The 56,262-nt window shown below is 61.3% G+C and carries 55 protein-coding genes (2 of these 55 running past the window's edge); 14 read left to right on the top strand and 41 right to left on the bottom strand.

All coding sequences use genetic code 11. The features are described 5' to 3' along the window. On the bottom strand, positions 1 to 570 hold the 5' portion of the coding sequence (locus FHT97_RS06145) for an SDR family oxidoreductase (protein WP_016552461.1). The gene continues 195 nt to the left of window position 1, outside the view; only the first 570 of its 765 coding nucleotides appear in the window; it begins with the start codon at positions 568 to 570; its stop codon lies off the left edge, out of view. A 126-nt stretch (positions 571 to 696) separates the two neighbouring features. Between FHT97_RS06145 and FHT97_RS06140 the strand changes: the two genes are divergently transcribed. After that, entirely contained in the window at positions 697 to 1,602 is a 906-nt protein-coding gene (locus FHT97_RS06140) for a LysR family transcriptional regulator (protein WP_112657784.1), read from the top strand. Here the strand turns inward: FHT97_RS06140 and FHT97_RS06135 are convergent, their stop codons facing one another. Beyond that, on the bottom strand, positions 1,603 to 2,475 hold the full coding sequence (locus FHT97_RS06135; protein ID WP_183860590.1) for a LysR family transcriptional regulator: 873 nt from the start codon (positions 2,473 to 2,475) through the stop codon (positions 1,603 to 1,605). A 96-nt stretch (positions 2,476 to 2,571) separates the two neighbouring features. Here FHT97_RS06135 and FHT97_RS06130 point away from each other — a divergent pair, with 96 nt between their 5' ends. Beyond that, positions 2,572 to 3,852, top strand: a complete 1,281-nt coding sequence (locus FHT97_RS06130) for an MFS transporter (protein WP_183860588.1) — start codon at positions 2,572 to 2,574, stop codon at positions 3,850 to 3,852. Positions 3,853 to 3,879: 27 nt separating this feature from the next. Here FHT97_RS06130 and FHT97_RS06125 read toward each other — a convergent pair whose 3' ends face one another. The 8 genes from FHT97_RS06125 to ubiE all read right to left on the bottom strand — a co-directional run bounded on the left by FHT97_RS06125 (position 3,880) and on the right by ubiE (position 14,457). Continuing rightward, positions 3,880 to 4,755: a DMT family transporter gene (locus FHT97_RS06125; protein WP_183860586.1), complete on the bottom strand. Its 876-nt coding sequence runs from the start codon at positions 4,753 to 4,755 to the stop codon at positions 3,880 to 3,882. Between the two features lie 138 nt (positions 4,756 to 4,893). Further along, positions 4,894 to 6,555, bottom strand: a complete 1,662-nt coding sequence (locus FHT97_RS06120; protein ID WP_183860584.1) for a urocanate hydratase — start codon at positions 6,553 to 6,555, stop codon at positions 4,894 to 4,896. Positions 6,556 to 6,603: 48 nt separating this feature from the next. After that, positions 6,604 to 7,701, bottom strand: a complete 1,098-nt coding sequence (locus FHT97_RS06115; protein WP_183860582.1) for a DUF917 domain-containing protein — start codon at positions 7,699 to 7,701, stop codon at positions 6,604 to 6,606. Further along, positions 7,701 to 8,963, bottom strand: a complete 1,263-nt coding sequence (locus FHT97_RS06110; protein WP_183860580.1) for a Zn-dependent hydrolase — start codon at positions 8,961 to 8,963, stop codon at positions 7,701 to 7,703. Before FHT97_RS06110 ends, FHT97_RS06115 begins: the two co-directional genes overlap by 1 nt. After that, positions 8,960 to 10,342, bottom strand: coding sequence for an amidohydrolase family protein (locus tag FHT97_RS06105; protein WP_183860578.1), 1,383 nt, complete (start codon positions 10,340 to 10,342; stop codon positions 8,960 to 8,962). Before FHT97_RS06105 ends, FHT97_RS06110 begins: the two co-directional genes overlap by 4 nt. 31 nt (positions 10,343 to 10,373) lie before the next feature. Further along, complete coding sequence (locus FHT97_RS06100; protein WP_183860576.1) at positions 10,374 to 11,957, bottom strand: aromatic amino acid lyase; 1,584 nt, start codon at positions 11,955 to 11,957, stop codon at positions 10,374 to 10,376. Between the two features lie 92 nt (positions 11,958 to 12,049). Next, positions 12,050 to 13,624 (bottom strand): 2-polyprenylphenol 6-hydroxylase, encoded by a 1,575-nt coding sequence (ubiB, locus tag FHT97_RS06095; protein ID WP_183860574.1) that lies wholly within the window; start codon positions 13,622 to 13,624, stop codon positions 12,050 to 12,052. A 56-nt stretch (positions 13,625 to 13,680) separates the two neighbouring features. Next, positions 13,681 to 14,457 (bottom strand): bifunctional demethylmenaquinone methyltransferase/2-methoxy-6-polyprenyl-1,4-benzoquinol methylase UbiE, encoded by a 777-nt coding sequence (gene ubiE, locus FHT97_RS06090; protein ID WP_183860572.1) that lies wholly within the window; start codon positions 14,455 to 14,457, stop codon positions 13,681 to 13,683. A 151-nt stretch (positions 14,458 to 14,608) separates the two neighbouring features. On the opposite strand from ubiE, the gene mutM reads away from it, so the two are divergent. From mutM to FHT97_RS06065, 5 genes are all read left to right on the top strand, one after another. Beyond that, positions 14,609 to 15,499 carry a bifunctional DNA-formamidopyrimidine glycosylase/DNA-(apurinic or apyrimidinic site) lyase gene (gene mutM, locus FHT97_RS06085; RefSeq protein ID WP_183860569.1) on the top strand — a complete coding sequence of 297 codons (891 nt, stop codon included), beginning with the start codon at positions 14,609 to 14,611 and terminating at the stop codon, positions 15,497 to 15,499. Between the two features lie 14 nt (positions 15,500 to 15,513). Next, the gene (locus FHT97_RS06080; RefSeq protein ID WP_183860568.1) at positions 15,514 to 16,287 is read left to right on the top strand and encodes an enoyl-CoA hydratase; all 774 of its coding nucleotides are present in this window, start codon (positions 15,514 to 15,516) and stop codon (positions 16,285 to 16,287) included. A 185-nt stretch (positions 16,288 to 16,472) separates the two neighbouring features. Then, positions 16,473 to 16,751 carry a 30S ribosomal protein S20 gene (rpsT, locus tag FHT97_RS06075; RefSeq protein WP_016552476.1) on the top strand — a complete coding sequence of 93 codons (279 nt, stop codon included), beginning with the start codon at positions 16,473 to 16,475 and terminating at the stop codon, positions 16,749 to 16,751. A gap of 835 nt (positions 16,752 to 17,586) precedes the next feature. Next, the gene (gene dnaA, locus FHT97_RS06070; RefSeq protein WP_183753895.1) at positions 17,587 to 19,134 is read left to right on the top strand and encodes a chromosomal replication initiator protein DnaA; all 1,548 of its coding nucleotides are present in this window, start codon (positions 17,587 to 17,589) and stop codon (positions 19,132 to 19,134) included. A gap of 125 nt (positions 19,135 to 19,259) precedes the next feature. Then, complete coding sequence (locus tag FHT97_RS06065) at positions 19,260 to 20,339, top strand: saccharopine dehydrogenase C-terminal domain-containing protein (RefSeq protein ID WP_183860566.1); 1,080 nt, start codon at positions 19,260 to 19,262, stop codon at positions 20,337 to 20,339. On the opposite strand, the gene FHT97_RS06060 is transcribed toward FHT97_RS06065, so the two are convergent. From FHT97_RS06060 to gcvA, 4 genes are all read right to left on the bottom strand, one after another. Beyond that, entirely contained in the window at positions 20,336 to 21,463 is a 1,128-nt protein-coding gene (locus tag FHT97_RS06060; RefSeq protein ID WP_183860564.1) for an ABC transporter substrate-binding protein, read from the bottom strand. The two genes, FHT97_RS06065 and FHT97_RS06060, sit on opposite strands and share 4 nt — an antisense overlap. Further along, a complete protein-coding gene (gene fhuF / locus FHT97_RS06055) occupies positions 21,460 to 22,209 on the bottom strand; it encodes a siderophore-iron reductase FhuF (protein WP_183860562.1) in 750 nt (249 codons plus the stop codon). The genes FHT97_RS06060 and fhuF overlap by 4 nt, the downstream gene beginning before the upstream one ends. A 4-nt stretch (positions 22,210 to 22,213) precedes the next feature. Then, positions 22,214 to 24,394, bottom strand: coding sequence for a TonB-dependent siderophore receptor (locus FHT97_RS06050; protein ID WP_183860560.1), 2,181 nt, complete (start codon positions 24,392 to 24,394; stop codon positions 22,214 to 22,216). A gap of 150 nt (positions 24,395 to 24,544) precedes the next feature. Further along, on the bottom strand, positions 24,545 to 25,429 hold the full coding sequence (gene gcvA / locus FHT97_RS06045) for a transcriptional regulator GcvA (RefSeq protein WP_183753271.1): 885 nt from the start codon (positions 25,427 to 25,429) through the stop codon (positions 24,545 to 24,547). Positions 25,430 to 25,644: 215 nt separating this feature from the next. On the opposite strand from gcvA, the gene FHT97_RS06040 reads away from it, so the two are divergent. Together FHT97_RS06040 and aac(6') are read left to right on the top strand one after the other, a co-directional pair. After that, positions 25,645 to 26,562, top strand: coding sequence for a DMT family transporter (locus tag FHT97_RS06040; protein ID WP_183753269.1), 918 nt, complete (start codon positions 25,645 to 25,647; stop codon positions 26,560 to 26,562). Positions 26,563 to 26,628: 66 nt separating this feature from the next. Beyond that, positions 26,629 to 27,099, top strand: a complete 471-nt coding sequence (gene aac(6') / locus FHT97_RS06035) for an aminoglycoside 6'-N-acetyltransferase (protein ID WP_183860772.1) — start codon at positions 26,629 to 26,631, stop codon at positions 27,097 to 27,099. On the opposite strand, the gene hemW is transcribed toward aac(6'), so the two are convergent. The 4 genes from hemW to rph are packed head-to-tail and all read right to left on the bottom strand — an operon-like array spanning position 27,096 to position 30,091. After that, a complete protein-coding gene (gene hemW, locus FHT97_RS06030) occupies positions 27,096 to 28,298 on the bottom strand; it encodes a radical SAM family heme chaperone HemW (protein WP_183860558.1) in 1,203 nt (400 codons plus the stop codon). The genes aac(6') and hemW overlap by 4 nt on opposite strands. 8 nt (positions 28,299 to 28,306) lie before the next feature. Further along, entirely contained in the window at positions 28,307 to 28,951 is a 645-nt protein-coding gene (gene rdgB / locus FHT97_RS06025; protein ID WP_183860556.1) for an RdgB/HAM1 family non-canonical purine NTP pyrophosphatase, read from the bottom strand. Positions 28,952 to 28,958: 7 nt separating this feature from the next. Further along, a complete protein-coding gene (locus FHT97_RS06020; protein WP_183860554.1) occupies positions 28,959 to 29,375 on the bottom strand; it encodes a VOC family protein in 417 nt (138 codons plus the stop codon). Further along, entirely contained in the window at positions 29,372 to 30,091 is a 720-nt protein-coding gene (gene rph / locus FHT97_RS06015; protein WP_016552488.1) for a ribonuclease PH, read from the bottom strand. Before rph ends, FHT97_RS06020 begins: the two co-directional genes overlap by 4 nt. 175 nt (positions 30,092 to 30,266) lie before the next feature. Between rph and hrcA the strand changes: the two genes are divergently transcribed. Continuing rightward, positions 30,267 to 31,355, top strand: a complete 1,089-nt coding sequence (gene hrcA, locus FHT97_RS06010) for a heat-inducible transcriptional repressor HrcA (RefSeq protein WP_183860552.1) — start codon at positions 30,267 to 30,269, stop codon at positions 31,353 to 31,355. A gap of 5 nt (positions 31,356 to 31,360) precedes the next feature. On the opposite strand, the gene FHT97_RS06005 is transcribed toward hrcA, so the two are convergent. Beyond that, positions 31,361 to 31,795: a GFA family protein gene (locus FHT97_RS06005; protein ID WP_016552490.1), complete on the bottom strand. Its 435-nt coding sequence runs from the start codon at positions 31,793 to 31,795 to the stop codon at positions 31,361 to 31,363. Between the two features lie 218 nt (positions 31,796 to 32,013). Between FHT97_RS06005 and grpE the strand changes: the two genes are divergently transcribed. Continuing rightward, positions 32,014 to 32,634, top strand: a complete 621-nt coding sequence (grpE, locus tag FHT97_RS06000) for a nucleotide exchange factor GrpE (protein WP_183860550.1) — start codon at positions 32,014 to 32,016, stop codon at positions 32,632 to 32,634. 58 nt (positions 32,635 to 32,692) lie between these two features. Here the strand turns inward: grpE and FHT97_RS05995 are convergent, their stop codons facing one another. Beyond that, positions 32,693 to 33,637, bottom strand: coding sequence for a nucleoside hydrolase (locus FHT97_RS05995; RefSeq protein ID WP_183860548.1), 945 nt, complete (start codon positions 33,635 to 33,637; stop codon positions 32,693 to 32,695). Positions 33,638 to 33,897: 260 nt separating this feature from the next. Here FHT97_RS05995 and FHT97_RS05990 point away from each other — a divergent pair, with 260 nt between their 5' ends. Next, positions 33,898 to 34,329: an Hsp20 family protein gene (locus tag FHT97_RS05990; RefSeq protein WP_016552493.1), complete on the top strand. Its 432-nt coding sequence runs from the start codon at positions 33,898 to 33,900 to the stop codon at positions 34,327 to 34,329. A gap of 49 nt (positions 34,330 to 34,378) precedes the next feature. Next, positions 34,379 to 34,636, top strand: coding sequence for a DUF1150 family protein (locus FHT97_RS05985; protein WP_007799651.1), 258 nt, complete (start codon positions 34,379 to 34,381; stop codon positions 34,634 to 34,636). Between the two features lie 7 nt (positions 34,637 to 34,643). Here FHT97_RS05985 and FHT97_RS05980 read toward each other — a convergent pair whose 3' ends face one another. The 17 genes from FHT97_RS05980 to FHT97_RS05900 form a co-directional block, all read right to left on the bottom strand. Beyond that, entirely contained in the window at positions 34,644 to 35,345 is a 702-nt protein-coding gene (locus FHT97_RS05980; protein WP_183860546.1) for a tRNA (guanosine(46)-N(7))-methyltransferase TrmB, read from the bottom strand. Next, a complete protein-coding gene (metK, locus tag FHT97_RS05975; RefSeq protein WP_114711016.1) occupies positions 35,342 to 36,595 on the bottom strand; it encodes a methionine adenosyltransferase in 1,254 nt (417 codons plus the stop codon). The genes FHT97_RS05980 and metK overlap by 4 nt, the downstream gene beginning before the upstream one ends. A gap of 183 nt (positions 36,596 to 36,778) precedes the next feature. Next, positions 36,779 to 37,198, bottom strand: coding sequence for a helix-turn-helix domain-containing protein (locus FHT97_RS05970; protein ID WP_018855116.1), 420 nt, complete (start codon positions 37,196 to 37,198; stop codon positions 36,779 to 36,781). Positions 37,199 to 37,349: 151 nt separating this feature from the next. After that, the gene (gene lnt / locus FHT97_RS05965) at positions 37,350 to 38,951 is read right to left on the bottom strand and encodes an apolipoprotein N-acyltransferase (RefSeq protein ID WP_183860544.1); all 1,602 of its coding nucleotides are present in this window, start codon (positions 38,949 to 38,951) and stop codon (positions 37,350 to 37,352) included. 77 nt (positions 38,952 to 39,028) lie between these two features. Further along, on the bottom strand, positions 39,029 to 40,177 hold the full coding sequence (locus tag FHT97_RS05960; RefSeq protein WP_183753251.1) for a hemolysin family protein: 1,149 nt from the start codon (positions 40,175 to 40,177) through the stop codon (positions 39,029 to 39,031). Continuing rightward, on the bottom strand, positions 40,174 to 40,689 hold the full coding sequence (gene ybeY, locus FHT97_RS05955) for an rRNA maturation RNase YbeY (RefSeq protein WP_183860542.1): 516 nt from the start codon (positions 40,687 to 40,689) through the stop codon (positions 40,174 to 40,176). The genes FHT97_RS05960 and ybeY overlap by 4 nt, the downstream gene beginning before the upstream one ends. Beyond that, a complete protein-coding gene (locus FHT97_RS05950; protein WP_016552500.1) occupies positions 40,689 to 41,741 on the bottom strand; it encodes a PhoH family protein in 1,053 nt (350 codons plus the stop codon). The genes ybeY and FHT97_RS05950 overlap by 1 nt, the downstream gene beginning before the upstream one ends. 19 nt (positions 41,742 to 41,760) lie before the next feature. Continuing rightward, positions 41,761 to 43,170 (bottom strand): tRNA (N6-isopentenyl adenosine(37)-C2)-methylthiotransferase MiaB, encoded by a 1,410-nt coding sequence (gene miaB, locus FHT97_RS05945; protein ID WP_183860540.1) that lies wholly within the window; start codon positions 43,168 to 43,170, stop codon positions 41,761 to 41,763. 50 nt (positions 43,171 to 43,220) lie between these two features. Next, complete coding sequence (locus tag FHT97_RS05940) at positions 43,221 to 44,018, bottom strand: lysophospholipid acyltransferase family protein (protein ID WP_183860538.1); 798 nt, start codon at positions 44,016 to 44,018, stop codon at positions 43,221 to 43,223. Positions 44,019 to 44,048: 30 nt separating this feature from the next. Continuing rightward, a complete protein-coding gene (locus tag FHT97_RS05935; protein WP_016552503.1) occupies positions 44,049 to 44,477 on the bottom strand; it encodes a Fur family transcriptional regulator in 429 nt (142 codons plus the stop codon). A 36-nt stretch (positions 44,478 to 44,513) separates the two neighbouring features. Next, a complete protein-coding gene (locus tag FHT97_RS05930; RefSeq protein ID WP_183753237.1) occupies positions 44,514 to 45,008 on the bottom strand; it encodes an N-acetyltransferase in 495 nt (164 codons plus the stop codon). Positions 45,009 to 45,010: 2 nt separating this feature from the next. Further along, positions 45,011 to 45,670 (bottom strand): tRNA (adenosine(37)-N6)-threonylcarbamoyltransferase complex dimerization subunit type 1 TsaB, encoded by a 660-nt coding sequence (tsaB, locus tag FHT97_RS05925; protein WP_183860536.1) that lies wholly within the window; start codon positions 45,668 to 45,670, stop codon positions 45,011 to 45,013. 101 nt (positions 45,671 to 45,771) lie between these two features. After that, entirely contained in the window at positions 45,772 to 46,338 is a 567-nt protein-coding gene (locus FHT97_RS05920) for a NifU family protein (protein WP_183860534.1), read from the bottom strand. 110 nt (positions 46,339 to 46,448) lie between these two features. Continuing rightward, positions 46,449 to 46,940, bottom strand: coding sequence for a universal stress protein (locus FHT97_RS05915; protein WP_007529542.1), 492 nt, complete (start codon positions 46,938 to 46,940; stop codon positions 46,449 to 46,451). A gap of 81 nt (positions 46,941 to 47,021) precedes the next feature. Continuing rightward, positions 47,022 to 47,447, bottom strand: a complete 426-nt coding sequence (locus FHT97_RS05910) for a cupin domain-containing protein (RefSeq protein ID WP_183860532.1) — start codon at positions 47,445 to 47,447, stop codon at positions 47,022 to 47,024. Between the two features lie 97 nt (positions 47,448 to 47,544). Then, positions 47,545 to 48,609, bottom strand: a complete 1,065-nt coding sequence (trpS, locus tag FHT97_RS05905; RefSeq protein ID WP_183753231.1) for a tryptophan--tRNA ligase — start codon at positions 48,607 to 48,609, stop codon at positions 47,545 to 47,547. Between the two features lie 97 nt (positions 48,610 to 48,706). Further along, entirely contained in the window at positions 48,707 to 49,102 is a 396-nt protein-coding gene (locus tag FHT97_RS05900; protein WP_183860530.1) for a VOC family protein, read from the bottom strand. 705 nt (positions 49,103 to 49,807) lie between these two features. Here FHT97_RS05900 and FHT97_RS05895 point away from each other — a divergent pair. Beyond that, on the top strand, positions 49,808 to 50,233 hold the full coding sequence (locus tag FHT97_RS05895) for a DUF882 domain-containing protein (protein WP_183753229.1): 426 nt from the start codon (positions 49,808 to 49,810) through the stop codon (positions 50,231 to 50,233). Positions 50,234 to 50,248: 15 nt separating this feature from the next. Here the strand turns inward: FHT97_RS05895 and murJ are convergent, their stop codons facing one another. The 4 genes from murJ to mutS form a co-directional block, all read right to left on the bottom strand. Next, positions 50,249 to 51,829 carry a murein biosynthesis integral membrane protein MurJ gene (murJ, locus tag FHT97_RS05890; protein ID WP_183860528.1) on the bottom strand — a complete coding sequence of 527 codons (1,581 nt, stop codon included), beginning with the start codon at positions 51,827 to 51,829 and terminating at the stop codon, positions 50,249 to 50,251. A gap of 10 nt (positions 51,830 to 51,839) precedes the next feature. Then, positions 51,840 to 54,749 (bottom strand): [protein-PII] uridylyltransferase, encoded by a 2,910-nt coding sequence (locus tag FHT97_RS05885; RefSeq protein WP_183860526.1) that lies wholly within the window; start codon positions 54,747 to 54,749, stop codon positions 51,840 to 51,842. A gap of 105 nt (positions 54,750 to 54,854) precedes the next feature. Continuing rightward, complete coding sequence (locus tag FHT97_RS05880) at positions 54,855 to 55,130, bottom strand: hypothetical protein (protein ID WP_183860524.1); 276 nt, start codon at positions 55,128 to 55,130, stop codon at positions 54,855 to 54,857. Between the two features lie 3 nt (positions 55,131 to 55,133). Then, positions 55,134 to 56,262, bottom strand: the 3' portion of a protein-coding gene (gene mutS / locus FHT97_RS05875; RefSeq protein ID WP_183860522.1) for a DNA mismatch repair protein MutS. The gene runs 1,604 nt beyond the window's last position; the window shows 1,129 of its 2,733 coding nt (coding positions 1,605–2,733); its start codon lies beyond the right edge, outside the window; its stop codon occupies positions 55,134 to 55,136.

Here is a 56,262-nt window from a genome sequence, read left to right as displayed (position 1 = left end):
GACAGCACCCGGCAGAACCGCATTGACACGCACATTCTTCGGGCCGAATTCGGCGGCGAGCGCCTGCGTCAGGCCGATGAGGCCGGACTTGCTGGCGGCATAAGCGGCAACGCCCGGGAAGGCGAAGCTGTAGCCGACGAAAGTCGAGGTGAAGATGACCGAGCCGCCGCCGTTCTTTTCCATCTGGCCGATCTGATGCTTGGCAGCCAGGAAGGAGGCCGTCAGGTTGATCGTCAGCGCCTCCGTGAAACCGGCTTCAGAAACGCCAGTGCTAGGACCGGCTTCGCCAAGGATGCCGGCATTGTTGAAAGCAATGTCGAGCTTGCCGTAGCGATCGACTGCGGTGGCGACCAGCGCCTTGTGATAGTCTTCCGAGCGGACGTCGCCGGCAACGGCAACGGCGTCTCCACCGGCTGCCTTGATCTCTGCCACCAGGCTTTCAAGTTCTGCCTGGCGGCGGGCGCCGACCACGACCTTTGCGCCCTCGGCAGCAAAGAGCTTGGCCGTTGCGCGACCGATGCCGGCGCTTGCGCCGGTGACGATGGCGACTTTTCCATTCAAGCGGTTCATTGTTCCATCTCCAGTGTTGGGTAGTGGGTGGCGATTGCCGTCCCTTTCGATGAGCAGAAGATGGCATTTTCTTTTCGTTCGGATTAGTCTCCAAATGGTGAAACTCGAATTCGGATTTGCCGAACGATGATCAGGGTTGAGGGAATAACGGCTTTCGTGGCGATCGTGGAAGCCGGCTCGGTCAGCGAGGCCGCCCGGCGCCTGCGGTTGTCGAAGTCTGTCGTCAGCGAGCGACTGGCGGAGCTTGAAAAATCGCTTGGCGGTGTGCTCCTTCATCGCACCACGCGAAAACTCACCCTCACGGAAGACGGCACGGCCTTTCTGGAGCGCGCGACGCGGATCGTTCAGGAAATAGAGGAAGCCACCGCCGAGATGGCGGTACGCCGTGGCACACTATCCGGACCGCTGCGCATTGCCGCCCCCGTCACCTTCGGGCGCATGCATCTTGGCCCTGCGCTATACCCGTTTCTGGCCGAGCACCCGGAGATCCAGCTTGTGCTCGACATCGACGACCGCCGCGTCGATGTCTCCTCGGAAGGGTATGATGCCGTGGTCCGCCATGGCCCGATTGTCGACTCCCGGCTGGTTGTATGGAAGCTCAGCCGCAGTCGTCGGATTTTGGTCGCCTCGCCGGATTATCTCGGCCGCCATGGTATGCCGAAGACCCTTGCCGACCTTGATGACCATAAAGGCATCTTCTACACCAACCGGGGCGTTGCCGACTGGCGGTTCCAGACCCCGGATGGAGCGATCGTCGTGCGGGCAAGCCAGGCCGTCGGCATGAACAACGGAGACATGATCCGCGATGCCGCGGCCGCCGGTCTCGGAATCGCGCTGCTGCCAGCCTTCATCGCTGGACCTGCGATCAGTAAGGGACAGCTGCAGGAAATCGATGTCGGCTACAGGCCGGAAGCCGAGTTCATCTATATGGCGCATCCGGAGGGCCGCAATCCGTCCGCGAAGTTGCGCGCCGTCGCGGACCATCTGCGCAGGACCTTCGGAGATCCGCCCTATTGGGATCCCGCCGGCTGATCAGATGAGGCTCATCATGTTTGCGGCGACGCGCGACCGCTGTGCCTTCAACATAGCAAGTCCGAGACGCGCCACCAGCGGTGGCCCCTCGATCGGTCGGTAGGCGACGCCATCGAGAGCCAGATGGGCAATCGAAGCCGGAACGATCGACACGCCGAGATCGGCGGCCACAAGATTGACGACCGACGGAATCTGTGGCGCCTCCTGTGTCACGACGAGCTCGAAACCGGCATCGCGGCATCCGCGCACGATATCGTCATAGAGACTGAGACCAACCGTGCGTGGAAACAGAATGAAAGGTTCGCCAGCAAGCGCCGAGAGTGGCACCTTCCCGTATTTTGCAAGCGGGTGGTGCGCCGGCAAAGCAATCAGCATCGGCTCGTCCGCCAGTCGCTTCAGCGTGACGTCTTTCGGATCTTCCAGACCGGGTCTGATGAAGGCGACGTCGATTTCCTGCCGCAGCAATTTCTCCATCAACCAATTGCTGTTCATCTCGGTCAAGGAAAGGCTGACATCGGGCCACTGGCTGCGAAAGCGGCGGATCGTGCCGCTGACCGCCGTGTTGAAGGCGGAGGATGCGGTAAAGCCGAGTGCCAGCCGCCCGGTCTCGCCACGTGTCGCGCGCTGTGCGGCGAGTTTCGCTTTTTCGGCCGCAGCAATGGCAGCCCGGCCTTCCGGCAGGAATGCGCTGCCCGCCTCCGTCAGTTCCGCGCCATGCGGGACGCGATGAAACAGCGCGGCGCCGACCTCATGTTCAAGGTCGCGGATCTGCTGGCTGAGCGGCGGCTGGCCGATGCCGAGCTTCGCGGCGGCGCGGGTGAAATTCCCCTCTTCGGCCACTGCCAGGAAATAGCGGATATGGCGCAACTCCATTGGTATCTCCAAAAGCTATCAACAATGGCACTTTCATATATTGGACAAATAGCGCGCTGCTGGCTAGGTCAAAAGGCGTGAAAGGTTGGTGCCCCGATGCAACGCGCCGCAGATAAGCCCTTAGACGCCTCCGAAATCCACTCGCGTCCAAATCTCCACGTCGTGCGAACGACGGCGGGGCCGCAGGACAGGCAGTTCCTGCTGCGCGGCACCTCGTCCTATCGGCGCGCCAGCCTCGCGCTCTTCCTTTCCGGCTTTGCTACCTTTTCGCTGCTCTATTGCGTGCAGCCGCTGATGCCGATCTTTGCCGCGGACTTCGGAGTAAGCCCGGCGGCGAGCTCGCTATCATTGTCTTTGTCGACCGGCTTTCTCGCCTTCGCCATCTTCTGTGCCGCGGCCGTCTCCGAAAGCTTTGGCCGCCGCAGCCTGATGTTCGCTTCGCTGCTCGGGGCCGCGCTTTGCACGATCGCCTGCGCCCTCGTCCCAAGCTGGCACGCGCTGCTTGTTATCCGCGCGCTTGAAGGGCTGTTGCTCGGAGGCGTACCGGCTGTCGCGATGGCCTATCTCTCCGAGGAAATCGATCCGCGGGGACTTGGCGCTTCGATGGGCCTCTATATCGCTGGGAATGCCTTCGGCGGTATGGCAGGCCGTGTCGTCACGGGCACGCTGGCTGAATTTTTCTCCTGGCGCGTCGCATTGGGCGCGCTCGGCGTGCTCGGCCTTGCCGCAGCAATCGGCTTCTTCCTGCTGCTCCCCGCATCGCGCAATTTTACACCGCGCAAGGGTTTCGACGCCCGATTTCACGTGAGGGCCTGGGCCGGACATCTTAGCAATCCTGCCCTGCCGCTGCTCTTCGCCATCGGCTTTCTCGCCATGGGCACCTTCGTCACGGTTTACAACTACATCGGCTTCCGCCTAGTTCAGCCGCCATACAACCTCAATCAAACCGAGCTTGGCCTGATCTTCACGGTTTACCTCTTTGGCATTGCTGCCTCGTGGGTTGCCGGCATGCTCGGTGATCGCATCGGTCACTTCATCGTCCTGCCGGCCGGCATTGCGGTCGCGGCATTGGGTGTGACCGCGACGCTCTCGTCCTCCTTGCCGCTGATTGTCCTTGGCATCGTGCTGCTGACATCGGGCTTCTTCGTCGCCCATTCGGTGGCAAGCGCGCTCGTCGGTCGCCTTGCCCGCGGCACCAAGGGGCACGCTTCCGCGCTCTATCTGCTGTCATATTACATCGGTTCCAGCGTTGCCGGTTCGGTCGGTGGCTATTTCTGGGGTGCCGATGGCTGGGATGCCGTCGTTTCCTTCACGCTGGCGCTGCTGGTGCTCGGTATGGTCGCGGCGCTCGCCGCCGCGAGGCTGGCCAAACGATAGGCGTCATAACCAAAGATAGTAAGCGGACTAAACAGTCTTTGCTGTGCGCCGCGGTTGAGCCCCTCTCATGCCGCTCCACAGATACCAGAAGACGGAGATCAGGATGATCACACCGCCGATGATTGTGGAAAGGGTGGGCGTCTCCGAGAAGGCGAGCCAGACCCAGAGCGGACCGAGTACGACGTCAAGCAAGCCGATCAGTCCAGCCTCGCTCGACGGAATATAGCGGCCGCCGGTCATGAACAGCAGATAGGCGATCCCCGATGTCGTCGACCCAAACACCACGAGCACGAGGATTTCCTGCCAGCTCGGTAGCGTGTGGGACATCAGCGGCAGACAAAGCAGCACACAGAGGCCCGACCCCAGCGCGTTGACTGGCGCCAGCCGCAGCGCCGGATAGCGTCGCGCTGCCACGAGCAGAATGCTGAAGGTTAGCGTCATCAGGAACGCCAGGGCATTGCCCGCGATGTCCTGGGGCCTCGCCCCGAAACCTGCAACAATCAGGACGCCAACGAAGGCGATCATACTGGCGATAAGCACGCGCCGGCTGATCTTCTCCTTCAGCCAGAGATAGGCGATGGCTGCGGCGACGAAGGGAACGGTCGCATAGATCGCCAGCACGTTGGCGACGGTCGTCAGCTTGAGCGCGCCAATATAGCCGTACATCGAAATCGCGGCCATCAGACCAAACAGCGGATAGAAATAGAGCGGTACCTTGCCAGGCGCGGCACTAATCCGCTTCTTTGCCAAAATGATGATCGTCAGCGCCAGTCCACCAAACAGTGAGCGCCAGCCGAGCACCGTCCAGACATCGAGGTCGAGCGCCCGGACGAAGAGCCCCGCGGTGCTCCACATGATCGTAGCAATGCTGACGAGGAGCATACCGTAGGTGCGGGGCTGCATGGTGAGGTCCGTTCGTTGGAATGGCAGCTGTCGAGTCGACATCCGATCTCTATCAGAGACGCCAGACCAGCGATCGATCGGTTGCGCCACGCCATAGCGTAATCCGACACAAAATGCCTCCAGACAGCCGCCGCGGCGCTATCCGAGCCTGATGTAGGGTACGTCCTTCTTGGCCACTTCGTCGAGAGCCTCGTCATAGCCGGCATCGGCATAGCGCATGACGCCAAGTGCCGTGTCGTTGGTGAGCGCATGGTCGAGCCGCTCGTCGGCGGCATCGGTACCATCGGCCACGACGGTCACGCCGCAGCTCGTCATGTAGCCGGCATAGCCGCCGCCGCCGGAATGAACGACGACGAGATCAGCCATCGACGAGCAGAGCATCATCGCATCGATCAGCGGCCAATCGGCGATCGCGTCGGAGCCGTCCTTCATCCGCTCGGTCATGATGTTCGGATGCGCCATCGCGCCGGCGTCGAGATGATCCCGCGAGAAGGCGACGGGCCCTTTCAGCTCACCGCTTGCGACGAGTTCGTTGACCCGGCGGGCGAGCATCGTGCGCTCGCCGTGGCCGAGCCAGGCAATGCGGGCCGGCAATCCCTCGAAAGGCACATGCTCGCGCGCCAGCCGGATCCAGTTGGTGATGATCTTGTTGTCTGGGAACAGTTCCAGCAGCAGATCATCGATCCGGGCGATGTCGCTTTCTTCGCCCGACAATGCCATCCAGCGGAAGGGGCCGATTGCCCGGGCAAAGAGCGGCCGCAGATAGGCTTCGGTGAAGATCGGAATATCGAAGGCGTTGGCGACGCCGCCTTCCTTCGCCTGTGTGCGAATGAGGTTGCCGTTGTCGAAGACCTCAGCACCTTTTTTCTGGAAGTCCAGCATCGCCGTCACATGCTGCACGATCGAGGCGCGGCTTGCCGCCATCAGCTGTCCCTGGCCGTCGTCGCGCAGCTCGCGCACCTGCGCGAGGCTCATCCCCTTCGGCACGTAACCGTAGACAAGATCGTGCGCGGAGGTCTGGTCGGTGACGATATCGGGCACGATGCCGCGCCGTGCGATTTCGGGATAGATTTCCGCGGCGTTGCCCACGAGACCGACGGATAGCGCCCGCTTTTCCTTCACGGCGGCGTCGATCATCGCAAGCGCCGTACCGACATCCGGCGCAATTTCCTGCAGGTAGCCGATCTCCTGCCGCTTCTTCGCGCGCTCCGGATCGATGTCGACGCAGAGGATGGCTGCACCCGCCATGCGGCCAGCCAGCGGCTGCGCGCCGCCCATGCCACCGAGCCCCGCCGTCAGCACGAAGCGTCCGAAGAGATCGCCGCCGAACCGGCGTTCGGCAATGCGCATGAATATTTCATAGGTCCCCTGGATGACGCCCTGGCTGCCAATATACTGCCAGGCGCCGGCCGTCAGCCCGCCCCAGCAGATCAGTCCCTTGCGCTGCAGCTCGTAGAAGACCTCGGCCTTCGCCCATTGCCCGACGATGTTGCAGTTCGCCATGATGACAAGCGGCGCCTTAGCGTGCGTCTTCACAAGGCCGATCGGCTTGCCGGACTGGATGAGCAGCGTCTGGTCTTCGTCCATTTCGGTCAGCGCCTTGACGATGCCCTTGTGCGCCGCCCAGTTGCGCGCGGCTTTGCCGAGCGCGGCGTAGACCACGAGATTGTCCGGATCCTCGCCGACGGAGAGAACGTTTTCCAGAAGCCGCAGCAGGGCCTCCTGCCGCCAACCCTTGGCGCGCAGGTCCGGCCCGCCCGGAATCGGAAATTTCGGATGACGTGGATTGGGCTTCGGCATCTTGGTTGTTCCTCTATCTTCGCTTGCCGCGTCGGAATCCGGCGCGGCTCAGGCTCTTGCCGCGAGCGCGTAGCGGGCAAGCTCGATGCCCATCGCCTTCTCCACCGGGGGGTAGACGGCCGGGTCGAGAACGCTGGCCGACAGCGGAATGATGTTCATCGGCACATGCAGGATGAAGACATGCATGCCGCCCTTCAACTGGCCGACGCTCAGCGGTTCGCCCTCGGGCGAGAGGGTTGTGATGACCGAGGGGAAGGTGGCGATCCGTTTGCCCTCGATGTCGTCGACGGCCATGTATTCATTCATTACATGCATGGTCACCGCCTTGTCGCCGGAGCCGACGACGATTGAGCCGATGTCGAAGGCCTCCTTGGTATAGACGACGTCCTTCTTGGTGATGATACCTTCGGCCAGGATATGGCCGCCGGTTGTTTTGCAGATGGCGTCGATCACGGCTGAACCGCCTTTCTTCTCAGCCGCAATGATCGCCTCGCCCAGTGCCAATGCCATCGATATGCCGCCAAGTGCTGCGTGGGTGCGCACATAAGAGGCACGCAGCGGGTTGCGGCAGCTGGCGATGAAGCCGCCCGACTGGTCGGAAGCTGCCCGCAGAATCGGCGAGATCTTCGCTGTCGCGCCCTTCACGACAAGCTCGATGTATCGGTTCTCGGCGCGGTTCCCGCCGACCGCCGTCTGGATCATCTGTTCAGGCGAACCCGCCATGCCGATCGAGCCCATGTCTCCGGTCGGATGCGCGCGGATATCGCCGACGGCGTCGACGACCTTGGTTCCGAGAATGGCAGAGGGCAGCCAGCCGTTCAGCGTTGACGACTTGCCGTTCTGGCCGATGATCAGGCCGGACAGTTTCTCGCCGAGTTCGTCCTGCAGCAGCTGGACCGCCTTCACATAGTCGATGCCCTGCATTTCCCAGGCTGTCGTGGAGGCGGGTGCGCCGATCGCGGCGGCCGTCGCGATCCAGTCGTCATCTTTCAACTCGTCGATCGACACAAGTTCCGGCTTGCCGACGTTGACCGCTGCATAGCCGAGCATGCGGCCGTGATCCGCCCAGCCGCCGCCACCGGCAGCATAGACCGACCCGCCCTTGACAGCTGCTTCGACGTCCTTTTCAACCAGTATGCGTCCCATCAGGCATTCTCCTGCTTCAAGCTCTTGTCCATGTCCAAGACGGCTTCGAAAAGCACGGCCGCCCCAAGCGCAATGTCGTCGTTGTCAGCCCATTCGTCAGCGGAGTGGCTGCGCCCCTCCCTGCAGGGCACGAAGATCATCGCGGCGGGCGCGACCTTGGCAATCCAGGCCATGTCGTGGCCGGCGCCCGATGCCATTCGGCGGTGGCTGGCGCCTACGGTTCCGCACGCCTTTTCAAGTGTCTTCAACAGTCCGGCATCGCTTGGCGTCGGACGGTTATCCGAAACCCGCATGGGACTCTTGATCGATACTCCGTAAGCGATGGCTAACTTTATGACATGTTCATCCAGCCACTCGCAGAAGGCTTCCATGTCGTTGCGGACCTCGGCGCGTCCATCGATCAGCAGGACGACCTTCGAGGGAACGACGTTGGCCGCGTTCGGCTCGATCCGGAACTCGCCGACCGTCGCCGCGAAATGCCCCGGTGTCTTCGCACGGGCGGCTGCGGCATTGCGGATATCGAGAACCAGTTGTGCGGCGGCGACCAGCGCATCCGAGCGGCTATCCATGGGCGTCGTGCCGGCATGGTCGGCGCGCCCCTCGACGACAATCTCAATCCGGGTGATCCCGGCGATCGCAGTGACGATGCCGATATCCTTCTTCTCGTTCTCGAGGACTGGGCCCTGCTCGATATGCAGTTCGAGAAAACCGGCAATGTCAGGCCGGTTCTGCTGCGAGAGCACGCCCGGGCGGCCGCCAACCTCGGCAATCGCCTCGGCGAGATCACGTCCTTCAGTCACGCGCGAAAGCCAGGCTTCCGGCAGTTGCCCGGTCATGCCTCGGCTTCCGATACAGGAAACGCCGAAGATGCTGACCTCCTCCGCAAGGAAATCGACGATCTCCAGGTCGTGATCGAGCTCGAGGCCCTTGTCGCTGAGCGCACGAGCGACCTCAAGTGCGGCCACCACGCCGGCAATACCGTCAAAACGGCCACCATCAGGTACGGTATCCGAGTGCGAACCGAGCATCATCGTGCCGCGCCCGTCAATGGCGCCCCGCCGCTTGCCGATCAGATTGCCGGCGGCATCGATCCTTGTCTCAAGGCCAGCCGCCCGCATGCGCGCTTCGATATAGGTGCGGCCCTCGAGAAAGAGTGGCGAGAAGGCGCGACGGGTCCAGGGATGGCCGGGCTCGGTGATCCCGGCCAAGGCGTCGATATCTTCCGCGATACGACCCGTATTGACCGGCAGGTTTCTGGTCATTCTGCGGCTCCGGCGATTACTTGCCTCGGCAGCGGACGCACAAATCGGCCGGTCCGAGGTTCAGCCAATACGGTCGCGCCGTCGCTGATCTTCTCCCCGCGCAGATAGGTCGCAGCGACTGTCCAGGGAAGGCGGATGCCGTTGTACGGGCTCCAGCCGACCACGTTGTTGCCGCTGGCTGCGGCGTCATAGACCGTTTCGCGTGGCTCAAGCACGACGATATCGGCGTCCTTGCCTGGCGTCAGCGCGCCCTTCACGTGGTCGAGACGAAAATGCCTCGCCGGGTTTTCCGCCATCAGCTTCGCCGCCCAGGTCAGCGGGATGCCGCGCTCGAAGGCACCCTTGATGAAGAGCGGTATCATCACTTCGAGCCCGGGCACGCCGGACGCGTTTGCGAGCATGTCAGGGTTGGTCTTGCGATTTTCGGACCAGCTGACGTGGTCCGTCGAGACCAGCCAGACATTGCCTTCCGCAACCTTGCGCCACAGCGCCTCGACCTCGGCGCGTGGTCTGATCGGCGGATTGATCTTTGCCTTGCCGCCGAGCCGCTTGACGTCGTTTTCCTCGTCCAGGGTCAGGTAATGAATGCAGCATTCAACCGTCGCCTCGAAACCATCGCGGCGGTAGGCGCGTGCGATGTCGTAGCCGCGTCCAAGCGAGCAATGCACCACATGTGACGGGCATCCCGTATTGGCCCCGGTTTCGAAGATCGTGTGCATGGCGAGCAGCTCGGTGATCGGCGGCCGGGACAGTCCATGCGCGCGCCAATCCGTGATGCCGCTTGCCTTCACGCGATCCATGTAGGTGCGAACGGCCTCGTCGTCCTCGTTGTGAACGCCGGCGGTCAGCCCGGTCGGTGCAATTGCGGCAAAGCATTCGTCCAGCAGGGCAAGGGGGATGCGCGGAAAGCGTTTCGGATCCGTACCGAACGTCGAAAACTTGAACGCGGCAACGCCGGCATCGACCATTTCGGCAACCCGCTTGGCGCCTTCCTCAGGATCCACGGTGCCGTAGAGCGCAAAATCGACCCGCGCCTGCGGGCCGGCATGGGCAATCTTCTTCTTCACGGCTTCTGCCGAGCAGACGAGGTTGCCTTCATCATAGGGCATATCGACGATCGTCGTCACACCGCCGGCAGCAGCCGAGCGAGTCGACCAGATGAAATCCTCCTGGTCCTTCTGCGACAGCGAGTGAACCTGGGCGTCGATGGCGCCCGGCAGGATCAGGGCCTTGCCGAGGAGATGGCGCTCGCGTGCAGCAGGCGGCACGCCGAGGCCGACTTCCGTAATCTTGCCGTCGCGGACGGCAACGTAGCCGGCTTCCAGGATGCGCTCCGGCAAAACGACCGTGCCTTGCAGAACGAGATCGAAATCAGCCATGCCGCTTTCTCCGTGGCAGATATTGAAGGGATCAGATGGCGACGGGTTCCTGGGTCAGGCGCTGCTCGATGCGCGCCAGCGAGCCGAGTGCAAAGAAATCGTCGAAGGATGCGATCGGCACCTCTTCGATCAGCTTCGACATGAAGGCGTCGGAGCCGAATTCTTCCTCGATCGCTTCCACCTCGGCAGAGAGTGGCCGGTCGACCGTATAAAAGTCCGCATGCTTGCGAACGATGTCATAGAGCATCCCGCCGACGCCTTTCGGCTTGTCGCCGAGAATGTCCACCGCCTGCGCTGAAAGCAGCGCTTCGAGAGCGGCGAGGCGCATCAGCGCGCGCGTCTGGCGTTCGAAGCGCTCGATCACCAGCGGCAGGAAGGCAGCCTCATCCTCGAGGCCGGCTGCAACCACCAATGACTGCGCCGAAACCGGGTTGGACATCGACAGCACGCGAGAAAAGATTTCGCCGGCCAGCTTGATGATCGGACCGAAGCCAGTGGCGATACGGCCGGGCGGCACGAGATTGACCGGCAGGTCACGGCGCTGGCCGTTGCCGAGCAGGACACAGCGGTTGAAGGCATTGCGGGCGGCGTGCGCCATGCAGAGAGCAGCTGATTCCAGCAGGATTGTCACGTCGAGCGGCAGCGATCCGCCCGAGGTCATTACCCGCCCCTCGACGACGACTGGATTGTCGTCGGAGCGTCCGGTGGCGGCGAGGATCTTGTGACCCGTCGTCAGCAGGTTCTCGATGACGGCGCCGAAGACCTGCGCGATCATGCGCAGGCTCAATGGGTCCTGGACGTGAGTCTTGATCGGCCAGTGCCAGGCGTCCGACGCATTGCAGAGCCAGGAGCCGATCAATGCCTCCCGGGAGGTGCCGACATGGCGAACGGAAAGCCACGGGTCGCGGGAAGCGCCAAGCGCGCCTGAAGCCATCATGCCGGAGGCGAGCAGCACGCGAATGGAAGACGCAGCATTGCGAGTCGCGTCCGCTGCCGCGGCAAAACTCACGGCATTGACGCTGAGCGAGGCCAGGCTGTCGCGCGGTGCCATGGTGAAGGGTTTCATGCCGGCAGCGGCGAAAGCGTCGGCTGCCTGCATGCGCTTGCCGCGATGGACGGCTTCACCGACTCCCGTCAGTACAGCGCCGATCTGCCCCATCAGGCCGATGTCGGCGCAGCCAATGGAGCCAGTACGGCGGACGACCGGAATGATATCCGCCTCCAGCATCTGCATGTACGCATTGACGAGTTCGGGTGTGCAGCCGACTTGGCCTGTCAGCGCAGTATTGATGCGGATGGCCATAGCGTTGCGCACGACCGAGCACGAAAATGGCGTCCCGGTGCCGAAGTGATGCGCCCGCACCAGCCCGAGATTGAAGGCATCGAGGTCCTCGGGGGACCACTCGACATCCTTCATGGCGCCGACGCCGGTGGTCGCTCCATAGACGGGCATTCCAGACTTGATCGCATCCTCGACGATCCCGCGCGCGATCTCGACGCGAGCCATCCCGGTCGCAGAAGCCGAGATCGCCACCTTTCCCGATCCGACCCTCACCATTTCGGCAAAGCTGAGCGGCTGTCCGGAAAGTTCGATGCGGGGGCGTTCATGCTTCATCTGCCATATCTCCTTGAAAAGTGAGACTATGCGACGGCGCTACTCGATGGGATATCCCAAATATCGAACACAACATGCATTGCTGCGATGGATCAGGTGACCACCCAAGCAATATAAAGAAGGGCGAGCGCGATAATCCAGAGGGCGAACCGGCCGGAACGATTGTGTCGCGCCTCGGATTTGCCGATCGCCTCAGCCGTTTCCGCGTCGAACCGCAATCCGTTCTCGCTCATCTGCAGCAGTTGATGGTGGAATTTCTCGGTCTTGGCGGCAATCTCGGGCGCTGCTTCGGCTAGCTTCACAGCCGCCTTCAGCCCGTCCTTGAGATCGGTGACGATGCGCTTCGGGCCAAGATTGTTGCGGATCCAATCGCCGACAACGGGTTCGGATGCCTTCCACATGTTGAAGCGTGGATTGAGCATGCGCGACACGCCTTCGACCACGACCATGGTCTTCTGCAGCATGACCAGTTCGGGCCGCGTCGCCATGTCGAAGAGTTCGGTCACCTCGAACAGCAGGGTCAGCAGCTTGCCCATCGAGATCGTCTCGGCAGGCTGGCCGTGGATCGGCTCGCCGATCGCGCGGATCGCCTGCGCGAAGCTTTCGACATTGTGGTGGCCCGGCACGTAGCCCGCCTCGAAGTGGACTTCGGCGACCCTGATATAGTCGCGGGTGATGAAGCCGAAGAGAATTTCGGCCAGGAAGCGGCGTTCCTTTTTCCCCAGTCGTCCGACGATCCCCATGTCGACCGCGACGATGTCGCCGTGCTCGTCGACAAACAGGTTACCGGGATGCATGTCGGCATGGAAGAAGCCGTCGCGCAGCGTGTGGCGAAGGAACGACTGAATCAGCGTGTCTGCAAGCAGATTGAGATCGTGACCGGCGGCGCGCAGGCCCTCGACATCCGACATTTTCACGCCGTCGATCCACTCCATCGTGATCACGTCGCGGCCGGTGCGCTCCCAATCGACCTTCGGGACACGAAAGCCCGGGTCTTTCTCGGTATTTTCGGCGATCTCGGAAAGGGCCGCCGCCTCGAGCCGCAGATCCATCTCAACCTTGGTCGTCTGCTCCAGAGTCTTCGTGACTTCCACCGGCCTCAGGCGCCGGCTCGAGGGCATGAAGCGCTCCTGCATGTGAGCGACGAGATACATCGCTTCGATGTCATGGGTGAAACGCTGGCGCACGCCGGGGCGGACGACCTTCACCGCAACCTTCTTGCGTCCCGCAGGCGTATTGACTTCGGCGGGGTGCACCTGCGCGATCGAAGCGGCGGCAATCGGCTCGCCGAAGCTTGCATAAAGTTCTTCTGTCGGGCGGCCGAGCGATCCGGCGATGCTCGCCTTGGCGGCGGCGAGCGGAAAGAATGCCATGCGGTCCTGAAGCTGCGACAGATCGTCGGCGAACTCGACACCAACGACATCGGGGCGCGTTGCCAGGAACTGGCCGATCTTCACATAGGAGGGGCCCAGCCGCTCAACGGCTTGCGCCAGCCGGTCGCTGCGCTTCTTCGATTTTGAACGATTGCGCGCGAACAGGCCCACAAACGACTTGGCAAGGCCGACCGATGGCGGCAGGTCTTCCGATGGCAAAGCCGAAATCACGCCTTCGCGCACCAGAATCCAGCCGACGCGCCAGAGCCGGAAATATGCCCCCAGAGTGCTCATGCCGGATTGCCTGCCTGCGAAAGCGAGCGGGTGAACGATTGTTCTCGAACCATCCCTTAGAGCTTCCAGCCGGAGTGGAGGGCCGCAATCCCGCCGGTGTAGTTCGTAAAGCTCACGCGCGAGAAGCCGGCGTTGCGGATCATCTCGGCGAAATTCTCCTGGTTGGGAAACTTGCGGATGGATTCGACAAGATATTGATAGGGCTCGGCCTCGCCGGTGATCGCCTTGCCGAACTTCGGAATGGCGTTGAATGACCAGCTGTCATAGACGCGGTCGAGGAGCGGCATGTCCACTTCAGAGAACTCGAGCACCAGCAGGCGGCCGCCACGTTTCAGGACACGATAGGCTTCGCTGAGCGCCACGTCGATGCGCGGGACATTGCGGATGCCGAAGGCTATCGTGTAGGCGTCGAAGCTGTTCGGCTCGAACGGCAGATCCTCGGCATTGGCCTCGACGAAAGTCAGGTTGTCAGAAAGCTTCTTCTTGGCGGCGCGCTCGGCGCCGACGGCGAGCATCGAGCCGTTGATGTCGAGCACGGTCGAATGCGCCATCCGGTTCGAGGCTTCGATGATGCGAAAGGCGATATCGCCGGTGCCGCCGGCCACGTCGAGCGTCCTGTAGCCGGGTTCCTTGCGCGGATTGAGTGCCGCAATCATTGCGTCCTTCCAGACGCGATGCATGCCGACCGACATGACGTCGTTCATGATGTCATAGCGCTTGGCGACCTTGTGGAAGACCTCGTTGACGAGACCCTGCTTTTCACCGTCCGCCACTTCACGGAAGCCGTAGGATGTTTCCATGCCGCCTTCGGCGGAGGTACGGCTTTCTGACATCGAAATACTCCATCTATCTGAAATCGGCGCGGCGACCATAGCGAACGGACGCGCGCGGCGCTATCTGTGGGCCACGGTCAAGGCCGCGGCACCTTGGCGCTATAGCGCACAACGCCCGTGGTTGAAACATGTTAGATATAGATGGGTTAAGATGCCGGAATTGCCAGAAGTCGAAACCGTCCGACGCGGGCTTGCCCCCACGATGGAAGGCGCGCGGATCGCCCGCCTAGAGCTGCGTCGCAAGGACCTGCGGTTTCCCTTTCCGGACGGTCTGGAGACGCGGGCAACCGGCCGCGAGATCGTCGCGCTCGGTCGCCGCGCCAAATATCTGCTGATCGACCTCGACGACGGCACGACGATCATCTCGCATCTTGGCATGTCCGGCTCGTTCCGCATCGAGACCGGGCCAGTGTCCGATCAGCCTGGCGACTTTCATCATCCGCGTTCGAAGGATGAAAAGCACGACCACGCCATCTTCCATCTCGAGGGACCGACAGGCATCAGCCGCGTCATTTATAATGACCCGCGCCGCTTCGGCTTCATGGATATGGCGCGGCGCTCCGAGCTTGAGCTCAATCCCTTCCTCTTCGGCCTCGGGCCGGAGCCGACCGGCAACGCACTCAGCGCCGCCTATCTGGCGGAACGTTTCATCGGCAAGGCGCAGCCGCTGAAGAGCGCGCTGCTCGATCAGAAGAATATCGCAGGGCTCGGCAATATCTACGTCTGCGAGGCGCTATGGCGCGCGCACCTGAGCCCGACCCGTGCTGCGGCGACGATCGTGACCAAGACGGGGAAACCGGCCAAGCAGATGGATCTTCTGGTCACCTCGATCCGCGACGTCATTGCCGACGCCATCAAGGCGGGCGGCTCGTCGCTGCGGGACCATATCCAGACGGACGGTTCGCTCGGTTACTTCCAGCACTCCTTCTCGGTCTATGATCGCGAAAGTCTGCCTTGCCGTACTCCGGGCTGCGGCGGTACGGTCGCACGCATTGTTCAGGCGGGGCGTTCGACCTTCTATTGCCCTACCTGCCAGAAATAACGGGAGGATTGTCCATGGCCTACGAAACGCTGATCGTCGAAACCCGCGGTGCAGTCGGGTTGATCACCTTGAACCGCCCGCAGGCGCTGAATGCGCTGAACTCGACGGTGCTGAAGGAACTCCTGCAGGCCTACGAAGCCTTCCAGGCCGATGATGCCATCGGCGCCATGGTCCTGACCGGTTCCGAGCGCGCATTCGCGGCCGGCGCCGACATCAAGGAAATGCAGCCGCTCAGCTATGTCGATGTCTACAGCCGCGACCTGATGAGCGGCTGGGACGATGTCGCCAAGGTGCGCAAGCCCGTCATTGCGGCCGTCAGCGGCTTTGCGCTCGGCGGCGGCTGCGAGCTCGCCATGATGTGCGACATGATCATCGCCTCGGAAACCGCCAAGTTCGGCCAGCCCGAAATCACCCTCGGCGTCATCCCCGGCATGGGTGGCTCACAACGGCTGACGCGTGCCGTCGGCAGATATAAGGCGATGGACCTGATCCTGACCGGCCGGATGATGGATGCTGCTGAAGCCGAGCGCGCAGGACTCGTTTCGCGTGTGGTGGCGCCGGATCGGCTGCTGGACGAGGCGCTGGAGGCGGCCGCCAAGATTGCCTCGCTGTCGCGTCCGTCCGTGCTGATGGCGAAGGAGGCGGTAAACCGCGCGCTGGAGACGACCTTGGATGAAGGTCTGCGCTTCGAACGCCGGCTTTTCCATAGCCTGTTTTCCACCGAAGATCAGAAAGAGGGGATGACGGCTTTCATCGAAAAGCGTAAGCCTGCCTTCAAGAACCGCTGAGCCTTGGAGAAAGGCGGCGTTTCCTCGAAAATGCGCGTTGACGTGGGTCGGCTTTAGGGTTATATGCCCGCCCACGGTTCGGGAAGCCACTCCGGTTTTCCGATTATGCTCCCGCATTGCTGTATGAAGTGGCCGCAAGGCCCGCGGTAATGACGGAGTTTGTTCGAATTCTTAGAGAGGCATCCATGGCCAATACAACTTCGGCGAAAAAAGCGACCCGCAAGATCGCCCGCCGTACCGACGTCAATAAGGCTCGTCGCTCGCGCGTTCGTACTTTCGTTCGCAAGGTCGAAGAGGCAATCGCATCTGGTGATGCTGCCAAGGCAAAGGAAGCTTTCCTGGCCGCGCAGCCTGAACTGGCTCGCGCCGCAAGCAAGGGCGTTGTTCACGCCAACACGGCTTCCCGCAAGGTTTCGCGCCTCGCAGCTCGTGTGAAGGCCCTGTCGGTTTCTGCGACAGCATAATCCTTCGTTAATAAACGCATCATTATGATTAGCCCGGCAACTTTGTCGGGCTTTTTCGATTCTGCCGACTGGCTTCCGTATGGTTAACTCGGCGACGATTTCATGTCGAGCGTGTGACACGAAAAATATAACAAAAACAAATACTTGTTGTAGGATACTTCAGGTGCACGCGACTCGGGCTCTACAATCTGCGGTCTGAGCAGAGTCAAGAAGCTTTTTTATTTTTTTCTTTTTATGCGTGTCAAAAATGTCAGCGAGGCGAATCTCCTTGATTCAAAAGCGATTCTTTTTTGACACGGATGTGACGCCCTAAAGGTGCCGCGGGAGTCAACGGGCCGCTCTTAATTTTGCGTAAAATTCATCGTTGATTCCCGCAATCGATCCTGCCTAAATGCCCTCCAACAAGGGGTCCAGACATCACCTGCGAAGGCTCGGTCTGAAACTGCCACGTCGGCAGGACGATGATCCTGTGCCACTTGTTACGGAGAGTCAAAGTCTCCGGTTTTTCACGCACTTGAGCATTTTTGACCGCGACGTGGCTGTCGCGGAATGGTGATGTTTTGTGTGTTGGTTGCACGCGTGGCGTGAAGCCGGAATGGGGAAGAGAAGTCGTGACAGGACGACCGGATGCTGGCTTACGAGGAGCGGCATCCAGTCCGACAGGGGGCAGTCGGGCCGCATGAAGCGGGCTCGCGCTTTCTCGGGAAGTCTTGTGAGTGGGGCAGTATTCGAGTGAACCGGCAGGCGAGTGGCTCATGAGGGTGCCACTTTCTGGTCATAGCGGGGAAATAATCGGGCGACGAACAAAGTCGGCCGACGAATGGAAGGCGGCATGATGCAGATGAATACAATGACGGCGGATGTCCTGGAGAGTGGGGACAATGAACCGCAGGCGTTTGGCTCTATTTGCGCCGAAACGGCAGGGGAAAAGGGAGAAATGAAGCATGGTGTACTTTTCGATCGTGTCAGCGCCCGTCTGAAGGCGCAAGTCGGTCCGGATGTCTATGCAAGCTGGTTTGCGCGGCTGAAATTGCATTCGGTTTCAAAGAGCGTCGTGCGCCTCACGGTGCCGACAACTTTCCTGAAGTCCTGGATCAACAATCGGTATCTTGAGCTGATCACCAGCCTGTTCCAGGCCGAAGACTCCGAAATCCTGAAAGTCGAAATTCTCGTGCGCACCGCAACGCGTAGCGTTGGCAAACCGGCTGAAGAGCCGGTTTCTCCAGAGCCTGTTGCTGCCGCACAGACGCGCCGCTCCGTGGCGCAGCATGCCGGGCAGATTGTTCAGCACACGGTCTCATCCGCGGCTGCGGCCCGTCCGGCCAGCTCCGGCCAGCCGCTCTTTGGCTCGCCGCTGGACTCCCGTTTCACCTTCGACACCTTCGTTGAAGGCAGTTCGAACCGTGTAGCGCTTGCTGCTGCCAAGACGATTGCGGAAGCCGGACAGGGCGCTGTTCGCTTCAACCCGCTTTTCGTCCATTCCAGCGTTGGACTCGGCAAGTCGCATCTTCTGCAGGCGATCGCCAATGCCGCGGTTCAAAACCCGCGTGCGCTGCGCGTCGTCTACCTGACGGCGGAGTATTTCATGTGGCGTTTCGCAACCGCGATCCGCGACAATGATGCTTTGACGCTCAAGGACTCGCTGCGCAACATTGACCTTCTGATCATCGACGACATGCAGTTCCTGCAGGGCAAGATGATCCAGCATGAGTTCTGCCACCTGCTGAACATGCTGCTCGACAGCGCCAAGCAGGTCGTGGTCGCTGCAGACCGCGCTCCCTGGGAGCTGGAATCGCTCGATCCACGCGTCCGCTCGCGTTTGCAGGGCGGTGTGGCCATCGAGCTCGACGCCCCGGATTACGAGATGCGTCTCGAAATCCTGAAGCGTCGTCTCACTGCTGCTCGCCTCGAGGATCCGTCGCTGGAAATCTCGGCCGAGTTGCTGAACCACGTTGCGCGTAACATCACGGCAAGCGGCCGCGAGCTGGAAGGCGCCTTCAACCAGCTGCTTTTCCGCCGCTCCTTCGAGCCGAACCTCACGGTCGAGCGCGTCGATGAGCTTCTTGCGCATCTCGTCGGCTCGGGCGAGCCGCGCCGAGTCCGCATCGAGGACATCCAGCGCATCGTCGCACGGCACTACAACGTGTCGCGCCAGGAGCTGGTTTCGAACCGCCGTACCCGCGTCATCGTTAAGCCGCGCCAGATCGCCATGTATCTGTCGAAGACGCTGACGCCGCGCTCCTTCCCGGAAATCGGTCGTCGCTTTGGCGGTCGTGACCACACGACCGTGCTGCACGCCGTGCGCAAGATCGAGGAGCTTATTGCCGGGGACACGAAGCTCTCGCACGAGATTGAACTGCTGAAGCGCCTGATCAACGAATAATAAGTAGGCAACCTCTCTGAGCAACTTTTAACGGCCGGGCTATGCTCCGGCCGTTTTCCTTTGCCGGCAATCTTCTGTACGCTTGACGCTGGGAACGTGTCGCCATGCGCTCGTGGGAGGGATCGATGGGATTTGACAGGATTGCCGTACTTGGGCTGGGCAAGGTCGGGCGGCTGGCAGCCACGCTCCTCCACGAAGGAGGCTTCGACGTTCTCGGCGTCGACCTTCAGGCGCCAAACGAGGAGGTGCCGTTCAAGTGCTGGAGTGGAGACATTTCCGATCCGGTCGTGATCGGTGAACTGCTATCAGGCGTCGAGGCCGTGCTTTCCTGCCTGCCTTATCACCTCAATATCGGCCTGGCGCGTGCCGCCCACCTTGCGGGGATCCACTACTTCGACCTGACCGAGGATGTGCCGACCACCAATTTCATTATTGAATTGTCGAAGACAGCGCGTGGGCTGATGGCGCCACAATGTGGCCTTGCCCCCGGCTTCGTCGGCATTGTCGGATCCAGCCTTGCGGACGGATTCGACAAATGCCGTTCCATTCGCATGCGGGTAGGCGCGCTGCCGCAGAACCCGACCGGTCTCCTTGGTTACGCCTTCAACTGGTCGCCGGAGGGCGTGGTCAACGAGTATCTGAACGACTGCGAAGTGATCGAGGGCGGCGTTCGCAAACTCGTCTCGCCGATGGAATGGCATGAGACGATTTATGTCGAAGGCGTCAAACTTGAGGCGTTCACGACGTCAGGCGGTCTCGGAACCATGTGCGACACGCTCCTCGGCAAGGTCGAGAACCTCGACTACAAGACGATGCGCTATCCGGGGCACATGGATCTGATGAACTTCTTCTTCCACGAACTGCTGATGCGCGACAGGCGCAAGCTTGCCGGCGAGATACTGACCAATGCCAAGCCTCCGGTCGATGACGATGTTGTCTATGTCCATGTGGCGGCGGAGGGTACGGTAAACGGCACCCTGCGCCGCAAGGAATTTGTCCGCGCCTATTATCCGATCGAGATCGCGGGGGCCCGCCGCACCGCGATCGCGTGGACGACATCGGCCTCGGTGGTTGCCGTCATCGAGATGGTGCGCGACGATCTGCTGCCGTCCACCGGCTTCCTGCATCAGGAGTACATTCCGCTGGCGATGTTCCTGAACACGCCAACCGGCAGCCTTTTCAAGACTGGCGCGCCTGCCCGTTAGCCTGTCAGGCTCGTCCAATATGCGCCCTCGAAGGGCACAGCCGCAAAACGCTCGTTGATCTCGGCGAGGCTGCCCGTCGGATCGAGATCGCCGAACAGGTCGGGCCTGATCCAGGATGCTACCGCTTCCGCCGCCAGCACGTTCAGCGGCACGGCGTTGAAGAAGTTCCACATGCCATGCACGTTCCCTTCGCGCACCGCCTTCAGCGGCGCAAGCGTGGGGGCCTTCACGGTCTCCTCAAGCGACCGACGCGCTTCCGCAGGATCGACGCCAGGGCCGATCGAGAAGGCGGTGTAAGTCCCGCCGGGCGAGCCGGTGGCGATATAGACGTCCGGCTCCGCCGCGATGACATATTCCGCCGTAACCGGACCGCCCTGTGGCGGCAGGTTCTTGTCCGCGATGTTGCGTCCGCCGGCAAACGCAATCAATTCGCCGAGGCTGGTTCGACCGTATGCCCAACTGCCGCGCGTTGCGCTCGGGAAGGCATCCATTAGCACCAGCGGCCCATCCTCGCCTTTCCCCGTCGCTCCCGCTCTGATGCGCTGCACCCGTTTTTCGAAAAGCTGGGCATAATCTTCAGCCTGCTGATCACACTCCAGGATGCGACCAAGGAGGCGGATGTCCCGCGGGGTGCTCTTCAGTGGATCGACATTGAAATCGACGACGATGACAGGCACGCCGGTCAATTGGAGATAGTCGATGGCACGCTTTCCTTGCTCGCCCTCTGCCTGCCACATGCCCATGACCGCCAGGTCGGCCTCCAACGAGAGGGCAGCTTCGAAGTTCATACCATCCGCCAGGCCGTTGCTGACAAGCGGGACTTCGTTGAGGGCGGGAAACTTGCCGCGGAAGGCATCATAGATGAACGGATTGTCCGTTTTCATGTCCGTCGCCCAGCCGGCCAGCAGGCTGACCGGATCCGGATGGATCAGCGACAGCGCGACAAGATTGAAACCCGTGCCGAGGATGATCGACTTCGGCTTTTTGGGTATCGTGACGGTCCGCCCGACGGCATCGATCACGGTCAGCGGCCATCGCGTCTCAGCCTTCAGCAGAGCCGGCGCACAGAGCGTCGCAGACGCCGCGGCGAGAAAGCCACGCCTTGTGATGGTGAGGCAGGTCATTGCATATTCCTTTGACTGGGAAGGGCGCAAAGCTTGCCGCAGCTCTGGACGCCAGGCAGCATGTAGCGCAGGCAGCATATCTTCCGGCGAGCGACGCGCTCTCCGTCTTCCTCGACATATCGCAGGCTGCCGCAAAGTGGGTTGACGCCGCCATCGGGCAGACAGCCGCGCACAAAGACGGTGAGATCCGGGCCTTCCGGCGGCAGGGTCAACCGCAGCACGTAGTCGAGATACACCGCGGCATTGTTCCAGCACAGCTTGGCCGAAACACCGCAGGCGGTGAGCCTCCTGATCGCTTCCGGAAGGTGTTCCTCCAGCAACGGGCCAATCGCCTCAAAGCCGTCTTCCTCGCCGTTCCGGGCATTCCGGCCCCGGTGCGGCACGCCGAACGCCCGCGGCAGGCCATTATCCTGCAAAGCAATCGTCATGTCGTCAAAAGCGACCGGCAGCTCCTGTGCGGCGAGACGGCGAGCCAGCACATAGGGAATGGAGAGAGCGGAGAAGTAATACAGCGACCACATCGACACGACCGCACGCCGGTCACTGTCGCCACAGGCCGTGGCATAGCGACCGATCGCCTGCTCGAACCCGCCATTTCCGAAGAACGACGGCAGCGGCACGCCGTCGGGCAGATCGGCGGAAAGAGCCATTTTCTCGCTGCACCATGCATGCTCGCCGGCAAAAGCCGGCGAGAGGACCGAGGCACTGGCGCCCGGAGCAGCGATATGGTGCCCAGCACTCGCCATCAGCTCACCACGTATAACGCAGGCTGCCGATCACGGTGCGACCCTGATCGCGATAGCAGAAGCCAGCCGAGCAGATGGGCTCGCGGCGGTCGAAGAGGTTGGTGGCATTCACCTGCAGGCTCAGGCCCTCGTATTTCTTATCGAGCGCCGCAAAATCGTAGCTGACAGCGGCGTCGAAGAGGACGCGCGACCCGTTCTGGGCGGTGTTGGTGTCGCTCGTATAGCTCTTGCCGAGATACCGCGATCCGAAACCGATACCGAGACCGTAGATCGGGCTACTCTCCCGGAATGTATAATTCGCCCAGAGCCCAGCCATGTGCCTCGGAACCGATGAGACGGAATTGCCTACAGTCCCGGTCGTTCCTTCCAGGATCTCGGTATCGGTGTAGGTATAAGACGCAACCAGCGACAGGCCATTATCGAGGCTCGTGTTCGCTTCGAGCTCCAATCCACGAGAGCGAATCTTGCCGCGCTGCACCTGAATGTTCGCCGGTCCGGTCGGCAGATTCACGACCTCGTAGTAAAGGCTATTCTTCTGGTCGATATTGAACAGCGCCGCCGTGAGCAGCGTATTGCTGTTCGGAAGGAGGTACTTGACCCCTATCTCTTCCTGGTCGCTTTCCGTCGGTTTAAAGGGCTGGTCTGTCTCCTGGTTGATGCCCGCATTGGGTGAGAAGGCGGTGGAGTAGCTGGCATAAGGTACGACGCCGAAATCTGTCTCGTAGCCTAGACCGATGCGGCCGGAGAATGCCTTGTCCCTCTGCGAAATGGTCGTCAAGGCGTTCGTGCTGAGGTCGGTATTGTCGGTGTCCGTCGAAACCCAATCGTAGCGACCTCCGAGGGTCAGTATCCATGCGTCATAGCGGATCTGGTCCTGCAAATAGGTGCCGACTTGCCATTGGTCCTGGACGGTACGCGTGTCGAAATCGATCGGCGCAACGAAAGCCCCTGCCGTCGGATTGTTGGTGTCGAGCGGCGGCGACACGCCGCGGCCATCGAGCGAACGCCAGCGCAGCTTTGTCAGGTCCAGACCCGCAAGCAGCGTATGGTCGACGGCGCCGATCTCGAACTGCGCTTCTAGCTGGTTGTCGATAACGAAGGCCGTCAGCCGCTCGTCGAACGTTCCGGCGCTGCGATCGAGGAGACTTGGATCGATCTCATTGGGGGCGTAGGCGAAGGCCCAGTCGGCGTCGATATTGAGCGTCGATGCACGGGCGTTTTGGCGGAATACGAAGACATCGTTCAGCCGATGCTCGAATTCATAGCCGATGCGGGCCTGGTTTTGGACTGAATCGTTGAAGGCCGGATTGCCTGCGAAAAAGTCCGTTACGTTGCCGGCAGGGTCGTTGTAATAGGCCGCGGTGCCGCCGGTCTTCGTTCGGGAGTATTCGCCGAGAATGGTGAGCCTCGTGTCTTCGTCCGGCTTCCACATGAAGGCTGGCGCGATATAGATGCGGTCGTCGGGAACGCTGATCTGCTCGGTATTGGCATCGCGGTAGAGGCCAGTCAGACGATAGTAGAAGGGATCCGTATTGTTGACGGGGCCTGAAACGTCGAACTGGGTTTGATAACGCTGTTCAGTGCCGTACTGCAGCTGAACTTCATGAAATGGCTCTTCCGTCGGCCGTTTGGTGATGAGGTTGAAAAGACCACCGGCACCTGTTGCCCCATAAAGCGCGGAGGAGGGACCACGAAGGATGGAGACTCCTTCAAGCCCGTAGGGCTCGGTCTTGAAGAGCGATGAGCCTGCGCCTGGCTGACGGAGGTTGTCGCGGAAAATCCCGGTATAGGTCACGTCGAAACCGCGTACCGAGAACGAATCGAAACGCGGATCGAAGCCATAGGCGCCGACGCGTGTGCCGGGTGTGTAGGCAACGGTATCGAGCAACGTCTGCGGATTGCGATCCTTCAACTGCTGTTCGGTCACCGACGAAATCGATTGTGGCACCTCGATAAAGGGTGTGTCGGTCTTCGTGCCCGTGGCGCTGCTCTTGCCGACATATCCCTCTGCCTGGATCACGCCGCCGCTGCCGCCATTGACAATGATGTCTTCCAGAACCGTCGCACCGTCCTGCTGCTTTCCCGTCGCGTCCTGTGCTGCGACTGGCGTGAGAAGATGAACGAGCGCCATGCCGGCCAATGCCGACGTTGAAAGGATTCGAGAGGAAAATCGGAGACTATTCATTGGCTTATCACACCGGGAATGTGCATAGAGAAAAATATGTGGAGTGTAATAGTCAAGAAATTGTCCGAAGAAAACCCTATTTTATGATTAAATTACTCCACTTTTTAATCAGCATGATTTTAATCAGCATGATAAAGTGAGCGCATCCAATCAGGCTTGTGCCTCCGACAACAGCCACCGACGGAAGGCAGCTGCAGCCGGCCGCTCCAGCGCAAGGCCCGGATAGACGAGATGAAAGGCAAGCCGGCTTGCAATGCCGATCGGGAAGGGCGTGACCACTGCGCCTTCTTTCAGGTCTCGTTCCAGAAACGAGCGTCGCATCAAGGCAAAGCCCAGCCCGGCCTTCATCGCGTCATAGGCTCCGTTGCCATGCATGAAGACCGGCCCGCGCGAGGGGTCGACTCCGGTCGCGCCGGCTGCTTCCAGCCAGAGCTGCCAGTCATGGCGATAGACATCATGGATCAGCTGGAAACCAGAGAGGGCGCCCGCGGACGGATTGGGCCCCAGTTCTGTGGCGAGCTTTGGCGTGCAGACCGGCACCAGTTCGTCATCGACAAGCCGTTCGCTGATCAGGTTATCATATCCGCCGAGGCCGTGGCGGATCGCGAGGTCGATCCCGTCACGCTGAAAGTCGAGGACGCGGTGTGATGCGCTGATGCGGACGTCGATTTCAGGGTGCATAGCCTCGAAACGTCCAAGGCGCGGCACCAGCCAGTAGGTTGCAAATCCCGCCGTGCAGGTGACATTGAGGACGGCGCCGCGTCCACGCGCCGTGATCGCCGCCGTCGCTTCCCGAACCAGACGAAATGCCGCCCTCAGGGTCGAGAAATAGTCCGCACCCTCCACCGTCAAGGCGAGCGCCCGCGTCTTGCGCTCGAAGAGCTTGATGCCAAGCGACGCCTCCAGGTCGCGAATCTGCAGGCTGACGGCGCCTGGTGTGACGTTCAGCTCCTTTGCCGCCAGCGTCATGCTGAGATGCCGGGCGGCAGCCTCGAAGGCCCGAAGCGCTGAAAGCGAGGGGAGATAATCACTCATGGTTTAGCTCAGCTATATCATGTATCGAGAAAGACTCGTTTGTCTCATGCCAGGAATGGCAATAATATCAGCAGGAAAGCCATCGCAAAAGCCGTTTCCGGCTGAATGAAGAGCGAGAATAAATCGAGAAAACCGCTCTTAGATCGCGCAACAATCGGGTGGTGGCCGTTGGCGATGGCATATATGCCGTAGCAGACTGACTTTGGGAGTAGATGATGCAGCAGAAACAGATGGGTTTTTCCGAATGGGGGATGTTGCTGGTGCTTTCCCTCTTGTGGGGCGGCTCCTTCCTCTTCAACGGCATTCTGGTGAAGACCCTGCCGCCGTTCACGATCGTCACGGGCCGGGTCCTGATCGCCGCGCTGGCGTTGAACATGATCGTCCGTGCAACCGGCCATACCATGCCGCGTGACGGCAAATCCTGGGCGGCGTTCTTCGGCATGGGCATCCTGAACAATATGATCCCCTTCTGCCTGATTGTCTGGGGCCAGACGCATATCGCAAGCGGTCTCGCTTCCATCCTGAACGCCACCACGCCGCTCTTCGGCGTCGTTGTCGCGCATTTCCTGACCGCGGACGAAAAGATGACCGGCAATCGCCTGCTTGGCGTTCTCGTCGGATTTGCCGGCGTCGCCTACATGATTGGCTTCGACGTTTTGCGTGATCTCGGCTCGAACGTGCTGGCGCAGCTGGCGGTGCTCGCTGCTGCTCTGTCCTATGCCTTTGCCGGGATTTTCGGCCGCCGCTTCCGCCAAATGGGCATGGCGCCGCTCATTCCCGCCGCAGGGCAGGTCACCGCCTCCACGGTCCTGATGCTGCCGATCGCGCTCATCGTTGACCAACCTTGGACACTAGCCGCCCCGTCAGTCGAGACTTGGCTGGCGCTGCTGGGTCTGGCCCTGCTATCGACCGCGATCGCCTACGTGCTGTTCTTCCGCATCCTTGCGACGGCAGGGGCAACGAATCTGATGCTGGTGACCTTCCTGATCCCGGTCAGCGCCATCCTGCTCGGCGCGGCCATCCTCGGCGAACAGCTGCAGTCCAAGCATCTGATCGGTATGGCGATGATCGCGATCGGCCTTGCGGCGATCGATGGGCGGTTGTTCTCCCGTTGGCGCGGGCGGGTGGCGTGACGGGTGAAGATTGCAAACCCGCAGGGTATGGCTACTATCCCGAAGACCGCAATTTCGGGCGTCGAGATGAAGCAGCAGGCAGGCAATACGATCAGGATCGAGCGGGCGTCGAGCGATAATATCGACGCGTGGGCGAAGCTTCGCGCAGCCTTATGGTCGGACCAGTCGATGGAGGAGCATTCCCGGGACCTGCGGCGGCTGCTCGATGATGACGCTGCCGATTTCCGCGGTTTTCTGGCCTTTCGGCCGGATGGCGAGGCGGTCGGCTTCGCCGAAGCATGCTTGCGGCGTGACTACGTTAACGGCTGCAGATCGTCGCCGGTTCTCTTCCTCGAGGGCATCCATGTCGAACCGGCGTTTCGGCGGGGCGGCATCGGGCGGGCTTTGCTTGAGGCCGTGCGCGCCTTCGGCAAGGCGTCAGGCTGTACGGAATTTGCGTCGGATGCGCTTTTGGACAATGTCGACAGCCACCGCTTCCACGCTGCCCTCGGCTTCGAGGAAACTCAGCGCGTCGTCTATTTCAGACAGCCGCTCTAGCAGGCCAGATCGGCGACGACGGAATCGAGGATCAGCATGCCCGACGGCGTGCAGCGAAGCCGGGAATTGCCGATCCGCTCGATGAAGCCGTGCTCCAGCAGGAACTCCTCCCGCTTCGGGTCGAGATCGCGGCCCGAAAGCTGCTGCCAGCGGGCGAGATCGACGCCTTCCTTCAGGCGCAGCCCCATCAGCAGCAGTTCGTCCGCCTGCTCCTCGTAACCGAGTTGTTCCTGGTCGATCATCCCATGGCCGTCGCGCTCGACAAGATCGAGCCAGCTTTCAGGCTTGCGTTCGGTCGCGGTTGCGATCTTCATGGAGCCGCGTGTCAGTCGTCCGTGGGCGCCGGGGCCGATGCCGGCATAGTCGCCATAGCGCCAATAGGTGAGGTTATGGCGGCTCTCGGCACCTGGGCGGGCGTGGTTGGAGACCTCGTAGGCAGGCAGCCCTTCGCGGGCCGTGATCTCCTGGGTCGCCTCGTAGAGCAGAGCCGACTGATCGCCATCCGGAACGATAAGCTTGCCGGCCTTGTGAAGGCCGAAGAAGGGCGTGCCCTCTTCGATCGTCAGCTGATAGAGCGAGAGATGGTCGACCGCGTAGGAGATCGCCTCCTTCAACTCGCGCTCCCACTCGTCGACCGTCTGGTTCGGGCGGGCATAGATCAGATCGAAGGACATGCGCGGGAAGATGTCGCGCGCGAGCTTGATCGCCTTCAGCGCATCGGCAACGTCGTGCAGTCGTCCGAGGAACTTCAGATCACGATCATTCAGCGCCTGGACGCCGAGCGAGACGCGGTTGACGCCGGCGGCGCGATAGCCGCGGAAACGCTCCGCTTCGACGCTGGAGGGGTTTGCCTCCATGGTGATCTCGATACCATCTGGCATATGCCAGTGCTTGCCGATGCCGTCGAGAATGGCCGCAACCGTCGAGGGGTTCATCAGCGAGGGCGTGCCGCCGCCGAGGAAGACGCTCGTCACCGTCTTCGGCCCGCTCAGTTGGCGCACCGTCGCCATCTCCTTCAGGAAAGCCGCGGTGAAGCGCTCCTGATCCACCGGCTGATGGCGGACATGGCTGTTGAAATCGCAGTAGGGGCACTTGGCGGCGCAGAACGGCCAATGCACGTAGACGCCGAAGCCGGGTTCACCGGTATCGGGCAAAAGAGCGGCATAGCGCGTCAGGTCAGGCTGTTCCAAAGTGTCCACGTTTGCCCTTAGGCTTCCAGGCAGGTTTCGACGAAAATCTTGAAGGCGCGGGCGCGGTGCGACAGGGCTTCTGCGTCGCCCGGCTTCCAGCCGTGCTTTTCTTCCGCGCTCATCTCGCCAAAGGTAGTGTCATAACCCTCGGGTTGAAAGACCGGATCGTAGCCGAAGCCCTGGCTGCCGCGCGGCGGCCAGACGACAGCGCCTTCGACTTCCCCACGAAACAGCTCGGTATGGCCATCTGGCCAGGCCAGGCAGAGCACGCTAACGAAGCGGGCGGCGCGTTGTTCAAGTTCGGAAGCGCCGGCCTTGTCCAGCGCCACCTCGACCTTTTCCATCGCCATCGCGAAGTCGCGGGTGCCATCCGGCTTTTCTGCCCAGTTGGCGGTGTAGACGCCCGGGTCGCCGCCGAGCGCATCGATAACGAGGCCGGAATCGTCAGACAACGCCGGCAGTCCGGAGGCTTCGGCAGAGGCGAGCGCCTTGATCTTTGCGTTTTCCTCGAAGGTGGTGCCCGTTTCGTCGGGCTCGACGAAGTTCAATTCGGCCGCCGACTTCGCGGTGAAGCCGAAGGGGCCGATCAGGTCCTGAATTTCCCGGATCTTACCGGCATTGTGGCTGGCAACGACGATGGTCTTGGTTTCGAGCTTGCGCATGATGGTCCTATTCGATGCCCCAGATGCGGGCTTCAGCGCATTCGAGGCTGTTGCCCGCCGGATCGCGGAAATAGATCGAGCGGCCGCCTTGCGGCCAGGTGACTCCGGATTCGATGGCAACGCCGTTGGACTTCAGCCGGGCCGCAATTGCATCGAGATTTTCCCCGGAGACACGGAAGCAAGCGTGTCCCGCGCCGGTCGTGCCATGCGGCGGCACCTGCAGGGAGCCGGGCGAGGGTGGCTTGATCGTTTCGTCAGGGTTGAAGATCAGCAATACACCGGCACCGCAGCGAAAGAAGACATGCCGGTTGCCGCCCCGCGAGATCTTCGAAAGGCCGAGGATGCCTTCATAGAAGGCTTCTGCCTTGTCGAGATCGTCAGCATAGAGCGCCGTTTCCAGCATGCCTTCCAGCATGTCGTTCATCCGGCGATTGCCTGCTTCTGCATTGCGACGAGTTCGGCGATACCTGCCTTGGCGAGCGTCATCAGCGAAGCGAACTCCTCGTCGGTGAAGGGCGTACCTTCTGCAGTGCCCTGGATTTCGACGATACCGCCGGTGCCGGTCATCACGAAGTTCGCGTCGGTCTCGGCCGAGGAGTCTTCGAGGTAGTCGAGATCGAGCACCGACTGGTTGGCGAAGATTCCGCACGAGATGGCAGCGACATGGTCCTTCAGCACCCGCTCGACCTTGAGCATGTTGCGGCTCTCCATCCACTTCAGGCAGTCGTGGAGCGCAATCCAGGCACCGGTGATCGATGCCGTGCGCGTGCCGCCGTCCGCCTGGATGACATCGCAGTCGAGCGTGATCTGGCGTTCGCCGAGTTCCTTGAGATCGACGACGGCGCGCAGCGACCGGCCGATCAGGCGCTGGATTTCCTGGGTGCGGCCACCCTGCTTGCCGGCCGCAGCCTCGCGCTTCATGCGGTCGCCGGTTGCGCGCGGCAGCATGCCGTATTCAGCCGTGACCCAGCCCTTGCCGGTGTTGCGCAGCCACGCCGGCGGCTTTTCCTCGACGCTAGCCGTGCACAGCACATGCGTATCGCCGAACTTCACCAGACAGGAGCCTTCTGCATGCTTGGAGAAATTGCGCTCGAAAGAGACCTTGCGCATCTGGTCGGTTTTTCTGCCTGAGGGCCGCATACTATTCTCCTAATCGTCATGCCGAAGACGCGAGCAGCCTTCGGATAGATCATGCGTGCTGTGGTGTTGAGAGCTTCTACGATTGGCAGCGCCCATTTGCAATTTCCCTTTTGCCGCTGCGGGGAGATTGGCTATATTTTGTCGGATCATCGTCAGCACGGGTACGCAAGGCTTCATGGAGTTCAGATCGACGTCGGTTTCAGATGCAGTGGCTGCGCTGGATGAACGCTCTAAGGAAATCTTTCGCCGCATTGTAGAGGGCTATCTGGAAACGGGTGAACCGCTCGGCTCCCGTAACCTTTCGCGCATCCTGCCGATGTCGCTGTCGCCGGCATCTGTGCGCAACGTCATGAGCGATCTGGAAGAACTTGGCCTCATCTATTCACCGCATGTCAGCGCCGGCCGTCTGCCGACGCAGATCGGCCTACGCTTCTTCGTCGACGCCTTCATGCAGGTAGGCGATCTCTCAGCCGAGGATCGCGCCAATATCGATCGGCAGGTGCGCGCCGAAAGTCGCGACAATCCGATGGAGTTGATGATGAACGAGGCGAGCCGCATGCTCTCGGGCATTTCGCGCGGCGCCGGACTGGTCATCACCTCGAAGAGCGATCCTGTTCTCAAGCATGTCGAATTCATCAGGCTTGAGCCGACCAAGGCGCTCGCGGTGCTCGTCGGCGATCACGACCAAGTGGAAAACCGGATCATCGAGCTTCCGGCAGGCGTCACGTCATCGCAATTGACCGAGGCCGCAAACTTTCTCAATGCGCACATGACCGGGCAGACGCTGCCGGAACTGCGCAATCAGTTGAGCCGACTGAAGGATGATGTGCGCCGCGAGCTAGACACGCTGTCGCAGGATCTCGTCGAGCGCGGCATCGCCGTCTGGTCCGGTAACGCCGACGAAGGCAAGCCCGCGCAGCTCATCATTCGCGGCCGTGCCAATCTGCTGGCCGGTCTCGCCGGTGCCGACGATCTTGACCGTCTGCGCATGCTGTTCGACGATCTGGAGAAGAAAGACAGCTTGCTCGAGCTTCTGAACCTGGCCGAAAGCGGCCCCGGGGTGCGGATTTTCATCGGCTCGGAGAACAAGCTGTTCTCGCTCTCGGGCTCGTCGTTGATCGTCGCGCCCTACAGGGACGACGATGACCGCATTGTCGGCGCCGTCGGCGTCATAGGGCCGACGCGTCTCAACTACTCGCGCATCGTTCCGATGGTCGATTACACCGCTCAGCTGATGACGCGATTGTCGCGCGGCACGAAGTAGAAGGGCTACTCCGGCAGAGTGTCGCCCGATCCGCCCATCTCCGCCGGCATATCTTTGTATTTTGGCAGGCCATCACGGATGCGCAACACGCTTTCCTGATAGTTCACGTGCAACGCCGGGGCATAATCGAGATCGGGCAGAAGGGCTGCGTAAACGTCGGTGACGCCCCAGGTCGGGTGCTCCGTGTAGAGATGACCACCGCAGCGGTCGCAGAATTTCCGAACGCTGGTATCGGACCTCTGGTAGCCCTCGACGTGCTCTCCACCCTTGGTGACGTGGACCGCCTGGGGCTGCCAGAGCGTGAAAGCGTTGACCGGCCCGGCCGACCAATGCCGGCAGGAGGCGCAGTGGCAGTATCCCATTGCCACCGGTTCGCCGGTCGCAACAATCTCGACCGTGCCGCAGAAGCAGCGCCCGGTATAGCTTTTCTGATCGTTCATGGTAGCAGCTCCCTGACCCATGATGAGGCCGAAGCACTGAAGATTTAGGCGGCACTAAAATAAAAGAACTTTAGCGCGAGCAAGTCAAGCTGGCCCTCTCGCATCCCCCGCATCGGTTGCCTTACATCGCGCGCTTTTCGGTCACGCAGACTTGATTTTTGCCCGCCAAAGCTCGATATCGGGCACATCCTAAAAGACACCAATCACCGGAGAACGTCATGACTGACGAAACGACGAAGAACGGACCTGACGCAGCCGCGGCCGAAGCCGCAGCGGACGCCGCCGCAAACGTCGAGAACGAAGCCACGGTACAGCCCGATCCGCTGGAACTTCTGAGGACCGAGAATGCGGAGTTGCGCGACCGTTATCTTCGGCTTGCCGCCGAGATGGATAACCTGCGCCGTCGCACCGAGCGCGAAGTCAAGGACGCGAAGACCTACGCAGCCGCCGGCTTCGCCCGTGACATGCTGGCTGTTTCCGACAATCTGCGCCGCGCCATCGATGCTGTTCCGGAAGAAGCAAAGGCTGCTGCCGATGCTGGCCTGACAACGCTGATCGAAGGTGTCGAAATGACCGAGCGTTCGATGCTGTCGGCGCTCGAGCGTCATGGCGTCCGCAAGCTGGAGCCGGTCGGCCAGAAATTCGACCCGAACTTCCACCAGGCCATGTTCGAAGTGCCGAATGCCGAAGTACCGAACAACACCGTCGTTCAGGTCGTTCAGGCCGGCTACACGATTGGCGAGCGTGTCCTGCGTCCGGCCATGGTCGGTGTCGCCAAGGGCGGCCCGAAGCTCGTCGAACCCGAAACCAATTCGGTTTTTGACCAGAAGGACGCCTGATCCGCTCGGCCCGCTTCCGCGGGCCTGATCTCTCAGGCGCCCTAAAACGCACTAGGCATCAGATGCGGGCGAAGCGCTCGATCAGCAGATCGAAGAAGCCGTCCGCATCGACATCGCGCATGACTTGAACATTGCGCTTGCGATCCGTCACGTGCCACCAGTCGACAACGGTCATGCCGACCGTCAGTTCCGACTTAACTTCGATCTCGACATTGCAGGTCCGCCCCTTGAAAAGCTCGGGCTTCAAGAGATAGGCGATTACGGTCGGATCGTGCAGCGGGCCGCCGTCCGAGCCATACTTTTCGACATCGAAGCGCTCGAAGAATTCCAGCATCTCGACCATGGCGATGGCCGGGCGCGTGCCGAGATCGGCCATGCGCTTGACGCGGTCCTGGCGGGTCAGGAGCTTGTGCGTGACGTCGAGCGGCATCATCACGATCGGTATGCCGGAGCGAAGGACGATGTCGGCGGCCTCGGGGTCCACGTAGATGTTGAACTCGGCGGCCGGCGTAATGTTGCCGCCTTCAAAGAAGCCGCCGCCCATCATGACGAGTTCACGGACACGCGGGACGATGTCGGGCGCTTTCTGGAAGGCCAAGCCGATGTTGGTCAGCGGCCCAAGCGTACAGAGCGTCACGGTGCCTTGCGGCTCGCTGCGCAGCGTGTCGATGATGAAGTCCACGGAATGCTGCGGCTGCAGAGCCATGGTCGGCTCGTCAAGGACAGGACCGTCGAGTCCCGTCTTGCCGTGGACGTGCTCCGCAGTGACGAGCTTGCGCGCGATCGGCTTGTCGGCGCCGGCAAAGACCTTCGTATCGGTACGGCCGCAGAGCTCGCAGACAATGCGCGCGTTGCGGCTCGTATAGGACAGCGGAACGTTGCCGGCGACCGTAGTGATCCCCAGCACCTGAAGTTCTTCCGGGCTGCCGAATGCCAGCATGATGGCCGCGGCGTCGTCCTGACCGGGGTCAGTGTCGATAATGATCTTCCTAGGGTCCGCCATTCCGGTCGTTCCATCCTCATGGTGCGCGTCTTCGTTGCATGCACCGTTTGTTTATGCTTCCGTCGCAAATCGGCACAGCCGCCGCGGGCACGTTTTGATGCGAGGCGGCGCTTGCTTTGTCAAGGTCGGACCGTTGCGGGGCTTTCCAAGTGCGAGCGCGACATCCGCCTTGCGCCTGCGCCTGTCAGTTCCCATATTGGAAACATTCGGATGCTGTATTCAGGTCCGGCAAGGTCGCTTGAATCAAGGACTTGAAGACGATGAGCCGCATGACGCCTTTCGCAAGCCCGCTACTCCTGGGCTTTGACGCCATGGAAAAGACGCTGGAGCGCCTTTCCAAGGCCAGCGACGGATATCCCCCCTACAATATCGAGCGAGTTGCCGCCGACCGTGCTTCCGGCGATCCGGAGAGGTTGCGCATAACCCTGGCCGTCGCCGGCTTCAGCGAAGAAGAATTAGACGTTTCGGTCGAGGAGAATCAGCTTTCAATTCGCGGTCGCCAGGTCGAGCAGGGGGAGCGGGATTACCTGTATCGCGGCATCGCCGCACGCCAGTTCCAGCGGACTTTCGTTCTGGCCGACGGGATGCAGGTTTTGGGCGCTTGCCTGAAGAACGGATTGCTCTCGGTGGATCTCATCCGCCCGGAGCCCAGCCGTATGGTGAAGAAAATTAACATTTCGGTCTCACAGTAGGACAACGGCGCATGTTGAGCCGTTGGTCCCTTCTCTTGGAGGTACAGGAATGTTGATGAAAGAAGCCAATTCGCACCTGACCAAAACCGAACTTGCCGGTATCGGCAACGGCGAGGTCGCCTATATCCGCAAGATGCGCAACGAAGAAGTTGCCAAGTGCTTCCCGGAAGCGCCCGACATCGATCCGAGCGTTGACCTTTGGGCGCTATTCGGCGCCGATGGCACGCCGATCCTGTTGACTGACAATCGTTCCAGCACCTTCTTCAAGGCAGCCGAGGATGAACTGAAAACGGTGAGCCTGCACTAAGGCAGGCTCAGACGCGCTTGAATGTGAGATAGGCGGAAGATCTGCCTTCGCGCCGTGCCTTGGCCTCGTAGCGTGTGCTCGGCCAACCCTCGTAGGGCTTCAGCCAATCTGCTGCATCCTGTGCAAGCCAGTCGAAGCCGCCATGGTCGCGGCACTTCAGAAGCGTCCAGTTGACGTAGGTATCGATGTCCGAGGCGAAGCAGAACAGCCCGCCCGGCTTTAGCACGCGGTGGAAGCGGTCGAGATTGGTTTTCGACACGAAGCGGCGCTTCCAATGCTTCCGCTTTGGCCACGGATCCGGGTAGAGCAGGTCGATCTGGTCGATCGAGGCGTCCGGCAACCAATCCAGCAATTGCGTCGCATCGTCGTTGTAGACGCGGACATTCCTGGCGTCCGCCTTGTCGACGTTCGTCAGCAGCTTCTGCATGGAATTGATGAAGGGCTCGACACCGATGAAGCCGGTGGACGGCATCTCGACGGCGCGATGAATCAGATGCTCGCCGCCGCCAAAGCCGATTTCCAGGCGCAGCCTTTGGGTCGGCGTCGGAAATAGAGTGTTCAGCGGCTCGGGCGGAGCCGCTGAAAGGTCGATAAGGAACGTCGGAAGCAGGGTGTTCAGTCGCTCTGCCTGATGTTCGCGCAGAGCCTTTCCCTTGCGGCGACCGAAGAAGGCTTCGGTCGCGCGTCCGCGACGTTCCATGTCGGTCATGCTGCTTCCTTGACCTTGACGGCGTCCTTGAGCGCCTTGACGAGATCAGTGCGCTCCCAGGAGAACGAGCCGTCGCGGCCAGCCTTGCGGCCGAAGTGGCCGTAGGCCGAGGTCTTGGCATAGATCGGCTTGTTGAGGTCGAGGTGACGGCGGATGCCGGTCGGCGACAGGTCCATGTTCTTGCGGATCGCAGCTTCGACCATGTCTTCCGTCACGCCCTTGCCGGTACCGTGCAGGTCGACGTAAATCGACAGCGGCTGCGCGACGCCAATGGCGTAGGAGAGCTGGATCGTGCAGCGGTCGGAGAGGCCGGCGGCAACGACGTTTTTCGCGAGGTAGCGAGCAGCGTAGGCAGCCGAACGGTCGACCTTGGTCGTGTCCTTACCGGAGAACGCGCCGCCGCCGTGCGGAGCAGCGCCGCCGTAGGTGTCGACAATGATCTTGCGGCCGGTCAGGCCGGCATCGCCGTCCGGGCCGCCGATGACGAACTTGCCGGTCGGATTGATGTACCACTTGCAATCGTCGGCGATCGGCAGGTCGCCGAGAGCTTCACGGATGTAGGGTTCGACAACCGCGCGCACCTTCTTCGAGTCCCAGCTTTCGTCGAGATGCTGGGTGGAAAGGACGATCGACGTGACTTCGGTGGGCTTGCCGTTGACGTAACGCACGGTCACCTGGCTCTTGGCGTCAGGGCCGAGCTTCGCGACGTCGCCGTCGCCCTTCTTGCGGGCGGTAGCAAGGAGCTGCAGGATCTTGTGGGAGTAATAGATCGGCGCCGGCATGAGGTCAGGCGTTTCCTTGCAGGCGTAGCCGAACATGATGCCCTGGTCGCCGGCACCTTCGTCGCCCTGCTGGTCGGCAGCACTGTCGACGCCCTGGGCAATGTCGGCGGACTGCGAGTGCAGAAGCACGTCGATCTTAGCCGTCTTCCAGTGGAAGCCGTCCTGCTCGTACCCGATGTCCTTGATGGCGCGGCGGGCAGCAGCCTTGAACTTCGAAGGGTTGATGACGTCGTTGCCGTCCTTGTCCTTCTTCATCAGGCTCGGCGGCAGGCGCACTTCACCGGCGATCACGACGCGGTTGGTGGTTGCCAGCGTCTCGCAGGCAATGCGCACGCCCCAAGGGTTGACGCCGGTCTTGGCGGCTTCGCGGTAGACCAGATCCACGATCTCGTCGGAGATCCGGTCACACACCTTGTCCGGGTGACCTTCGGCAACTGACTCGCTGGTGAAAAGGTAATTGGCGCGCATTCCGGGATTCCCCTCAAAGAACAAAAGCTGCGTAGTAGGTACTCAGTTCGCGCGGGAAAAACAAGCGTAGAAGGACATAAATATATCTTTATATCTGCGACTAAGTGGCAATTTGTGCCCAAAAAACGCCAAAAAGCGGCCGCTGTGGCCGCTTTCACTCTTGCTCCAAATTTTCAGTGGCTATTATTCGCTGTCTGCTTCGGCCGCGAGCGCCTTGACCAATTCCACGACCTTGCGGCGAACCTTGGGGTCGGTGATCTTCACAAAGGCGCGGTTGAGCTGCAGTCCTTCGGACGACGAAAGAAAGTCGACCACATAGTTGGAGCTGGAGGCTTCCGCCATGCCGGACAGTCCGGAGGACTGTTCGCCGGGGGCATCTTCAAAGAAGAAGGAGACCGGGACGTTCAGAATGCTGGAGATGTTCTGGAGACGGCTGGCACCGACGCGGTTGGTGCCCTTTTCGTATTTCTGGATCTGCTGAAAGGTGATGCCGAGGCTCTCCCCGAGCTTTTCCTGGCTCATTCCGAGCATCGTTCTGCGAAGGCGAATGCGACTACCTACATGGACGTCGATGGGGTTCGGCCGCTTCTTGTTCTCAATCATGGTCCTGCCCTAACAATAATTTTCAACCTTGTTTAAACCGGCATGCCCAAACCCACCCCAAAACGCCACGTTGCAAAGTCTTGCTTAACCACCTTGAAACATACGCTAAGAACGCCGATCCCAACCACTATGCAATTTTAGGGGTTTTCGGTCAATTCTGCTTGAAAACAAAACCAAAGCGAGAAACGATAGCAATTACAAACAGAAGTATTTCCAGCAACCAGAAGTAAGTTTGGCGTGGATAGCCCGCAGGACGATGCGCGTCGAAGCTCGTGATAGTTGCATCGACGAAGCCCGTTTCATTGAGATCAAGACCAGTAATGACTTCGCCGCGAGCGTTCACGAGGGCCGAAATGCCGCTGTTACCATTACGAATCAGCGGCAGCCCGGTCTCCACGGCACGCAGCCTGGCCTGCTGGAAGTGCTGGTAGGGTCCAGGTGTAGCGCCGAACCAGGCATCGTTCGTGACGTTGAGGATGGCATTGGCGGCACCAAGGTCGCCCGTCATCTCGTCAGGGAAAATGATCTCGTAGCAGACGAGCGGATAGAATTTGATCCCGGTCGGCAAGGCCAGCAGCTGGCGGCTGGCGGCGGGCGAGAAGCCACCCGGCATCTCGACCACGTTCTGGATGCCGAAATCGTCGAGGACGCTCTCGAACGGTACGTATTCGCCGAACGGCACAAGATGCACCTTGTCGGCGGCGCCAACGATCTGTCCCCGGCCATCGATGACGTAGATCGAATTGTAGTAGCGCGGCGGATTGCCGGGCCCGGTATCCTCCACCCGAACGGCGCCAGCGATCAGGATCTGGTTGTCGTCGAGCGTATCGGCGATCCGGCTGAGTGCATCCTGATTGTCGGTGAGTATGAAGGGAATGGCCGTCTCCGGCCAAACGATGATGTCGGGCTTCCGGCCGCCATCCTTCGGGGGCTCTGCCGAGAGCTTCAGGTGTTTCTCGAAGATGGCGGCGCGGTCGCCGTCGGTGTCCATCTTCGCGGTCTGCTCGATCATCGGCTGAACGAGGCGGATGATAGGGCTTTTGGCGTCCGCCGCTGGTGTCGGCTGCGGGCCATAAAGGATATAGGCGCCGTAGCCGATATGCGCAGCGAACAGCAGAGCCGCCAGGGAGAGACCGAGCTTGGTGCCCTGGCGGGTGCCGAGCAGTGCGGGCGCGGCGAAGACGAAGACCGACAGTGATGTGATACCCATGATGCCGATGACATGCGCCGATTGCATCATGAGGGGCACGGGCGTCATGCCGTAGCCGACCGCGTTCCAGGGAAAGCCGGTGAAAAGCACGCTCCTCAGCCATTCGAGCAATCCGAAGCTCGCAGCAAGTGCCGCAATCCGCCCCATGCCATCGGACCACAGGGTCCGTGCCAGCGCGGCGGCAATTCCGTAATAGATGGCGAGCACCGCAGGCAGGCCGAAGATCGCCAGCGGCAGCGCCCATGCAAAAGCCTCCGCGTCGATCATCAGGGCGTGGCCAAGCCACCAGAGGCCGGCAATGAAATAGCCGAACCCGAAGAGCCAGCCGACAGCGAAGGAAGGCCATAGACGGCCTATCCACCCGCTTTCAGGAGCAGCCGCCGAACCGTCGATCAGCCAGACAAGGAGCGTGAACGACACGAACATCGCGGCAAAGAAGCCAAATGGCGGGAGGGCCAAAACACCGACGGCGCCTGCAAGGATTGCCACTGCAACCCTTTTGAACCCCCAGGCCAGGATAACCCTGTCTGCAAGCCGCTCCATGCGCACTCCCGTCAAGCCGCGAATCAACCCGACCGCAGTGTTTCAAAAAAGCCGCCGTTTGTCGTGCTTTGCGGCAATCAGTTTGTCGTGGGGACGTCCGTCTGCCGCTCTTCGCCCTGGTCCGAGCCGGCTGTGCCGTCACCATCGAGCTTGGCGCGGCGACGAATGGCCTGGCGCTTGCGGGTAATCCTCACGCGCTTGATGCGACGCGGATCGGCATCGAGGATGTGGAACTCGAAACCGGGCAGGGCCTGCACCACCTCGCCCCGCACCGGAATGCGTCCAAGCTCGGAGAAGATCAGGCCGCCCAGCGTGTCGACTTCGTCGACCTGCTCGGTGATGTCGAAGTCCGGTCCGATCGCCTCGGCGATCTCCTCCAGTTCGACACGCGCATCCGCGACGAAGACGTCTTCCGACACCCGCTTGAACATCACCTCTTCGTCGTCGTGTTCGTCATCGATGTCGCCGACGACCATCTCGACGATGTCCTCGTGCGACGCCAGGCCGTCAGTGCCGCCATATTCGTCGATGACGAGCGCCATCTGCGTGCGGTTCACCTGCATGCGGCGAAGCAGATCCGACGCGAGCATGGATGGCGGGACGAAGAGGATCTTGCGGATGATCCCGGCCTCCGACAGGGTCTTCTGCAGGTCGACGCGGCTGAGATCGAAATTCGCCTTCACGGAGCGGGTCGGCTTCTGCAGATGTTCGGGGGAAACGTCCACGAGAGGCGTCGCCGGCTTGATGGCCCTGGCGCTACCGCGGCGCTTGTTCCGCGCCTGCTTGGCGACGTAGGAGAGGAGATCACGGATATGCACCATGCCGCGCGGGTCGTCGAGCGTATCGGCATAGACGGGCATACGCGAACGACCGGATTCCTCGAACAGGATCATCAACTCGCCGATGGTGATGTTCTGATCGACGGCTTCGATATCGGCACGGGGGACCATAACATCGGCAACGCGCACTTCGCGGAAGCGCAGAATGTTATGCAGCATCGCCCGCTCATCGGGCGAAAAGACGTCTCCGACCGCAGCGTCGGTCATCAAAGCATCCGCAATATCTTCGCGAAGGCGTGAGTTTTGCTGCGGTCTTAAGATACGCGCCGCACGCGACCAGAAGGATTGGGATCGTCCAGACTGCCTACTACTGCCACCCTCGTCGGAGGAGGATGATTGATCGGCGTCCTTGGCCTCGGCGGCCGGTCTCGTCGTAAAGTCGCTCATGGTTCCATTTTAAGGTCTTGACCCTCGTATGGGTCAGATAGGCCGAGTACCGCCAAAATGCGAGTCTCCAGCCCCTCCATTATTTCGGCTTCAGCGTCATTATTATGGTCGTAGCCGAAGAGATGCAAGAATCCATGCACGATCAGATGCGTCAGGTGGTCGTCAAAGCGCTTCTCGAGCTCGATTGCCTCCCGCTCCACGGTCTCTCTTGCGATGATGATGTCGCCTAGCATCGGACCTGGCACCTTGCCCGGCGTGACGGGAAAGGCGGGAAAGGAAAGCACGTTGGTCGGCTTGTCCTTGCCGCGCCACTCGGCATTGATGTCCTGGATCGAGGCGTCGTCCGTGAAGACCAGCGAAACCTCGGGCACCATTTTCGGAAATGGCTGTTTGACCGTCTCGCGCAGATAGTTGGCGGCCGTTTCAAGCACCCGGTCCGCCAATGCATGCAACGCATCTTCGGAGGGCCAATTGCCCTCCTCGACGCTAATCTGGATATCGAGTTCCGCCATCAGTCCTGCCGGCTAACCTCTTCGGTTTCCGTTGCATAGGTGGAATCGTAGGCTCTGACTATGCGCCCGACAAGCGGATGGCGCACCACGTCGGTATCCTTGAAGCGGACAATCGAGATGCCCTCGACGCCGTTCAGCAGTTGAAGAGCCTCCACCAGTCCCGACTTGACACCGCGCGGCAGGTCGATCTGGCTCGGGTCGCCGGTGACGATCATACGTGAGTTCTCACCAAGACGCGTTAGGAACATCTTCATCTGCATCGAGGTCGTGTTCTGCGCCTCGTCGAGGATGACGGCGGCGTTCGCGAGCGTCCGACCGCGCATGAAGGCGAGCGGCGCGATTTCGATAACGCCTGCGGTGATCGCACGATCGACCTTGTCGGCCGGCATCATGTCGTAAAGCGCGTCATAGAGCGGGCGAAGGTAGGGATCGACCTTTTCCTTCATATCGCCGGGCAAGAAGCCGAGGCGCTCGCCGGCTTCCACGGCCGGGCGGGAAAGGATGATCTTCTCGACCATGCCACGTTCAAGAAGCTGGGCGGCATGGGCGACGGCGAGATAGGTCTTGCCGGTACCTGCGGGTCCACAACCGAAAACCAGTTCGGCTCGCTCCAGTGCCCTGAGATAGGCGTCCTGGGTCGGAGTCCGGGCAATGATGGTCTTCTTGCGCGTGGAAACCTGTGCCATGGTCAGCTTGGCCTTGCGCTCCATGGTTGGCAGGCTCAGCTGATCGTCCGCCGCGACCGCCATGCGGATCGCGCCTTCAACGTCGGATCGCTCCACGCTGCCGCCTTTCTGGAGTTTCTCATAGAGATAGTCGAGGGTGCGCCGCGCCTGGTTGGTAGCGACGATGTCCCCTGATATAACGACGGAATTGCCCCGCGCTCGAGCGTCGATGTGCAGACGCTCTTCAAGCAGCTTGAGGTTCTGGTCAAACTGACCGAACAATTCGCTGGCGAACCGATTGTTCTCGAACGTCAGAATAAAGTGATTGGCGTCGCTCGCAATGCGTGGGTGGCGCGGTGAAGAAGAAACCAATTCTTGTCCGTTCAAGCGGTCGAGCTCCTAGGGTTTAAACCTCAGCCTCTGCTATCTCGGCAAACAGGCTGTTGGTTCCGGTTCCGGTGATTCGCACATTAATAATGTCACCGATTTGCAATGCTTTTGCATCAACATTCACGGACTGAAGCCAGGGAGAACGGCCTATAAGCTGTCCTGGCATACGACCGGGCTTTTCAAGCAACAGTTCGATCGTTTTCCCGACACAGGATTCGGCAAATTCCTGCTGTTGCTTCAGGAGAAGCGCCTGCAGGCATTCAAGCCGTTCTGCCTTGATCTCTTCCGGCACCTGGTCCTTCAGCTCCGCACCGGGCGTGCCCGGCCGTGTCGAGTACTTGAAGGAGAAGGCCTGTGCATAGCGGACCTCCTCCACCAGGCGGAGTGTATCTTCAAAATCCTGGTCTGTCTCCCCCGGAAAACCGACGATAAAGTCGCCGGAGAGAGCGATGTCCGGACGGGCGGCGCGGATCCGCTCAATCAGGGTCAGATACTCGGCAGCCGTATGGCGCCGGTTCATCGCCTTCAGGATGCGGTCGGAGCCGGCCTGCACCGGCAGATGCAGGTATGGCATCAGCGCTCGGAGATCCCGATGCGCTTCGATCAGGCGGTCGTCCATGTCGCGCGGATGGCTGGTGGTGTAGCGCAGGCGCGCAAGCCCGGGAATTTCCGCCAACCGGTAAAGCAGGTCGCCAAGGGTCCATTCCTGACCGTTGGCGCCGACACCATGCCAGGCGTTGACGTTCTGGCCGAGCAGGGTGATCTCGCGTACGCCGCCCTCGACGAGCTTTTGCGCTTCCTCGACGATCTGGCTGACCGGCCGCGACACTTCCGAACCGCGGGTGTAAGGCACGACACAGAAAGTGCAGAACTTGTCGCATCCTTCTTGGACGGTAAGGAAGGAGGTGACGCCACGCGAGCGGATTTTCTTGGCTTCGGCGATCGGCAGATGCTCGAACTTGTCTTCCAGCGCATATTCGGTGTCGACGATGCGCTGGCCTTCCTTCGCCTTGCGCAGCGCTTCCGGCAGGCGGTGATAGGTCTGAGGACCGATGACGACATCGACGGCTGGCGCCCGGCGCAGGATTTCCTCGCCCTCGGCCTGTGCGACACAGCCGGCAACGCCGATCATGAACTCCCGGCCTTGCTTGCTGCGTTCCTTCTTCATGTCGCGCAGACGACCAAGCGCCGAATAGACCTTTTCAGCAGCCTTTTCGCGGATATGGCAGGTGTTGAGCAGGACAAGGTCAGCCTCTTCCATGACTTCCGTCGGCTCATATCCGTCACGGGCGAGTGCATCGCTCATGCGCGTCGAGTCGTAGACGTTCATTTGGCAGCCGTAGGTCTTGATGAATACCTTGCGGCTGTTGCTGCCATCGCGGAGATCGGTCTCCGGGGCCTGAAGAAGGGCGCTGTCCTGGGTCATGGCCGGCTATTTAGTGGTTTTTCATGCGCGAGAAAAGGAAATCTTGTGCCTTAGGCCGTCTTGTGACCGCGCAAAGCGGCGCCAAGCATCGTGCGGATGCGTCGGGCAATCGTCGCGCTGACTTCCTTGCGGTTACTGTCGGCACGATACTCCACCGCCTCGCCGAAACAGACGTCAACCTCGAAGGCACCGCATTGCAGCATGTCCTTCAGGTGCGGGAACATCTCGACATCGCCTGGCCAAGAGGCGAGGGGCCGGTGATAACGGCCCATCGGCAGGCCGTAGACACCCGTATAGGCAACCGCGACCGGTTGAACCACGACGGCGCCTGTTGGCGACGCCGGCACCGCCATGGCGGCTGCGCCAAACAGCGAGGATTTGACCTCGAGAAGCCGATTCCCGTCCGAGGTCGTGCCCTCCGGGAACAGAACGACGATCTCGCCATCCGCCATGCGGGTGGCAATTTCGTTGGCCTGGTGGCCGGTCTTGCGCTTTTCCTCGCGCACCACGAACACGCTCTTCTGCAGCTTCGCCAGGTTGCCGAAGATCGGCCAGTCGCGCACTTCGATCTTGGCGATGAAGGCGACGTCGGCGACCGCGGACAACACCATGATGTCCATCCACGACGAATGGTTGGCGCAAAGCATCAACGGCCTGTGGGTCTCCATCTTGCCATGGACGCGGATTCGGATGCCGAGGCAGAAACAAACGATGCGATGCCAGATGCGCGGCAGCCAGCGTCGCAGCTTCCAGTCGAAGCGCAACGCAAGAAGCTGCCAGGGCATAAGCACTATGCTGGCGAAGAAAATGACGATACCGGCGAGGGCGAGACGCAGCCAGGCGATCAAAACGAAGACTCCGCGGCTGCGCTCATGGCCTCAGCGCTCGTCCTTTTTGAGTGGGATGCCATAGAGCTCCAGTCGATGGTCGACGAGCTTGAAGCCATGCTCGCGGGCAATGCGTTCCTGCAGGGCCTCGATCTCCGGCGAGTGAAACTCGATGACGACGCCCGACTTCAGGTCGATGAGATGGTCGTGATGCTCTTCCGGCACCGTCTCATAGCGCGAGCGGCCGTCTCGGAAGTCGTGGCGTTCGATAATGCCGGCGTCCTCGAACAATTTCACGGTGCGATAGACGGTGGAGATGGAGATCTTGGCGTCGACCTTGACGGAGCGGCGGTAGAGTTCCTCCACGTCAGGGTGGTCGGCCGACTCCTCGAGGATGCGGGCAATCACCCGGCGCTGCTCGGTCATGCGCATGCCGCGTTCGGTGCAAAGCTCCTCAAGGGTCTTGGCGACGTCAGTCATGGGCTGCCTTCCGATAGTCAACGTTTGAGCAACGGACTAGCGAAGAACGCGCTTCATGACAAGCGCCGTGGAAACCGCGCCCTGGGTATCCTTGTAGTAACCCTTGCGTTCACCGACTTTCTCGAATCCAAGCTTGCGGTAGAGCCCGAGCGCTGCCGCATTGCCGTCATCGACCTCCAGGAAGATGCTCTCGCCACCGCGCAGCTTCGCTTCACGCATCGCAGCTTGCATCAGCCGCCAGCCAAGGCCGGCGCGAGCGACCTTCGTCTGCACGGCGACTGTCAGGATCTCCGCCTCGCCAGCGACCTGACGCGCGAGCACAAAACCCGGCAGCGGCTTCTTCAGAAATGCGTTGGTCTGCCGAGCGACGAAGCCGAAGACGGTGTCCTGGCTGAGCAAGCTATAGAATTCGCCATCGCCCCATGGTCGTGCGAAGCGTTCGCCGTGTAACGCCGCCACGGCGCGGCAGTCATCGGCGTCCATCGGGACAATCTCGAATTCCGGCTTCAGCGTCAGATAGGATTCCAACATGGTCATACTCGCGCAATCGCAAACCCGGCCTGCGGCTTGGCATCGGGTCCGCGCAGATAGAGGGGCTTCGGCTTTCCGGAAGACGGGTCGGCGGCAGCGCCGAGACGCGCCACGATGGAAATCGGGAAATGGTTGGCGCAATCGCCGATCGTGCCGGGTTTCAAGAGCGGCGTAGCCGAACCGGCAATTTCGCCCTCGAACGTCGCAGCAATTGCCTGTGCTTCCTCGACGGCGACAGCGCGGGCCTCATCGAGCGGTTCGCCATCGGCATCGAATGTCTGCAGATAGATCTCGTTTCGCTTGGCATCCATGGCGGTAAGCACGCTCCGCCCTGGCGTCTTCAACCGCTGCGCCTCGGCCATGACCGCAAGCGTGGTGACGCCGACGGCCGGAACGCCGAGCGACAGCGCAAAGCCACGGGCGGCGGCGACGCCGACGCGAATGCCGGTAAAGGAGCCTGGGCCGATGGTAACGGCAATGCGATCGACAGCCGAAAGCGCGACGCCGGCCTGCTCCAGCACGCGGTCGACGATTCCCATCAGATGTTCAGCATGCCCCTTGCCGATCATGTCCGATGCCTCCCCCAGCATCGTATCCCTGCCGCTGTCATAGAGAGCGGCAGCGCAATCCACACCTGCGGTGTCGAGCGCCAGTATGATCATGGCATCAATTTCCGAATAAAGCGTTCCTCAGCGTCCATACATTCACCCTGCCGCGCTTGCAAATGCTGCGCCAGGACAAATGCCGGGACAGGGCGTCGTCGTCAGGCGGCGACGACTTCCTCGACTTCCGGAACGAAATGGCGAAGCAGGTTCTGCACGCCATGCTTCAGCGTCGCCGTCGAAGACGGGCAGCCGGAGCAGGAGCCTTTCATGTTGAGATAGACCTTGCCGTCCTTGAAGCCACGGAAGGTGATGTCGCCGCCATCCTGTGCAACGGCGGGACGGACTCGGGTATCCAGCAATTCCTTGATGGTGAGCACGATCGATTCATCGGCTTCATCGAAGAATTCGCCGCCGGCATCAAGATCTTCGGAAAGGACAGAAGCGTCGCCCATCACGGGCTTGCCGGACATGAAGTGTTCCATGATTGAGCCGAGGATCGCCGGCTTCAGGTGCTGCCACTCGGCATTGTCCTTGGACACGGAAATGAAATCGTAGCCGAAATAGACGCCGGTCACGCCAGGAATCTCGAACAGGCGAGCCGCGAGCGGCGATGCCTCAGCCTCGTCCGCGTTGCGGAATTCGGCGGTTCCGTTTTCCATGACGACCCGACCCGGCAGGAACTTCTGCGTGGCGGGATTCGGCGTGGCTTCGGTCTGAATAAACATCTCGCTCTCCGTGCGGCGGGCAGCGGCCCACGCCGTCTTTAGAATTCTTCAAAAAAGAAAATAAGCCGATTGGCAACTCTATTCAAGAGACTGGTACTCAAGAAATCGCTTTATGCGAGCGCATCCAGTTCCTCGTCCGTCAATGTATCAGGCAGGACCGTGACGGGGATCGGAAATGTCGCGCCACGTCCGGCGATCGACGACACCAGCGGCCCCGGTCCCTCCTTGGCGGAGCTTGCGGCCAGCACCAGGATCGCGATATCGCGGTCTTCTTCGATGACGGCGTTGATCTGCTCGGTGGCACTTCCCTCGCGGATGACGATCTCCGGGTCGATGCCGATCGTTTCGCGAACCACGTGCGCCGCTTTCGCGACCACCGCTTCGGCTTCCTCGCGCGCCTCGGCCCGCATAATCTCCTCAACCCCCAACCATTGCTGGAAGTCCCCCTCCGGAATCACGTACATCAGCACTAGGCCGCCGTTCGAGTTCTTGGCGCGCCGACCGGCGTAGTGGACGGCGCGGGAGCATTCGGGCGTATCGTCGATGACCGCAATGAATTTGCGGCGATGACCTTCGAGCCGGGAGAGTCGTTTCGATACCATGGGCCGGACTCTGACACCTGAACCTGAAAATTTGCAAGCCCTCGTTTTTGACCCTCGAACGGTCTGCCGGGCCAGTCTGCGTCAGACGGGAACCAGTCCGTAAAGGCGCATGATCGCCTTCACATGCTCGATGTCGGGTTTCCCATGAACGTTGATGGCCAAAGCCATTTCCTCGAAATAGCGCCTGCCGATCAACCCGGGCGTCATGGTGATCAAGGCCTTGGCGGCTTCACCGTGCAGGTTCTCGTGGGTGTGGACATAGCCGCGCGGAATGAACAGGGTGGCCCCGGGCCCGATCTCGTGCTTGCGCCCGTCCAGCGTCGTCGTCATCGTGCCGGACAAGCCGTAGATCACTTCGTCGACGTCGCGGTGATAGTGAGGGGCGGGGACACGTGCCTGGGGCGGGACCGTGAATTCGAACATCACGAGGCTCTCGGCGCTCTGATCCTCGTCGATCAGAAGCCGGATCTCCATGGTTCCGATCTGGATGAGGTTGCGATCTCGCATCGAAGCCTCCTGACGGTCCGTTTCGATAAGACTACGCCGCAGGTCTGGCTTCGACAAGCCCGGGGCGGTGAGGTCCGCCCCGGGCCAAGGTCATATTTCAGTACAGGAAGCCGACGATGTCGCGCACTTCTTTCATCGTCACTTCGGCCCGCGCCCGCGCCCGTTCGGAACCATTGCGCAGGATCGCGTCGATGTGGCTGGTGTCCGACATCAGGCGACGCATTTCAGCGGTGATCGGCGAGAGCACGTTGATGGCCAAATCAACAAGCGCCGGCTTGAACACCGAGAACTGCTGGCCACCAAATTCGGCAAGCACATCAGCCTTCGACCTGTCGGCGAGCGCCGCATAGATGCCGACAAGGTTGTCGGCTTCCGGGCGGCCCTTGAGGCCGTCGACTTCACCAGGCAAACCTTCCGGATCGGTCTTGGCCTTGCGGATCTTCTTCGAGATCGCGTCCTCGTCGTCCATCAGGTTGATGCGCGACAGATCTGATGGGTCCGACTTCGACATTTTCTTGGTGCCGTCGCGAAGCGACATGACGCGTGGCGCCGGGCCATCGATCAGCGGCTCGACCATCGGGAAATAGGCATGCACCGGTTCGTTGCCGACCGTGATGTCGATGCCGTAGTCCGTCTTGCGGATATGTTCCGCATAGTCGAGGTTGAACTTCATGGCGATGTCGCGGGCGAGTTCAAGGTGCTGCTTCTGGTCGTCGCCGACCGGGACATGCGTGCCGCGGTAGACGAGGATGTCGGCAGCCATCAGGCTCGGATAGGCGTAGAGACCGAGCGAAGCCTGCTCGCGGTCCTTGCCGGCCTTGTCCTTGAACTGCGTCATGCGGTTCATCCAACCGATGCGCGCAACGCAATTGAAGATCCAGGCAAGCTCGGCATGCTGAGGCACGGCCGACTGGTTGAAAACGATATGCTTTTCCGGATCGATGCCGGACGCAATGAAGGCGGCGGCGATCGAACGGATCTGGTTCGGCATGTCCTCATGGACGAGCTGTGCCGTAAGCGCATGCATGTCGACGACGCAGTAGATGCAGTCGTTGCCTTCCTGCAGGGCGACGAACTTGCGGATCGCGCCGAGATAGTTGCCGAGATGGAGATTTCCTGTCGGCTGGACGCCGGAGAAAACCACTTTCTTGAATTCGTTCATCATGTCCTCGATTAGGCTGGTGGAGGGCCCCAGGGCCAATGGCCCATGTTGCTAACGGGCGCGCTTATGCACGCGGACGCCAGCGCAATCAAGGGGTTCAGCCTGCGGCGTGTTCGATCAGATCGAAGGTGTTGCCATAAGGATCCGCAAAGACGGCGACTGTGCCGTAAACCTCGTGCCGCGGCGCCTCGAGAAACTGCACGCCCTTCGCCAGCATCGACGCGTGGTCGCGGGCAAAATCGTCGGTCTTGATGAAGAAGCCGACGCGCCCGCCCGCCTGGTTGCCCATCGCCGCCGTTTGCCGGTCGTTGGCAGCTCGCGCGAGCAGAAAGGCGGCACCGTCCCCGCCCTTCGGCTTGACGACCACCCATCGCTTGCCGTCGGGCTGAATGTCGTCCTGGAGGCAATCGAAGCCAACCGCGCCGCAGTAGAAATCTTTGGCACGATCGTAATCGTCGACGACGAGGGTCACGAGGAAAAGTGATTGGAACATTGCAGGCTCCGATTCGTGGTGTGGTGTTGTCGCCAAGGATGCGTGGCTGGTCAAGGGCGGCCGGGTGCCGGCGTTCGGTGCACGGCGCTTCCCTCACGCGGTCCTTGCGGCCCGTGGCTTGATCCTGCACTTCACTCGGACGGGGCGCTGGAAATTGCCTCGCTGGAGTAAAAACAATATGGCGCTTCCCAGCGCCCCGTTCGGCGGTTTATGCCCGCAACTCCGGTCCCTCTGCCGCCTTGCCCGAGGAAGCTTTGCTTCCCCTGGGGGCCATGTGTGCCACACAGGCACGTCCGGGGCTCAACTCGACGCCGGATTCGCGCGATCGCCGCCGTCCCCGGAGGGAGACCATTTTCTGCGGACCCGGTGCATGAGGTTTTGCGTCCTACCCTCACCCCCCGCGCCGGTCCCGCCTCGCCGCAACGCCTTGCGGTGTATCCGCGACAGGAGGGACGAATTCTAGGATCGGTCCAGATGTCGGGGAAAATTTGCCGAGATTCTTTTTTTGTGAATATGTCTCACAAATTTCTGCGAGCAGAAAATTCGTACCTCTTTTGAGGTATTTCTAACCTATCAATTAGCAGTAAATTATGGCGATGTTCCGTAACGGTAGGTAAACAATTTCACAAAAAGGCCATTTTTAGGGAGATCTTTCCATTCGCCAAAAATTGCGCCACCGCGGCGTATTTCGAGGGGAGGGGAACCATGCAATCCGCATTTTCCATCGCACTCGCCGGCCTGTTCTGTCTGTCGTGTTTCGACAGCGCCGACGCGCAGAATGTCAGAAGAGTGACAATCCCGTCGCTCAAACACAAAGAAACGCTCGCCTACTCGCTGCAGACCGTCAGCGTTCAGGCGAACTGCTTCCCGCCGCAGCTGCGCGGCATTCTCACCTACATAGCCGCTAAGACCGGTCGCCGCCCGATCGTAACCTCCGGGTTTCGCTCGCGTGGTCGATCGCATTCCCAGCATCGCAGTTGCGCTGCCGCGGACATTCGAATTCCCGGGGTATCCGAACGAACGATCATCGCGATTGCCGCTTCGGCTCCCGGCATCGGCGGGATAGGCCGCTACTGCAACGGGATAGTGCATGTCGACATCGGCCCCAGCCGACGATGGACCTATTGCTGAAGCATGCCGGACCGCTTAGCCGTCCACCTTTGCGGTCGGCTTGCGGTTCAGGTTGCGACGGATCATGCCGAGGTTCGCGCCGCCGATCAGGAAGGCTGTCGCGAAGTAGACAGCCATGGCGATGACGATCAGAAGGCCGAGCGTGCCGACCTTCGTCGCCAAATGCGCGCTCGAGGCAAGCCACGGCTCCCAGCGGTGCTGAAGGTACATGATGACGCCGCCCATGACGGCCGCGGAGACGACCAGCAGCGCCGCACGCCGCGCCAGCGCCCATTCCCAGATGAGGTGACCGCGGCGCAGCAAAGTCGTGAACAGAAGCACGGTGCTGATCCAGCCTGCCGTTGCTTCCGCAACCGCAATGCCGGGAGCGCCGATGAACGGGAACAGCGTCAAAGCCGTCGCACAGTTGACGCCAACGGCAACGGCGGAAAAACGCATCGGCGTCCTGGTGTCCTCGCGCGCATAGAAACCCGGCTGCAGCGCCTTGATCAGTACGAAGGCAGGGAGACCGACGCCATAGACCGCGAGGATGGAGCCGACGATCGCCGTGTTTTCCTGATGGAAGGCGCCACGTTCATAAAGGACGCGGATGATCTCGTCGGAGAGGATCCAGAGCGCAAAGGCGGCCGGGATTGTCAGGAACAGAACGAATTCCATCGACCGGTTCTGCAAGTTCGCCGCCTCGCGCAGATTGCCGCCCTTAAGCGCGCGCGCCAATTCCGGCAGCAGCACCACGCCGACGGCAACGCCGACGACGCCGAGCGGCAGCTGGTAGATGCGGTCCGCATATTGAAGCGCGGCGATCGCACCCTCCTTGCTGGAGGCAATCGCCTGGCCGATCATCTGGTTGATCTGGGTGATGCCACCGGTGACGGCGGCAGGCACCGCGAGGATCAGCAGCCGCTTGACGTTCGGCGTAATGCGGGGAAAGCGTAACCCGATGCTCATGCCGGCATGCAGGACGCCGAGATAGACGACGACGAGCTGTAGGATGCCCGCGACGAGCACGCCCCAGGAGAGATACCAGGCTGTCTGCAGCGGTTCAGCGCCGGTGTAGAGCGCGTAAAACAGCGCCCCGATCATCACCACGTTGAGGAAAACCGGGGCGATGGCTGCGGCGAAGAAGTGATGCAGCGAGTTCAGCATCCCGCTCATCATCGCCGTCAGAGACATGCACATCAGATAGGGGAACATCACCGCCGCCATGCGGACGGTAATCGAGAATTTTTCCGCATCGTCGGCAAAGCCCGGCGCGATGACGAAGCGCACGAGCAGCGGCATGCAGAGTTCCATCACGATGGTGATGAGCAGCAGCACCGAAAACAGCACGCCGAAGACTTCCTCGGAGAAGCGCTTGGCTCCGTCAGTGCCGTTCGCTTCGATTTCCTTGGCAAACAGCGGCACGAAGGCGGCGTTGAACGCACCTTCGGCAAAGAGCCGTCGGAAAAGGTTCGGAAACCGGAAAGCGGCATAGAAGACGTCGGCCATCGGGCCGGTGCCGAGGGCCGCGGCCATCAGCGTTTCACGGGCAAAGCCGAAGATGCGGCTGCCGAGGGTGGCGCCGCCGACGGTGGCGAATTTTCTGACGAGGCTCATGCGATTGGGCTCATGCGGGCGAATCCGCCTTCTTGTCTGTCTGCATCGCGGCCCGGACAGGAGTCGGTTGCGCGATGATGCCGGAAGGCATCCGTTCGCGCAGTTCGTCCTGTTCCTCGGCCATGACGGCCTTGAGGCGTGCGGTGATGTTGGCGCGCTTGCTGTCGCCCGAGATCTTCTGGCCGACGAGGTCGGTCACGTAGAAGGTGTCGATCACCTTCTCGCCGAAGGTGGTGATCCGCGCCGATTGAATGTCGAGCGAAAGGTCCGAGAGAACCGCGGTGATTTCCGAGAGCAGGCCCGGCCGGTCAAGGCATTCGACCTCGATGACGGTGAACTTGTTCGACAGGCTGTTGGAGATGTTGACCGACGGCGGGATGACGAAGGCCTTGCTCTTCTTGCGGTTCTTGGTCCGTGTCGCAATTACCTCGGGCAGCCGCTTGCGGCCGGAAAGCACGTCTTCGATCATACGCCCGATCGTGCCGGCACGACGCAGCTCGTCGGCGTCGTCCTTGAACTCGCGGCTGACATGGATGGTATCGAGCGCGCGGCCGTCCGAGGTCGTGAAGATCTGCGCATCGACGATGTTGGCCCCCGCCGCCGCGCACGCACCGGCGATGACGGCAAGAAGGCGCGGATGGTCCGGCGAGAGCACGGTGATCTCGGTGATCGCGTGGAAACTGTCGGTGCGCACCATCGTCGCCAGCGCCTGGCCCGCCTTGTCCGCCTGGCGGATGAAGCCGGCGTGCCGCACCTGGTCTTCCAGCGGAACCGAGAGCAGGTAGGGCTGATAGTGCAGCTTGCTGTAGATCTTGCGGTCCTTCTGGCTCCAGTCGGAGAGCGCATTGTAAAGCGCTTCGGCCGCGAAGTTGGCGCGCTCCTTGCGCGACACTTCCGAGAAGCCGCCGGCAAGCAGCAGTTCGGTTTCGTAGTAGAGTGTGCGCAGCAGCTGGCCCTTCCAGCCATTCCAGACGCCGGGGCCGACGGCGCGGATGTCGCAGATCGTCAGGATCAGCAGCATCTTCAGCCGGTCAAGCGACTGCACCACATCGGCAAAGTCGGTGATTGTCTTGCGGTCGGTCAGGTCGCGGGTCTGCGCGACCATCGACATCGCCAGATGCTCCTGGATCAGCCAGACGACCATCTCCGTCTGCTTCTGCGACAGACCAAAGCGAGCGCAAAGCTTGCGGGCGACGCGGGCGCCGGCAATCGAATGGTCCTCCTGGCGGCCCTTGGCAATGTCGTGCAGCAGCACCGCGACATAGAGCGCCTCGCGGTCTTCAATGCCGGGCATCAGTTTGTTGGCAAGCGGATGCAGATCGTCTGCCTTGCCCTTGTCGATTTCCGAGAGCACGTCGACGGTGCGGATCAGATGCTCGTCCACCGTATAGTGGTGGTACATGTTGAACTGCATCATCGCGACGATCTTCCCGAACTCCGGGATGAAGCGGCCGAGCACGCCGGCTTCGTTCATACGGCGCAGGATCAGCGCCGGGTCGCGCTTCGAGGTCAGGATCGACATGAAGAGGCGGTTTGCCTCGTCGTTCTCGCGCAGATTGTTGTCGATGAGGCTGAGCGAGCGGGTGACGCGCTTCAGTGCGTCCGGATGGAATTCCAGCCCGTTGATATCGGCGACATGGAACAGTCGAATGATGCTGATCGGATCCCGCTTGAACACATCGGGGCTTGCAAGCGCGATGCGGCCACGATCCTCGACGAACTCGGTGCTGCCGGCGATCTTGCGGCTGCGGTGTGCGAAGCGGCTGATGACGCCGGTCAGACCCGGCGTCGACTTCGCCTGCTGATCCTCGAGCGCCGCGCAGAGAATGCGCGTCAGGTCGCCGACATCCTTGGCGACAAGAAAATAGTGCTTCATGAAACGCTCAACGGCCGAAAGGCCAGGGCGCGCATGGTATCCGAGTGCTTCGGCAATCTCGCGCTGGATGTCGAAGGACAGCCGCTCCTCTGCCTTGCCGGTCAGGAAATGCATGTGGCAGCGCACCGCCCAGAGGAAGTCGTCCGCCTTCTGGAACAGGTGATACTCGTGCTTGGAGAGGACGCCGAGCGGCACGAGCTCAGCCGTGTCGCGGACGTGATAATAGTATTTCGAGATCCAGAAGAGCGTGTGCAGGTCGCGCAGGCCGCCCTTGCCTTCCTTGACGTTCGGCTCGACCAGATAGCGCGTATCGCCGGCCTTGCGGTGGCGCTCGTCACGCTCGGCAAGCTTGGCGGCGATGAATTCGGGGCCGGTGCCGGTGACGATTTCCTTGTCGAAACGCGTCTCAAGCTGCGTTTCCAGCGCGCGCAGGCCGCAGATGTAGCGCATCTCGAGGATAGCCGTACGGATAGTCATGTCGGACTTCGACAGTGCGATGCACTCTTCCAAGGTGCGCGTGGCATGGCCGACCTTGAAGCCCATGTCCCAGAGGACATAGAGCATGAATTCGACCGCCTTGTGCGTTTCCTCCGCCGGCTTCGGCTGGAACAGGAACAGGAGGTCGATGTCGGAGCCCGGCGCCAGCGTGTCGCGGCCATAGCCGCCGACGGCGGTGACGGCGAACTTGTCCTTCTGCTTCGGGAAGACGTGCGCGCAGACGAACTCGTAGAGAACCGTGATGATCTGGTCCTGCAGCCAGGAAATCCGGCGGGCGCAATTGATGCCGCTGCCATCGGCCGAAAGCAGCTCGCGCGCCTTCTGCCGACCCTCGCTGCTCGCCTTTTTGAGGATCGCCAGCAGATCCGACCGCATGACGTCGGGCCGAGTCTTGTTGGCCTCGGCGACCGCGTCGCACATCTTCCGGAGATAGTCGGTGTCGAGGATATCGGAGAAATCGATTTCGTTCGTCGTCGCCATGCGCGGGGCGGCTTCCTCTTCGCGCGGGGCAGCCGCTTCGTGCTGCACCTCTCGTTTCGTCTGCATGCGCTATAGCCTCTTTGCCCACCGATGACACGGGCTTTCCTACTGCAGAACGTTTAATTTTGGCGAAAAGGTGTTGCCGCGCCTGAAACCTGCGGCTTCAACCCATCAGGCGGCGATCTGCGCCCGCACGGAATAGAGCACCTGCCGCGTTTCGCTGGTGATCGCCTCCAGGGTCTCTTGGTCGCACTCGCGGTAGCCGGCTTTGGCGACACAGGAGGAGAGTTCCAGAATCCTGGCGCAGCAGCGGATGATTTGCAGCAGGCCGAACGGCGAGGCCCAGCCACGCGGATTGCCGCGCTCGTCGGCAAGCCGCAGCGCTTCAAGCGCGCTGAAGATCGCCGCAAGCCTTTGGGTCTCGTTGAACAGCCGGTCCATGAACATCGGTCAGCCCTGCTTCAGCTTCTTCTTGAGCTCGTAGAGCGCGTCCATGGCTTCGCGTGGGGTCATGTCGTCGAGGCTCATGCCCTTCAATGCTTCCTCGACCTTCGAGGGACCGCGATTGGAATCCTCGCGGCGCACTGCCACTTGGAAGAGTGGCAGGTCGTCGATGAGCTGGCTTGCCGGGTTCTTGCGGTCGGCGTCCTCGAGCCGCGTCAGCACATCGCGGGCGCGGGACACTACGGAAGCCGGCAAGCCGGCAAGCCGGGCGACCTGGATGCCGTAGGAGCGATCGGCGGCACCGGGACCGACTTCGTGCAGGAAGATCACGTCGCCGTCCCACTCCTTCACGCGCATCGTCGCATTTGATAGCCGCGCAAGCTTTTCCGAAAGCACCGTGAGTTCGTGGAAGTGGGTTGCGAAGAGACCGCGGCAGCGGTTTGCTTCGTGCAGATGCTCGACGGCGGCCCAGGCGATGGAGAGGCCGTCGAAGGTTGCGGTGCCACGGCCGATTTCATCGAGAATGACCAGGGAACGGTCGGTCGCCTGGTTGAGGATCGCCGCCGTCTCGACCATTTCGACCATGAAGGTCGAGCGACCGCGCGCCAGATCGTCAGAGGCGCCGACACGCGAGAACAGCCGGTCGACGATGCCGATATGGGCCGAGGTGGCCGGCACGAAGGACCCCATCTGCGCGAGGATCGCGATCAGCGCGTTCTGGCGCAGGAAGGTCGACTTACCGCCCATGTTCGGGCCGGTCAGCAGCCAGATCGCGCCATCCTTGCCGTCGGAAACGGGCGAGAGATCGCAGTTGTTGGCGACGAACGGGCCTGACGATTGCCGCCTGAGCGCCTGTTCGACCACCGGATGGCGGCCGCCCTCGATCGCAAACATCTTCGAGCCATCGACGAGTGGTCGGCAGTAGGCCTGTTCGTCGGCAAGCAGCGCCAGGCCAGCAGCAACGTCGATGACGGCCAGTGCGCGGGCGCCCGCCTTGATTGCCTCCGCTTCGGCTACGACGGAATCCGTCATGCGGTCGAAGGCCGCCAGTTCGATCGCGAGCGCCTTGTCGGCCGCATTGGCGATCCGGCTTTCCAGATCAGCAAGCTCGGTCGTCGTGAAGCGCATCGCGTTC

Source organism: Rhizobium sp. BK399, from assembly GCF_014194695.1.
GTDB lineage: Bacteria > Pseudomonadota > Alphaproteobacteria > Rhizobiales > Rhizobiaceae > Rhizobium.
This window is presented reverse-complemented; position numbering and strand designations above follow the sequence as displayed.

Excerpts from the sequence above, each read along its gene's own strand:
- FHT97_RS06140 (WP_112657784.1), top strand. The coding sequence starts at position 697 with ATGATCAGGGTTGAGGGAATAACGGCTTTCGTGGCGATCGTGGAAGCC.
- FHT97_RS06135 (WP_183860590.1), bottom strand. The coding sequence starts at position 2,475 with ATGGAGTTGCGCCATATCCGCTATTTCCTGGCAGTGGCCGAAGAGGGG.
- FHT97_RS06130 (WP_183860588.1), top strand. The coding sequence starts at position 2,572 with ATGCAACGCGCCGCAGATAAGCCCTTAGACGCCTCCGAAATCCACTCG.
- FHT97_RS06125 (WP_183860586.1), bottom strand. The coding sequence starts at position 4,755 with ATGCAGCCCCGCACCTACGGTATGCTCCTCGTCAGCATTGCTACGATC.
- FHT97_RS06120 (WP_183860584.1), bottom strand. The coding sequence starts at position 6,555 with ATGCCGAAGCCCAATCCACGTCATCCGAAATTTCCGATTCCGGGCGGG.
- FHT97_RS06115 (WP_183860582.1), bottom strand. The coding sequence starts at position 7,701 with ATGGGACGCATACTGGTTGAAAAGGACGTCGAAGCAGCTGTCAAGGGC.
- FHT97_RS06110 (WP_183860580.1), bottom strand. The coding sequence starts at position 8,963 with ATGACCAGAAACCTGCCGGTCAATACGGGTCGTATCGCGGAAGATATC.
- FHT97_RS06105 (WP_183860578.1), bottom strand. The coding sequence starts at position 10,342 with ATGGCTGATTTCGATCTCGTTCTGCAAGGCACGGTCGTTTTGCCGGAG.
- FHT97_RS06100 (WP_183860576.1), bottom strand. The coding sequence starts at position 11,957 with ATGAAGCATGAACGCCCCCGCATCGAACTTTCCGGACAGCCGCTCAGC.
- ubiB (WP_183860574.1), bottom strand. The coding sequence starts at position 13,624 with ATGAGCACTCTGGGGGCATATTTCCGGCTCTGGCGCGTCGGCTGGATT.
- ubiE (WP_183860572.1), bottom strand. The coding sequence starts at position 14,457 with ATGTCAGAAAGCCGTACCTCCGCCGAAGGCGGCATGGAAACATCCTAC.
- mutM (WP_183860569.1), top strand. The coding sequence starts at position 14,609 with ATGCCGGAATTGCCAGAAGTCGAAACCGTCCGACGCGGGCTTGCCCCC.
- FHT97_RS06080 (WP_183860568.1), top strand. The coding sequence starts at position 15,514 with ATGGCCTACGAAACGCTGATCGTCGAAACCCGCGGTGCAGTCGGGTTG.
- rpsT (WP_016552476.1), top strand. The coding sequence starts at position 16,473 with ATGGCCAATACAACTTCGGCGAAAAAAGCGACCCGCAAGATCGCCCGC.
- dnaA (WP_183753895.1), top strand. The coding sequence starts at position 17,587 with ATGCAGATGAATACAATGACGGCGGATGTCCTGGAGAGTGGGGACAAT.
- FHT97_RS06065 (WP_183860566.1), top strand. The coding sequence starts at position 19,260 with ATGGGATTTGACAGGATTGCCGTACTTGGGCTGGGCAAGGTCGGGCGG.
- FHT97_RS06060 (WP_183860564.1), bottom strand. The coding sequence starts at position 21,463 with ATGACCTGCCTCACCATCACAAGGCGTGGCTTTCTCGCCGCGGCGTCT.
- fhuF (WP_183860562.1), bottom strand. The coding sequence starts at position 22,209 with ATGGCGAGTGCTGGGCACCATATCGCTGCTCCGGGCGCCAGTGCCTCG.
- FHT97_RS06050 (WP_183860560.1), bottom strand. The coding sequence starts at position 24,394 with ATGAATAGTCTCCGATTTTCCTCTCGAATCCTTTCAACGTCGGCATTG.
- gcvA (WP_183753271.1), bottom strand. The coding sequence starts at position 25,429 with ATGAGTGATTATCTCCCCTCGCTTTCAGCGCTTCGGGCCTTCGAGGCT.
- FHT97_RS06040 (WP_183753269.1), top strand. The coding sequence starts at position 25,645 with ATGCAGCAGAAACAGATGGGTTTTTCCGAATGGGGGATGTTGCTGGTG.
- rdgB (WP_183860556.1), bottom strand. The coding sequence starts at position 28,951 with ATGCGCAAGCTCGAAACCAAGACCATCGTCGTTGCCAGCCACAATGCC.
- FHT97_RS06020 (WP_183860554.1), bottom strand. The coding sequence starts at position 29,375 with ATGAACGACATGCTGGAAGGCATGCTGGAAACGGCGCTCTATGCTGAC.
- rph (WP_016552488.1), bottom strand. The coding sequence starts at position 30,091 with ATGCGGCCCTCAGGCAGAAAAACCGACCAGATGCGCAAGGTCTCTTTC.
- hrcA (WP_183860552.1), top strand. The coding sequence starts at position 30,267 with ATGGAGTTCAGATCGACGTCGGTTTCAGATGCAGTGGCTGCGCTGGAT.
- FHT97_RS06005 (WP_016552490.1), bottom strand. The coding sequence starts at position 31,795 with ATGAACGATCAGAAAAGCTATACCGGGCGCTGCTTCTGCGGCACGGTC.
- grpE (WP_183860550.1), top strand. The coding sequence starts at position 32,014 with ATGACTGACGAAACGACGAAGAACGGACCTGACGCAGCCGCGGCCGAA.
- FHT97_RS05995 (WP_183860548.1), bottom strand. The coding sequence starts at position 33,637 with ATGGCGGACCCTAGGAAGATCATTATCGACACTGACCCCGGTCAGGAC.
- FHT97_RS05990 (WP_016552493.1), top strand. The coding sequence starts at position 33,898 with ATGAGCCGCATGACGCCTTTCGCAAGCCCGCTACTCCTGGGCTTTGAC.
- FHT97_RS05985 (WP_007799651.1), top strand. The coding sequence starts at position 34,379 with ATGTTGATGAAAGAAGCCAATTCGCACCTGACCAAAACCGAACTTGCC.
- FHT97_RS05980 (WP_183860546.1), bottom strand. The coding sequence starts at position 35,345 with ATGACCGACATGGAACGTCGCGGACGCGCGACCGAAGCCTTCTTCGGT.
- metK (WP_114711016.1), bottom strand. The coding sequence starts at position 36,595 with ATGCGCGCCAATTACCTTTTCACCAGCGAGTCAGTTGCCGAAGGTCAC.
- FHT97_RS05970 (WP_018855116.1), bottom strand. The coding sequence starts at position 37,198 with ATGATTGAGAACAAGAAGCGGCCGAACCCCATCGACGTCCATGTAGGT.
- lnt (WP_183860544.1), bottom strand. The coding sequence starts at position 38,951 with ATGGAGCGGCTTGCAGACAGGGTTATCCTGGCCTGGGGGTTCAAAAGG.
- FHT97_RS05960 (WP_183753251.1), bottom strand. The coding sequence starts at position 40,177 with ATGAGCGACTTTACGACGAGACCGGCCGCCGAGGCCAAGGACGCCGAT.
- ybeY (WP_183860542.1), bottom strand. The coding sequence starts at position 40,689 with ATGGCGGAACTCGATATCCAGATTAGCGTCGAGGAGGGCAATTGGCCC.
- miaB (WP_183860540.1), bottom strand. The coding sequence starts at position 43,170 with ATGACCCAGGACAGCGCCCTTCTTCAGGCCCCGGAGACCGATCTCCGC.
- FHT97_RS05935 (WP_016552503.1), bottom strand. The coding sequence starts at position 44,477 with ATGACTGACGTCGCCAAGACCCTTGAGGAGCTTTGCACCGAACGCGGC.
- FHT97_RS05930 (WP_183753237.1), bottom strand. The coding sequence starts at position 45,008 with ATGTTGGAATCCTATCTGACGCTGAAGCCGGAATTCGAGATTGTCCCG.
- tsaB (WP_183860536.1), bottom strand. The coding sequence starts at position 45,670 with ATGATCATACTGGCGCTCGACACCGCAGGTGTGGATTGCGCTGCCGCT.
- FHT97_RS05920 (WP_183860534.1), bottom strand. The coding sequence starts at position 46,338 with ATGTTTATTCAGACCGAAGCCACGCCGAATCCCGCCACGCAGAAGTTC.
- FHT97_RS05915 (WP_007529542.1), bottom strand. The coding sequence starts at position 46,940 with ATGGTATCGAAACGACTCTCCCGGCTCGAAGGTCATCGCCGCAAATTC.
- FHT97_RS05910 (WP_183860532.1), bottom strand. The coding sequence starts at position 47,447 with ATGCGAGATCGCAACCTCATCCAGATCGGAACCATGGAGATCCGGCTT.
- trpS (WP_183753231.1), bottom strand. The coding sequence starts at position 48,609 with ATGAACGAATTCAAGAAAGTGGTTTTCTCCGGCGTCCAGCCGACAGGA.
- FHT97_RS05900 (WP_183860530.1), bottom strand. The coding sequence starts at position 49,102 with ATGTTCCAATCACTTTTCCTCGTGACCCTCGTCGTCGACGATTACGAT.
- FHT97_RS05895 (WP_183753229.1), top strand. The coding sequence starts at position 49,808 with ATGCAATCCGCATTTTCCATCGCACTCGCCGGCCTGTTCTGTCTGTCG.
- murJ (WP_183860528.1), bottom strand. The coding sequence starts at position 51,829 with ATGAGCCTCGTCAGAAAATTCGCCACCGTCGGCGGCGCCACCCTCGGC.
- FHT97_RS05885 (WP_183860526.1), bottom strand. The coding sequence starts at position 54,749 with ATGCAGACGAAACGAGAGGTGCAGCACGAAGCGGCTGCCCCGCGCGAA.
- FHT97_RS05880 (WP_183860524.1), bottom strand. The coding sequence starts at position 55,130 with ATGTTCATGGACCGGCTGTTCAACGAGACCCAAAGGCTTGCGGCGATC.